The organism is Stenotrophomonas sp., from assembly GCF_050737075.1.
GTDB lineage: Bacteria > Pseudomonadota > Gammaproteobacteria > Xanthomonadales > Xanthomonadaceae > Stenotrophomonas.
The window spans coordinates 1-52,266 of record NZ_JBOHXV010000015.1; the positions used below are offsets into that span (position 1 = coordinate 1).

A 52,266-nucleotide genomic window follows, 5' to 3' on the forward strand; every position below is an offset into this window, starting at 1 on the left:
ACGGCCGGGGCAACCCGGCCGTTTTTTTTGTGGGTGGGCCGAGGCTGGCCATGAGCAGGCACTACCGCTTTGCTGGTGGAGCCTGTATGCTTCGGCTGTTGCGCCCACTACCGCGCACCGCTGCAGCCCGACACGGCCTGCCGGCGTAGAAACGCATCCAACGGTCGGGTTTCCCGGCCGTTTTGCTTTTTAAGGGGGCAGCGGTACAGTCGGCAACCTTGAGGAAGCAAAAAGAATGGAAATGACGATCACCGAAAAACCGGCGCGGACGCTGCCGGTACAGGATGCGCGGATCTACCCGCGCGGTGGGCTGGATGTGTTGTCGCGCGCCGAAGTGGCGCGCCTGCGCGACGCCTCTGGCGGCGGCATGCACGAGCTGCTGCGGCGCTGCGCGCTGGCCGTGCTGACCAGTGGCAGTGCCTCGGACGATCCGCGCGCCGCGCGCGATCTGTACCCGGATTTCGATATCCAGGTCGCCCAGCAGGACCGTGGCGTCCGCATCGACCTGGTCAATGCGCCGGCGATGGCCTTCGTGGATGGCGAGATCATCCGCGGCGTGGCCGAGCTGCTGTTCGCGGTCGTGCGCGACCTGGCCTACATGGCCATCGAGATGGGCCCGGCCTACGCGGCCGAGCTGGAGTCGTCCGAGGGCATCACCAACGCGGTGTTCGGGCTGCTGCGCAATGCGCGCATCCTCAACCCGGGCGACCCGAACCTGGTGGTGTGCTGGGGCGGCCATTCGATCGGTCGCGACGAATACCTGTACACCAAGCAGGTCGGCTATGAGCTGGGCCTGCGCGGGCTGGACATCTGCACCGGCTGCGGCCCGGGTGCGATGAAGGGGCCGATGAAGGGCGCCACCATCGCCCACGCCAAGCAGCGCAAGCACACCACGCGCTACATCGGCCTGACCGAGCCGGGCATCATCGCGGCCGAGTCGCCGAACCCGATCGTGAACCACCTGGTGATCATGCCGGACATCGAGAAGCGTCTCGAAGCGTTCGTGCGCATCGGCCACGGCATCATCGTGTTCGCCGGCGGCGTGGGCACCGCCGAGGAGATCCTGTACCTGCTCGGCATCCTGCTGCGCGACGAGAACAAGGACCTGCCGTTCCCGCTGATCCTGACCGGCCCGACCGTGGCCGCGCCGTACTTCGAACAGATCGACCGCTTCATCCGCCTGACCCTGGGCGATGCCGCGGCCGAGCGCTACCAGATCATCATCGGCGACCCGGTGGCCGTGGCCCGCCAGATGTCGGCCGGCATCAAGCGCGTGCGCGAGCACCGCCTGGTGCAGAAGGACTCGTTCTTCTTCAACTGGTCCATCGAGATCCCGTGGGAATACCAGCAGCCGTTCGTGCCGACCCACGAGGCGATGGCCGCGCTGGACCTGCACCACGGGCGCCCGCCGCACGCGCTGGCGGCCGACCTGCGCCGGGCCTTCTCCGGGATCGTGGCCGGCAATGTGAAGGAAGACGGGATGCGCCGGATCGAGCAGTTCGGTCCGTTCGAGATCCACGGGGATGCGGACATGATGCAGGCGCTGGATGAACTGCTGCGTGCCTTCGTCGAACAGCGCCGCATGAAGATCTCCGGCGAATACCAGCCCTGCTACCGGGTGCTGGCCTGACCGGGCGGGGTGGGGTGGCCCGAGGGGCCGCCGCACCCCCTTCAGTCCAAGCGGTGTCAACGGTTTGACGCCCGTCGCCTCCGGGCGACCGTTCGTCCTGCTGTCGCTTGCCGCCGGGCGGCAGGGCGTCCATTGTCCATGTCATCACGCTGGGGAGCGTCCCATGTCTTCACGCCGGTCGAAAGGCTTCACGTTGGTCGAACTCATGATCACGCTTGTCGTGATGGGGGTCGTGGCCGCTATTGCCTTTCCAAGTTTCCAGAACCTGATCCGTTCCAGCCGTGCGGCCACCGCCCACAACGAGCTGATCGGGATGGTCAACCTCGCGCGCAATGATGCGATCCGCAACAACCAGGGCGGGGTGGTCTGCGGCAGCAGCAACGGCACCACCTGCAACGGTCAGTGGGGCGTCGGCATCATGACCTTCAGCGACACCAACGGCGACGGTGCGTTCAGTGCCGGTGAGCCCGTGCTGCGCTACACCGCGTTCAACAGCGCCCTGACCGTGACCGGCCCGGCGGCGCCCATTGCCTTCGACGCGCGAGGCCGCCGACGCGCGGGTGCCGACCAGGTCGTCACCCTGCGTCCGACCAAGTGCGGCAGCCAGCCGCTGCTGAGCACCATGACCGTCAATGCCTCCGGCCAGGTAACCACCGTCAAGGGAGCATGCCCGTGATCCGCAAGTCCTATCGTCCGCGCGGCCGCCAGCGCGGCTTCAGCCTGCTGGAAGTGCTGGTCGCCGTGGTGGTGCTGGCGTTCGGCCTGCTCGGCTTCGCGCTGCTGCAGACCATGAGCGTGCGCTACGTGCAGAGCGCGAACTACCGCACCCAGGCCACCAACCTGGCCTACGACCTCAGCGAGCAGATGCGCAGCAACCGCTTCCAGTCGGCGTGGTATGCCAACGCGAGCTTCGCGTCGGGCACCAAGACGGCGGCTGGCGTGTGTGCACGCCAGACCGGCACGGTCACCCTGGCGCAGAACATCACCCGCTGGCAGTGCCAGGTGGTCAAGGCGCTGGGCGACAACGCCTCGGCCACGGTCACGGTCGACAACGGCGTGGCCAACATCGCGATCAGCTGGGCCGACGAGCGATGGAGCAAGACCGCGCCGGACGCCGCCACCACCTTCGCCATCCAGACCCAGCTATGAAAGGGCCGCACATGTTCCGTACCCGCCAGGCTGGTCTGTCCCTGGTCGAGCTGATGATCGCGCTGGTGATCGGCTTGATCCTGATGCTGGGCATCACCCAGATCTTCATCGCCTCCCATTCCGCCTCGCGCCTTTCCGAAGGTGTTGCGCGCGCACAGGAAAATGGCCGCTTCGCGCTGGATTTCCTGGAGCGTGACATCCGCATGGCCGGGCACACCGGCTGCGTCAACGACCAGGCGCACTTCATCAAGGGCACCGGTGCGTTGAAGAACAACCTGACTGCCGCCACCGGCAGTGGCAGTCCGCTGGATTTCTCCGTGGCCATCCAGGGCTATGAAGCGGGCAACACCGGGCCGACCAACACCCTGGCGGTGGGCGGGGGCGCGATTCCGACCGGACTGCCGACGTCCATCAGCGGCTTGAACCCGGCGCCGGTTGCAGGCAGCGACATCCTGGTGCTGCGCTTCTTTGCCCCGGAAGGCGTGCCGGTGACCGCGATCAACGGCCAGGACCTGACGGTGGATGCGGCACGCTGGACGCGGCTGACCGAAGGTGGCGTGGCCAATCCGACGCTGTTTGGCATCGCCAACTGTGACTCGGCCGATATCTTTGCCGGCACCACCACCGCCGGCAAGATCACCGGGACGACGGTGGACTTCACCCGCTATGCGCCGCAGCCCGAACCGACGATGGTGTACCGCGCCGAGTCGATGGTCTATTACATCGGCAACGGCACCAATGGCCCGGGGCTGCGCCGCGCGCGCGCCAACTCGGCGGGTGCGTATGCGATCAACGAAGAGCTGGTGGAAGGCATCGAGAACCTCCAGCTGATGTACGGGCTCGATGCCACGACGGACATCGTCGCGGCGACTCCGCCTGCCGGCAACGTCACCGTGCAGAACATCGCATCCGGCGTCACCACCGCCGCCAATGCCACCGGTGCCGGGCAGTGGCGCCGCGTCGGCATGGTCCAGGTCGGGCTGGTGGCGCGCAGCGCCGATCGCATTGGAACCAATGCCAACTCCAAGCCGACCGATACGCCGGCCCAGCTGGGGGTGCTCGGCATGACCTATGACCAGGCTGCGGCGACCGATGGCCGGTACCGCACGGCCTATGAAGTGAGCGTTGCCCTGCGCAATCGTCTGTTCGGGAACTGACCATGAACCGTCCTTCGCATCCTCGTTTTCCCACCGCTGCGCGCCATCAGCGCGGTGCAGTGCTGTACGTCGCGCTGATCATGTTGCTGCTGCTCGCCCTGCTGGGCGTGGCAGGCATGCAGGTCGCCGGCATGCAGGAAAAGATGGCTTCCAACTATCGTGCCGCCAGCCGTTCGTTCCAGAACACGGAAGGCGTGGTGCGAAATGCCGAGCGCGCCGCGGAAGCGATCACCGACCGCACCGCGTTGCCCACCGGCAGCCTGGTCAGCGCAACGTCCATCACCACCAACTGTGAGGATGGCTTCGATCCGGTTGCCTGGGGGCGTTCGCAGGCCAGCTCGGCCGTGCCTGCCGTCAACGTGCGCCGCATCGACAAGTGCGGCGGTCCCGGCGGCAACGCGCTTGACGAAGGCTTGCCCAACGATGACGCCGCGGCGTCCTACCAGATCACCGCGTATTCCGCCGACGACCCGGCAAACCCGACGTCGTCGTCGGTCATCGATACCATTTTCAAGCTCTGAGGACGCGGCCATGGCTTCGCGCAAATTCAAATGGACCGCCGCCGGATCGGCGGTAGCGGTGATCGGACTCGGTCTGGTCGGCTACAACCTGATCGCGGCACAGGGGCAGGGCACGCTGGCCCAGGAACCCCTGGCCACCAAGGTCAACTCCACCCCCGCCTTCATCATGGCGGTGGATGACTCGGGCTCGATGAACTTCCAGACCCAGTTCCCCGGCATGGACGGCGAGGGGTGCTGGAACACCACGCGGCAGAGCTTCTTCGACGCCAATGGCCAGCTGTATACCGCCGGCAACTGCGACTATTTCTTCGTGCTGCCGGGACCGCGCATCAACAGCTACTACGGCGTCCCGCCGCTTGATTCGCTGGGCTTCGCGCGGTCGTCGGCGTACAACCCGACTTACTACGATCCTACGGTGAAGTACGACCCCTGGATGCAGTCGGGCACCCAGGAGATGGCGCAGAGCGACCCGACCAAGGCGCGGATCGACCCGAAGCCCACGGGCGCGGCGACCACCGTCAACCTGGTCAGCGACTACTACAGCACGGCCGCCGACGACAGCTTCCGCATGCAGAACGGCATGGTGGTCCAGGCCAATACGACCATCCGCAACAATGCCAACGGCAACACCACCACCTTCAATACCCAGGGCACCTGGAACGGCGGCATCATCACCGCGTCGATCCAGTACCGGCCGGCGACCTTCTACGTTCCGTACACCAACGATGGTGATGCCTATCCGCAGCTGATGGGCACGACCGGCGTCTACGACAATGTTGCGCGCCTCAAGGTGGCCAATGCCTGCGGCACGGGCTGCACGATGTGGAAGTACACCATCTCGAATGCCGGCAACAATTCCGCCGCCGCGAACAACTTCGCCAACTGGTTCACTTACTACGGCAACCGCAATCGCGCCATGATCGCCGGTATGACCCGCTCGATGGCGCCGGTCACCGAGCTGCGCGTGGGCTACTTCCGGATCAACCAGAACACCAGCTACGACAGCGGCACCGCGACCAACAAGCGGCTGACCATGCGTGACATGGGTACCCCGGCCGACAAGGCCGCGCTGTACACCGACATGCTTGCACTGACGGCGAGCGGCGGCACGCCCAACCGGCAGGCAGTGAACGCGGCGGCACTGCAGTTCACCCGCACCGATTCCCCGGGCGCGCCGATCGCGGACTCCTGCCAGAAGAATGCCGTCATGCTGTTCACCGACGGATTCAGCAACGGTGGCGGCCCGTCGGTGGGCAATACGGACCAGGGCATGGGTGCGCCGTTCAGCGACGGCAACTCCGATACGATGGCCGACATCGTCTCCCGCTTCTACGTCAACAACGGCGGCAATCCGCCGCTGCGCCCCGACCTGCCGGCAGGCAAGGTTCCGGTGCCGGCCGCCTGCGATGCGGGTACCGACAAGACGCTGGACTGCCAGACCAACCTGCACATCAACTTCTACGGCGTCACCCTGGGCGCACGCGGCAACCTGTTCAACCCGGACCTGAAGCAGAATCCGTACACCGACGCAGCGATCTACGGAAACTGGCCGCCGCGCCAGGACGACCAGCGCAGCACGGTCGACGACATCTGGCACGCCGCGGTCAACACGCGCGGTGAGTACATCAATGCGCGCACCCCGGTGGACATCACCAATGCCATGAGCCGCGTGCTCTCGGCGGTGGGGTCGGTCGGTGCACCAGCGAGCGGTACGGGGGCCAGCGGCGCCCGGATCGGTGCCGGATCGCTTGCGGTCGCATCGCGGTACGACATCAAGAGCGAGGGCACGGACTGGGCGAGCACCTTGAGCGCCAACCGCCTCTCGGTCGACGCGACCACCCGCGCCGTGGTCGAGACCAAGTACTGGGAGGCCAGTGCCGAGATGCAGGCCGCGGCCTCTCGCCGCATCTTCTTCACCAAGGCAGGCACCACCCGCGAGTTCACGGCGGGCAACGTGACCCTGGACGACCTCTGCACCAAGCCGTCGCAGTACGCCGGCATGTCGCTGTGCACCGCGGCCGACCTGACGACGTTCACCGGTGCAAACGCAGCGACGGCCGTCAGCTATCTGCGCGGCGATGTCGGCCGTGAGAAGCGCAACGGTGGCACGATGCGTGACCGCACCACGCGGCTCGGCGACATCATCAACTCCACCCCGGTGGCTGCCTCGCCGATCGACGATTACGGCTACCGCCGCCTGGGCGGCACGCTGGCAAGCAGCTACGCGAGCTTCCTGACCAACAAGGCGGCCAACGGCACCTACATGGTCTACGTGGGCGCCAACGACGGCATGCTGCACGGCTTCAACGGCGGGCTGAACGCGGCCGGCGGCACCGTTGCCGGCGGCGGCACCGAAGCCTTCGCCTATATTCCCAGCACGGCGCTGGGGCACATGGGCAACATGCTGTACCCGTACGACCCGACCTCCAAGACCGGTCAGAAGTTCAAGCACAAGTACTACGTCGATGGCCAGATCACGGTGGGTGATACGAACTACGGCGGGGCGTGGCACACCACCCTGGTGGGTTCCTCCGGTGCCGGCGGCCGCAGCGTGTTCGGCCTGGACGTGACCGCGGGTACGGCCTTCACTGCCGCCAGCAAGCTGTGGGAAATCAGCGACCTGGACACCAATCTTCCGGCTGCCGTGCGCGCCAACATCGGGTTCGTGCTGGGCAAGCCGGTGATTGTCCCCGTGCTGAATTCGGCAGGCGTGGCCTCCTGGAAGGCGATCTTCGGCAACGGGTTCAACAGTGCCAGTGGCAAGGCCGTGCTCTTCGTCGTCGACATCGGCACCGGCGCCGCCACCATGATCGAAGCGGTCGAGACCGGCACGGGCGTGCCGTCCGGAAGCAATGGTCTGAGCAGCATCGTGGTCGTCGACCGCTGGGGCGGTACCGGCCAGAACGTGCGTACCCGCGACGGCTACTCCGATACGGTCTACGGCACCGACCAGAAGGGTGCGGTGTGGAAGTTCGACCTGCGCTCGTCCGGCAACATCGCCACGCCGCTGTTCACCACCCGTCCGTACACCGACGGCGGTCTTACCCTGCGCCAGCCCATCACCGGTGGCATCACCGCGGGTAACGGCAGCAACGGTGGCGTGATGCTGTACTTCGGCACGGGCAGCTTCGTCTTCACCGAAGATCCCAAGGACAGCTCGCTGCAGTCGCTGTATGGGGTGAACGACGTCACCGCGGGTCCGATTTCCACGACGCTGACGCGCAACAATCTCACCGGCTACTCCGCTGCCATCAGCAATACGCGGCGCATGCTGACCACAACGTCCGCACCGGCCAACGCGCGCGGCTGGTACATCGACCTGGCATACCGGGAGCGATTCGTGGGCACGCCGTCATTGTCCAACGGCATCGTGTACATGCCGACCTACGTGCCGCGTGACCAGGCAACGTCCGGTTCCACGGACTGCGCGGTGCCGGGTGACAACTGGCTGTTTGGCCTGCAACCGCTCACCGGCGCCGGTGCGTTGGGTCGTGCCACGCTGGGTTCGCCCACGGGCACCGCCTTTGACGTGGGCACGGCCGGCTTCAAGAGCTCGTCCAAGGATGGTTCGCCGATCACCAATGCCAATGCGTTCGCGCTGCCGAGGCCTACGCCGCCCGCGCTGGGGTCCGGTCCGGGCGCGCCTGCGGGTCCGCCGACCGTGCCGGAAAATGTGTGCGTCGGCCCGGTCAAGTTCGGTGCGGAAATTCTGTACGTTCCCTATGCCTGTGGTCGCCAATCGTGGAGACAGATCCAGTGAGCAAGCTTTCCTCCCTGAAGGGGCGCAACCCGCGCAAGGTCATGGGCTTCACCCTCATCGAACTGATGATCGTGGTGGCCGTGATCGCCGTCCTGGCGGCCATTGCCTATCCGTCCTATACCGCCCAGGTGCGCAAGTCCAAGCGCGCCGCGGCCAAGGCGGAGCTGGTGGAGTACGCGCAGCGCGCCGAACGCCAGCACACGCTCAACAACAGCTACATGAACTTCAAGTTCGTGGAAAACAACGCCACCAGCATTGCCTCGCCCCGCGATGGCAGCAAGGCGATGTACCAGGTCACCGTCTCGGCGCCCACGGCCAACACGTTCACGCTGACGGCGGTTCCGCAGGGCGACCAGGCCAAGGATCCCTGCGGCACCATCACGCTGAACCAGGCCGGGGTGAAGACCCCGGCCAACACCACGGCGTTGGATTGCTGGTAAGCCACCGCCGGATGTTGCAACGCCACGAATGAACGTCTAGAATTCGCGTCCCCGCCCGAATAGCTCAGCCGGTTAGAGCACTTGACTGTTAATCAGGGGGTCGTTGGTTCGAGTCCAACTTCGGGCGCCAGTTTCTGCAGAAGCCGCGAGCAATCGCGGCTTTTGTCGTTTTGGGCTACCAGCGGCATTCGGCGGGCTCGCGCAGCCGCGTTGAGCGGGTACGCCCCACATTGTTCACGATCACCTGGCTGTGCATCGCCTCGCCGGCGCAGATGTCCAGGGTGAGGGTGCTGCCGCTGCTGCGCCCGTCGGCCTGGAAGCGCAGCCGCGTGCGCCCCTGGCTGGACCGGGCGAGCAGTCGTTCGTCGCGGTAGCCCGGGCGGAAATGCAGGATGTCCTCCGGCGCCAGCGTGGGCGTGCCGGGCCCGTGGTCGCGATGGATGATCCAGCCGCGGCTCCACTCGCTGCCGCACTGGCGGCCGTCGTCGCTGGGGCAGACCCCGATCGGCTGGAATCGGGTGATCGCCGTGCTGCGGGCGCTGTTGAACACCGAAACCAGCTGCATGCGCAGCAGGTCCGCCCGCAGGCGGCCGACGGCGTCCATGAACGAGGGGTAGGCCAGGGCGCAGAGCAGAGCGACCATCGCCAGCACCACCACGAGTTCCAGGACGGTGAAGCCGCGCAGGGCGCGGCGGGCGGGGGCAGGGATCATGAGGGCAGGCATCATGGGGCAGCGCCGGTGGCGGAAAGCACCACCGTGCCGCGTGCCCGGGCGCGTTTTTATCGGGCAGCGGCGCTGCGTGCGGTAAGGCTCCCCCTCAGCCGGCCGTCACTCTTGCCCCCGGTATAATGGAAGGCCCAGTCAATGGCGGCACCATGAGCGATCGCTTCGAACTTGTATCTCCGTATTCCCCGGCGGGTGACCAGCCGGCGGCGATCGAGAAGCTGACGGCCAACTTCGAGGCCGGTGTCGCCAAGCAGACCCTGCTCGGCGTGACCGGCTCGGGCAAGACCTACACCATCGCCAATGTCATCCAGCGGGTGCAGAAGCCCACCCTGGTGATGGCGCCGAACAAGACGCTGGCCGCGCAGCTGTACGGTGAGTTCAAGGCGTTCTTCCCGCACAACGCGGTGGAGTACTTCGTCAGCTATTACGACTACTACCAGCCCGAAGCCTATGTGCCGTCGTCGGACACCTTCATCGAGAAGGACAGTTCGATCAACGAGCACATCGAGCAGATGCGCCTGGCGGCGACCAAGACCCTGCTGTCGCGGCCCGACGCCATCGTGGTGGCCACGGTCTCGGCGATCTACGGCCTGGGCGCGCCGGAAGACTACCTGTCGCTGCGCCTGATCCTGTCCACCGGCGAGCGCATCGACCAGCGCGACCTGATCAACCACCTCACCCAGCTGCAGTACACGCGCAATGAGTACGAGCTGCACCGCGGTACGTTCCGCGTGCGCGGCGAGGTGATCGACATCTTCCCGGCCGAATCGGACAGCGAGGCGGTGCGCATCGAACTGTTCGATGGCGAGGTCGAGCAGATCAGCATGTTCGATCCGCTCACCGGCGAGAGCCTGCGCCGCCTGCAGCGCTACACCGTTTACCCCAAGACCCACTACGCCACCACCCGTGAGCGCGTGCTGTCGGCGGTGGATACCATCAAGGCCGAGCTCAAGGTGCGGCTGGAACAGCTGTACGAGCAGAACAAGCTGGTGGAGGCGCAGCGCCTTGCGCAACGCACCCAGTTCGACCTGGAAATGATGGCCGAAGTGGGCTTCTGCAACGGCATCGAAAACTACTCGCGGCATCTCACCGGCAAGGCGCCGGGCGAGCCGCCGCCGACCCTGTTCGATTACCTGCCGCCGGATGCCCTCCTGGTGATCGACGAATCGCACGTGACCATTCCGCAGATCGGCGCGATGTTCAAGGGCGACCGCTCGCGCAAGGAGACCCTGGTGGAGTTCGGGTTCCGGTTGCCGTCGGCGCTGGACAACCGCCCGTTGCGGTTCGAGGAATGGGAGGCGCGTTGCCCGCGCAGCATCTACGTGTCGGCCACGCCGGGGCCGTACGAGCTGCGCGAAGCGGCCGACGAGATCACCGAGCTGGTGGTGCGCCCGACCGGCCTGATCGATCCGGTGGTGGAGATCCGCCCGGTCGGCACGCAGGTCGATGACCTGATGAGCGAGGTCAACGAGCGCATCAAGCTGGGTGATCGCGTGCTGGTCACCACCCTGACCAAGCGCATGGCCGAGAACCTCACCGAGTACCTCACCGAGCACGGCATCCGCGTGCGCTACCTGCACTCGGACATCGATACCGTCGAACGCGTGGAGATCATCCGCGACCTGCGCCTGGGCAAGTTCGACGTGCTGGTTGGCATCAACCTGTTGCGCGAAGGCCTGGACATGCCCGAGGTGTCGCTGGTGGCGATTCTCGATGCCGACAAGGAAGGCTTCCTGCGTTCGACCGGTTCGCTGATCCAGACCATCGGCCGCGCCGCACGCAACCTGCGCGGCAAGGCGATCCTGTATGCGGACAAGATGACGCGCTCGATGCAGGCCGCGATCGACGAGACCGACCGCCGCCGCGCCAAGCAGGTGGAATACAACACCGCGCATGGCATCGTGCCCAAGTCGGTGCTGCGTCCGATCACCGATGTGCTGGAAGGCGCGCGCTCGGATGCGGCCGAGAAAGAGGCGCGCGGCAAAGGCAAGGGCAAGGGCGGGCGGGTCGCGGAAGAGGCGGTGGATTACCGCACCCTCGAACCGGCCCAGATCGCCAAGCGGCTGCAGGCGCTGGAGCAGAAGATGTACCAGCACGCCCGCGATCTGGAATTCGAAGATGCGGCGCGCGTGCGCGACCAGATCCGCCAGCTGAAGGAGGCCAGCCTGGGCTGAACAACGCGTTGTGAAATACCTTCACAAAAGTGTTGCTCTTCACGCAGGGTGTCCGTAATATACGCGGCCTGCACCGACGCAATTGCAGCGGGGCAGCGAGACAAACGGGCGGTTAGCTCAGCGGTAGAGCACTACCTTGACATGGTAGGGGTCACAGGTTCGAACCCTGTACCGCCCACCACTCTCAAGCCAGATACCTCAAGGCTCGGAGTGGAAAGAGTAGATTCAAGGGTCACGCAAGGTGACCCCACAGTGACCCCAAGCAGGGCACGCAGTCTTGGAACATCCTTCCCCAGATCTTCAATAATCTCGTTCAGCGCTTGCCGAACTGGACCCATGTATGTCGGGTCGAACTTCGCGTAGGTGTCCGTCGTGCCGCCGGCATGGTGGCCAAGCAGCCCAGACACGTCCCAGGCCGGCACGCCGCGCTGACGCAGCCACGTGGCCAGGGTATGGCGCACCGTCTTCGGGACGAACCAGGCAGGCAGCAGGGCGCGTTTGCGGAGCTTCCGCCACGTGGTCTTGATCGACTTGATGTGGGCGCCGTGCCAGTGCACCAGGTGCGCCTCTGGCTTGGCCGTCTTCAGGTGCGCCGCCAGTGCCGGGAGCAGCGGCACCGTCGGGCGGTATTTCTTGGTCTGGCGGCGGCCGGCCGGGTTCAGGTGCACCAGCCCGGCCTCCGTGTCGATCTGGAAGCGCTGCAGGTCGCGCGCTGCATCACCGCGGCACGCCGTGCACAGGCGCACCAGGAAGTAAGCCCAGATGTGCTCGGGCATCTCCGCGTTGAGCAGGCGCACGATCTGGTCGCGGGTCGCATAGTGCGGGTAGGCCTCGCCGATGGGCGGCAGCTCCACGAACGGCACCTGCGTGATCTCGCCGCGCTTCCATGCCCGGTTCAGGGCGGACTTGCCCACACCCAGCATGCGTCGAACGTAGCCGTCTGAGTACTCGCGCTCCGCAAGCCACTTCATGAACTCTTCTTGGCGCGGGATGGTGACCTCCGCGACGGTGGCCCGAGGGCCGAAGAACTCATTCCAGAGGTCCACGCCCCGGCTGGCGCTATCGCTGCTGGCGAGGTCGGCTCCGTGCTGGTGCATGTAGCGGGTCAGCACGGTACTCAGCAGCACGTCGGATGGCGCCTGATCCTTCATGGCGGCGTTCTCAACGAACCACTGGGCCAGGGCTACCTTGGCTTCATCAAAATCTCTTGTGCCAAGCGAAGCGCGCTGCTTGCATCCAGCGGCGTCGCGCCACGCCCTCTGCCAGACGGTTGAGCCCTTGCGCTGCTCAATCCAGTAGTCGCCGAGGCGGAAGCGGGTTGACACGTTTGCTGCTCCAGATAGTTCATCAGGTGGGTTTCGGTGTACTTCGCTGCGCGGCCGATACGGGTGAAGCCGATCTGCCCGGCAGTCCGCCGGCGGCGCAGGGTCACCTCTGCGATGCCAAGGTACTCGGCTGCAGCCGCCTCAGTGAATAGCTCCGGCAGACGTTCAGCTGCTCCCATCACGCACCTCCTTTCGCCCACCAGCGTGGGCCATGATCTTCTCGGCCTCGGGGTAGCAGTCCATGTAGGCGCCGATCACTTCGGCCGCGACTTGCGGGACGATGGCATTGCCGTAGGCGCGCAGGCGTCCCACTCGGGCGGGAACCCCATGAGCCAGCAGACGAATGCTGGGTTCAAAGCGCCGGGCTTTCCCGTCGTGACCGATGAGCCAGTGGGCGCCAGCCCAAGCGTGGTTGCTGCCATCAGCGATAGCGCTGTTCCGCCCTGCGCATACGGTTTCGTGCGCATCCCCGTGTCGTCGGCTACCGGTGTATTCCAGAGGTGCAACAAGTGCGCCCGGATCGACACCAGCCCCGCCGAGTTGCCGGCCTCGTTGTTCACGTTCTTCGCCGGCGCCAGCGACGTAGGCGTGGCCCACAGTGCCGCTGCTGTCACCGCTGCCAGATCGGGGCCATGGTTCCGCGCCGCTTCCCTGATCGCACCCTCCGTCGATCTCACTCCCTTGTCTGCGAGCGAGGCGGTCGGCGTCGGCCACAGGCCCGCAATGCGGGGATCGTCCAGCGGCGCTGACACGCTCACCACCACTGTGGTCAGCGATTCCTGCGAGCCCTTCGTGTCCCCGCGTCGACGTTGGTAGCCCAGCCGCGCTTCGTGCGCCATCGGCGTGGGCCACAAACCAGAGTCGATCCCGGCGATGGGGCGCGTCGACGGAACAAGCCGGGACAACGGTCGCCCCGCAGGCGTAGCCGATTCCTTCCAGGTCAGCGAACACTCCGTCGATCCAGTCCTTGCCAACCGCCGCCGCAACCTGCTCTCCCATGAGGACAGCGGGCCGGCGGGCACGGGCGAGCCGGAAAAGGTGGGGCCACAGGTGCCGATCGTCAGCCTGGGCTTTTCCTTTACCCGCGACGGAGAACGGCTGGCACGGCGCGGAGCCGGTCCAGAGTTCTCGATCGTCGGGCCACCCAGCAAGTCGGGCTGCGAGGGACCAGCCGCCGATGCCGGCGAAGAAGTGGCATTGCCGGTATCCGGCGAGGTCGGAGGGTTGAACATCGGTAATGCTCCTAGTGTCTACGTCGCCGGCAGGGATCAGACCTTCGGCGATCAGGTTGCGCAGCCACTGCGCGGCGTAGGGGTCAAACTCGTTGTAGTAATTCACCCGGTCTCCCCCAGCTTCGTCCGCAGGTCGCGCGCGCCAGGCTCGCACTCCGTATTGCTGAATTCCCCATGGATAGTTTTGGCTACTAGGCAGTACGCCTCATGGGCCTCTTCCTTTGTGTCGAAATATCCAATGTGGATTGGCTTCTTTCCTTTCATGATTTTCGATTTCCAGCGGCCGTTCCGCTTGTCCCAGGATGCTCCGCGAAGTCCAGAACCTCCACGCCTCGATGGAGCGGCTGACTGATTCTGGCTGTTGTTCGCAAGACGCAGGTTGCAGGGCCGGTTATCCGTCTTCACACCATTGATGTGGTCGATCTGCATGTCATCTGGAGGCCATTCCCCTGTGTGTATCGCCCACACCACTCTATGAGCCGACAGCCTTACCCCCAAGACCTCTGCCCTGATATACCCCCGGGTTTCATAGCCACAAACGGCACCCGACCGCGCGCCCCTGGGCACATCTTTGATCCAGCGGAGAATCCCAGTGTCTGAATCAACTCTCAGGAACTCTTTCAGAGTCGCAATCGGCAACTTGTTCACCCCACCCCCTGCGCTGAGGACTGGCTGTCGATCAGGGCCAGAAGGCCCTCCGCATCGGCCACATGCTTCTGGAAAATCTCTCTGACGACTGCATTTGACGCCCTTCGCATCGCCCCTCGGCTGTCGCAAAGCCAGCACTCAACGGCCTCCCGGAACTGCCCCAGGTCCACGGCCTGCGCGGGCTGCTGGGCGGGCGCGGCGACGCGGAACAACGGGACGGACTTCTTTGGGTGGCGGCCCTTGAACAGAACGCACTGCGCCTGCCCCGGTCGGTTTCGCTCGATGTAATCCGCATCGTATTCGCCGAGATAGCAGAACGGCTCCGCCTCACCCGCCGGCTGGCAGGCGGCTTTCTTGCCAGCCATGTAGGCCGTTCGCATGAGGTCACGGCGCAGTGCGGTTCCCGGCCCAGTCAACGAACCTTCTTTGAACAGGTCCGGGTACTGGGACTCGAAATCCTTCTGCCACTTCTCGTATCCGATATCAACGATAGCCATCACTTCACCTCCGGCTGGCGGGCGGCGATGACGGCTTCCGCGATCTGCTCCCACGTACCAGTAACACCGTAGGCATCCGCAACCCGGGCGAGCGGGCTGTGCCATTTTTCACCCATGGGCTGAATGGTTGTAAGGTGCTTCACCACCGATTCCATCGCGATGCGCATGTAAGCGTCGGGGCACGACTGGCGGTCAAGGTCTGTGCGAACCATTTCGGCGATGCTCCACGGGTCCATCTGGCTCAACTTAGCCCCCTGCACCTCCCCAACCTGCTGCGTGCCGGTTGCGGCGAGGGCGGGTGGATTCTCGATCAGGACGTTCCGGACAGCGCCCAGCAGGTCGAATTCGCGAAGGGCGATGCGCAGCCGGTCAGCAAACTCACCCGGCGACTCTACGAACGGCCACTGCGCCCGCGAATCACCCACCGCCGAGGGCTGCATGTGCGGCTGCTGCTCGGGTATACGGTCAGCCGCGCGCCTAAGTGTTTCAGCCTGCTTTTGTTCGTCCAGCATGTCCGCCACGTCACGAAGATGAAATTCAGGGGACGCCGCAAGGCTTCGCGCATTCTTGCAGTTGGCGAAGTCGCCATCACGGCAACGGCCGCAACGTTGGCACGCATCAGTGATCTTGGCGTTCATGCCTGCTCTCCCATGGCCTTTTGAAATCGAACCCATGCCTTATGCGTTCCGATTGCGCAATCAATTTCTTCATCAAGTGATTGGCCTGCAAACATCAAAAGCGAGTCATATGGAATAAGTGCGTCACTACGGTCGGCATCTCGGATGAACGCATACCGCTCCGCATCCTTACTCTTCGCAGCCAGCTCGGCGCGGAGCGAATTGTTCTCGGTAACGATAAGGGTTGCGTGTTCGATAGCTCCTTCTCTGTACCGTGAAAAATGCTCATTAACCTCGCCAAGCTCAGCGCGGAGGCGGGCCACTTCAGCCTCATAATGTGAGTGGCGAACAAAGTCACCTTCCGAATCTGAAATCATCGAAAGATCGTCCCAATCCCATCGCTGAATCCCCATCACACACCTTCCTGTTTAGCGTTCAGCCGCGCCTTCTCCAGGCTCGACCATGTAAGTGGAAACGGCCCGCGCTTGGCCCGGTCGTAGGCGGCCGCCATGGACACGCCGACACGCTTTGCGATCTGCGCAGTGCTGACCAGCTTCCCCTCGACGACGTGGGCGTAAAGGGCGGCACGGGCGTGGCCGGCGCGCATGTTCGACCTGCCGACGAACTTGTAGGGGCCAACCTTGATGTCACGGCTCACGCGGCCACCTGCATCGCAGCCAGACGCTCCAGGCGCTCGGCCTCGGAGGTCAGGTGGTCGTAGCGCTCCTGGGCGGTGAAGAAGCCCTGGTCGCCTGCGGTGAGCGCGAACTGCGCGGCCTCGCGGTGCTTGGCAGCCAGTACCGCCGGGTCGTGGTCGAAGATGTCGAGCTGGTTTTGCATGCTGGACTCCGTGAATGAGGTTGCCGGAATTTGGGGAGCCCGGCCGGCGCGGGTGGCGCTGCCCGTGGGGAGCGGGCAGCTGGGGAGCTAGTTGAGTGGGCGCGAACTATCGGGGAGGTGTTCGCGTGCGAATGCCAGGTAGTCGAGTGCCAACTGCATGCAGTCGTCGTGCAGGCCGGGATACCGTGTGACTTCGAGCAACTGCGGGGCGGAGACGCGGTACTCCTGCTCGCTGGTTTCCTTCAGCTCAAACACATTCCAGCGGAAGACGTCGGCTCCGAACAGGTCCAGGTAGAAACGCCACTGGTAGCCGGCCAGATACCGCTCGGCGTCGAACCGGCTGGTCGTCTTGTGGTCGTCCACCCGCTTGCCGTCCAAGCAATCCACCTTGCCGGTCACCGTCAGGCCGCCGTACTGGCCATACGCCCGCACCTCGCGGATCGTCGGCAGCACCAGCTCGCAATCGGGCAGATGGAATTTATGGCCCAGCGCCTCCAGTACCTCGTAGTCGCCCGGGACCGAGTTCTCCAGCGCGTCATGGAACGCCGTGCCGGCCACCATGGCCTTGGTCGGCTTGTCCACGGTGATGTAACGCACCAGGTCCTCTACCGACTGGTCCTCAGCGTCCCGCCACTTCCGGAACGCCTCGATGCTGGAGACGCGGGCCAGCATGCTCAGGCCGCCTTCTGCGCTGCGTACTCGCCGGCCTTCTTGTCGAAAGCCAGGCCGAGCGCGGTTGCGCGGTCGTTGAGCAGAACCTGCACGGCCTTGCTGTTGGCCTTGGCGCTCTCGATCAGATCGTTAATGCCCTGAGCGTCCTCCACGTCGGCCAAGGTTTCGCGCCACTTCTCCAGCACAGCCTGGGCTTCGCGCTGCGCCTCGGTCATGGCGTTCAGCCGGTCCTTGATCTGCTGGATAACGGTGGCGAGAAACACCGGATCGCGCTCCGGATGCGGAACCTCCAGCGGCTCCAGCTGGCCCGGGTTCTTGCCGAATGCCGCGTCGGTCGGGCTGAAATTCAGCATCCGGCGACCGTCACGGATCGACAGCCGGCCCATGGCATCGGCAGCCTTGTAGATCTCGCCCTTGCTGCCACCCTGGACGTCCAGGCGCTCGATGATCTCGTCACCGCTGCGCTGCTCGTCCATGTGGGCGATCAGCACCACGTCCTTTCCGAGCGTGTTCAGGTGCTTCAGCCACGCCACGAACTCGGACTTGAGCTGGCCGAAGCCCTGCAGGGTCAGCGAGCCGCCACGCCCCATTTTCGGATTGCGGCGGATGATGTCCGGAGTCAGCGTGTCCAGCGCCCGGCCAGCGGTATCCACCACCACAGTGTTGAAGTCGGCCAAGTCATCGGCAGTGATGTTTGCCACGTCCTCCCAGCGCTCGACCTGCACGGTGTCCTTGCGGTTGGCCGAGCGGTGTGCACCACGGTCGAAATCCAGCAGCAGCGGCTTGTCGGCGGTGAATGAGATGGACGTCTTGCCCAAACCGGGCGCGGCGTAGATGCAGACGTTCAGGCGACTGACCGTGATCGGGTCGGTGGAGCGGATGATGCGAAGTGCCATGGTTAGAACTCCCGTTGGCAGTTGTGAGGGTCAGTGGATATCGGTGTTCGGCGGGTTGATCCGGATCACCTGCGCCTCGCGGCGCATCTCGCGGCGTCGTGCCAGGTGGCGGGTGAAGGAGGGCCACGCGCGGCGGGTTTCGACCACGGCGCGGTAGGCGAAGAAGGCGATGCCGGCCATGGCGATCAGCACGAAGCTGGCGGCGTCGGTGCGGACCGCGCGAATCAGCAGGGCCACGAACAGGCCGACAGCCAGCGCGCAGAAGAACGGGGCGATCAGGTGGCGCATGTGTCGTCTCCTTGCACGCAGACGCCGTGCACTGCTTCGTCGGCGTCTACCGGGTCGAGGTACATGTCGCGCGGATAGATTCGTTCGGCCTTGACCTGCTTGCCGTCGAAGGTGACCCGCGTGACGTTGAGTGAAGCCAGCGGATCGGGCTTCGGGATAGCGCGCAGCTCCTGGGCAAAGAGGCGGTCCAACTCGCTGCCGGGCGTCACGACACGAACCCCTGAATCAGCAGGGAGACGACCGCGCCGAAGGCCATGCACAGCAGCGCTCCAACGACGGCCAGCGCGGTATCGATCAGCGCCTCGCGGTAGGGGTTGACGGTCATGCTGCGGCTCCTTTGACGCGGGCGAGGGCGGCGCGGCGGCGAGTTACCGCTTCCCCCAGGCGGATGCAATTGCCTGACAGCCGCGCGGCGTCGTATTCCTCGTCTGCCCCGATCAGCTCGGCGACTGCGGCGCGGGCGGAAATCAAATCGGCAGCATGGGCGTTCACTGGCTGGCCCTCGATCCAGAGACTGCGCGCAGCAGCCTCGATCACCGCCAGCACATCAACCGAGCCGCTCACGCTGCACCCGGCGCGGTGGCCGACTGGTAGGGGTAGGGGACAACCTGGTGGGCCTGAACGCGGAGCGAGCCGGGGCCGCAGGGGTGCGCATGCCGGGCCAACATCAGCTGCGTCACCCGGCAGTAGCCGAGCTGTTCGGCGCGCTGCTCCACAAGCTGTTGGAAGCGCAAGAGCTGGAAGCGGGTCATGCTGCGTTCTCCTTGTAGGCGGCGGCCACCTTCGCGGCGGCGCGCGCATCTGCTGCTGCCTGCCGCGCGTTGAGAGCGGCCTGGTGGCGGGCGATGTCCTGCTTGATCGACGACACCTGTTCTTTGGCCGGAGTATCGAACTCGACCATCTCGATGGTCAGCCCGGTGTGGGCGTAGGTTTCGGTGATGACCTTCATGCCGCCTCCTCGTACTCGCCCTGGTTGTAGGCGCGCATCTCCGCGTCCACCCGGTCCGACATGCTGGAAATCAGGTCGGCCAGCTCGCGGAAATACGGAGCCAGATGGGAAGGGATGGCCTGCCCGGACAGATGGCTCATCACGTGCCGAGCGCCGCTGAGCGTTGCTACCAGCTGTGCCGTATCGGCCTCCGACTCCAGCTCCGCCGCGACGTGGTCACACGCGAACTGGTACGCGTCTTCGCTGAGCTCGGGCTCGGAATCGTTACGGGCGATGTGGTGGTCGGCGCGCATGGCTCAGGCCTCCACGACGATTTCGTAGCGGGCTATGGCTGCCTCATGGGCGGCGCGCTCACTCAGGGTCGGCCAACGGGCCTCCATGACACGCTGGGCGGCCTGCTCGCGGGTCAGGCCAAGGCCGAAGCAATCGCGGCCCTCGGCGACGATTCCTTCGTTTCGTGCGATGGCCTGGAAGCGGATCGAGGCCAGATCGTTGGTTGCCAGTTCCATCTCGTCTCCTGCCCCTGGCCTCGGTTGAGGGTGTCGTGGGGCGATGGAGCTAGTAAAGCATCGGTTACTTAAGAGAGTCAACAAAAAGTTACTCAACAGCCAGAGTAAATTATGAATGACTTATTTTTTGTTCAGGAATCGGAGGTCGAGGAGCGCAGCTCGGCGTTGATGTCAGCCAGCCGGTCATCGAGCATATGGCGCAGCAACTGCAATTCCATCTTCACTTCTTCGGCGGCTCGGACCGCCTTCCGTGCCGCAAGGCGCGCAGCCCATGCTTCCAGCGTCACGCCGATTAGCAGGGCAATCGTGATCCAGTGATAGGCGGTCATGGGCTCATCCGTAGCGGGAGCGAAGAAGTCCAGCGTCCTCGAACGATACGCCGTCCAGCATGCACTCCTGGGCGCGCTCAAGGTCCTTGTGCAGCTGGATCAGGTCGTCATCGGGGAGCTGCTCAATGCCAACCAGGCCGAAGCAGGCATGGTCGATGATCTGTTGCATCGACATGCCCCAGCGGCGGCGGATGTGCCGAATCATCCGGCAATGGGATTCCCTGTGCAGGTAATCCATCCGGGCAGGTTCGACAGGGACGATCGATAGTGAGGGGATCAGGGCCGCCGCCCCGCGCAATTCCTGAGTTCTAGCCGCCAGCCGCTGCGCGAGCTCTTCGAACCTGGTGTTCATCGTCATCCTTAATCCCCCTCATACGCTTTGCCAGAATCTTGGTTAGGTCGAGGACGTTATCCGGTGCCACAGGCTTGCCGAACTCTTCCGCGACCATGTACGCGGTTTCCAAAAGAACAGGGTCGTGGATCCACTCGGGTGGATCGCCGACCAGTTCCAGGTAGTGCCTGAGCACGTTCACCGCGGAGGCGATCATCTCGAAGTCGGGTCGCGCAGATTGAGACGACCGGCCGCCGGCCTCTTTGGGCAGCGCACCAGAGGTGATCCACTCCATGCGCACGTTGCAGTGCTTGGCCCATGCCTCGATGAACTTCGGGTTCGGGGTTTTGTTCGACCCATTCTCCAGCCGGCCCACGTATTGCTTCGTGGTGCCAGCTATCGCTGCGAATTCAGGCTGGTTCAACCCAGCGTCCAGGCGCAGCTCTCTGAGGCGGTCTCCGATCATGTAAACAATTATTTCCGGGAGCCGGTAACTTACGGTTGACTGTGTGCAGTAACCTATGATTGACTGTCGCCTATGAACCCGACCATCGCGCACGCAAAGCAGGTTCTCGGCATCAGCACCAACGCCGAGTTCGCCCGATTCCTCGGGCTTCCCCGGCAGTCGATGACTGGCCGGGAGGATGGGGACGAGCTGCCCGACGCCTGGTGCTGGCGAGCTGCTAAGAAGCGCCCCGATCTCTTCAAGCCCATCGCAACCGCTGTCCGCCGCAAGAAGGCCGCCTGAAATGGCCTCGTCTTCCCTGACCTGAATTTCCAACTGGCTGCTCTCTGTTTCGGTGAGCGGCCATTTTCGTGACCGACCAGGGGAACGCAGGGGAACACGAATACCCCCGCATTCCCACCGAAGAGATAAGTGCATGAAAAGCCTGACGATTACCTACGAAGACGGCCTCACCCGCAACCGCACCCTGCGGGAGCACATCGCCAGCAAGGTTTACAGCGGCGCAGGCGTCACAGCAGTGGCGGGGCGCCTGGACATGGCCCCGTCGAAGCTGAGCGAGAAGCTGGTCGGCGCCGACAGTGGCGGTAAGCCGCGTGGCCTGTCCATCGACGACCTGGAGAAGTACATCGCCGAGACGCGCGATGTCTCCCCGATCCACTACCTGATGGAGCGCTACCTGATCACGCCCGAGGCCGCGACGGCGGAGGCCATGGCCGAGCTGCAGAAAAACCTCGAAGCACTCAGCGGGACGCTCAACAAGCTGGGGATCCGCTGGCCGTGAGCCAAGTTATCCACACAACGGTGCACGGCTCCGCTCTTGGAATCGCGGCATCGTTCGTCCTGAGATTCATTGAGGCATACGCCATGACCAGGAACGAAACCATCGAGCGCATAGAGCGTTGCGTCCGAATCGCCGAGTCAAGCCCGCCGCTGAGCGATTCGGAGCGGGCCGAGCATCTGTCCCGATGCGCGCGCGAGCAGGCCAGGGCGGAAGCCCGGCGCATCTCCTCGCCGCAGCTTGATCTGAGAGAGGTCGCCTGACATGGCCAATCAATGGTTCCGCATGTACGCCGAGTTCGCATCGGACCCCAAGGTCCAGATGCTGAGCGAGGCCATGCAGCGCCGTCTGGTGATGCTGTTCTGCATGCGTTGCAGTGACGTCACAGTGACGTTGAGTGACGATGAGATCGCGTTTCAGATGCGCATCAGCGGCGAGGAATTGGCCGAGACGAAGGCGCTCTTCATCCGCAAGGGGTTCATCGATTCGGCCTGGCAGATCGTCAATTGGGAGAAGCGCCAGTTCGCCTCTGACACTAGTGCCGCAAGGACTCGCGCCTACCGTGACAGGAAGCGCGACAAGGGTGTGACGTCACAACCGTCACAGTGTGACGCCCTAGAACAGAACAGAACAGATACAGAACAGAAGAGAGAAGAGCGGGGTGCACCTGCTCCGGAGGTCGATATGGGGAATCCCATCTCGGCGGCTCCGGCAGCATCGCGGTCGCCGACCGGCTCCCGCCTGACGCCCGATTGGCAGCTCGACGACGTGCAGCGCGCATGGACCGTGCAGAACTGCCCGGGACTGAACATCGCCGTCGAGGTCGAAAAGTTCCGCGATTACTGGCTGGCCAAGCCCGGGAAGGACGGCCGCAAGACCGACTGGCCGGCGACCTGGCGCAACTGGGCGCGGCGTAGCGCCGAGCGATTCCATACGCCGCCACCGAGCAGCAGTACGGTGGCCGGCGGCGGGAGGAAGGCGCTGTGAGCAACGTGACCCCCGCCTTCGCCGAAGAGGCCGTGATCGGCGGCCTGCTGCTGGACAACATGCGGTTCCACGACGTCGCCCCGCTGGTGAGCGTCGACCACTTCACCAGCCCGCAGCGCGCCCGGGTGTTCGGCCTGATCCGCGACCGCGTGCTGGCGGGTGAGCCGGCCGATTCGGTGACCATCGGCGAGGCATCGCCGGATGACTTCGACTTCGCCGTGCACCTGGCCAGCAACGTGCCGGGCTCGTCGGCGGTCGTGGCCTACGCCGAGATCGTCCGCGAGAACTGGCGCCGCCGCGAGGCCGTGCAGGTCGGGCTGGAGCTGGTGTCGGCTGCCCGTGCTGGCGAAACCGACGCGGTGGACGTCGCAGCCGGCCGGCTGCTGGCGCTGAACGCCACCGTCACCGCCTGCGAGTACACCGGCAAGCAGGCGCTGCAGCAGGCCTGGCGCGAGGTGGACCGCAACTTCGCCAACGGTGGCCGGCTGCCGGGAATTCCGACCGGGCTTACCGCGCTGGACGAGATTCTCGGCGGCTGGCACGACAGCGACCTGACGATCATCGGTGGCCGTCCGGCCATGGGCAAGACCGCGTTCCTCGGCGGCCTGATCGAAGCCGCGGCGGACGCCGGCAAGCGCCCGGGCGTCATCAGCGCCGAGCAGCCCGCCGTGCAGCTGGCGCTGCGCCGGCTGTCCCTGGTGTCGTCCGTCGCTGCCTCGCGGCTGCGCAACGGCCAGCTGGAGGATGAGGATTGGACCCGCCTGCAGTCGGGCATGGCGAGCGCCGTCGCCCGCGACATGTGGATCTACGACCGGTCGGCGGTGACGCTCGACGAGCTGGTCGGGATCGCCCGGAAGTGGAAGCACGCCCACGACATCGGAATCCTTTTCATCGACTACGCGCAGCGCATCAGCGTGCCGCGCGCCGACCGCATCACCGAGGTTTCGCAGGTCGCTCGCGGCATGAAGAACCTCGCCCGCGACCTGCAGATTCCGGTGATCGCCCTGGCCCAGGTGGTGAAGACCGTGGACCAGCGCATCGGAGACAAGCGGCCGAACGCTGGCGACCTGGCCAACAGCGACGAGCTGACCCGCGAAGCCGACCAGATCCTGATGCTCTACCGCGACGAGGTCTACAACCGCGAGTCGCCGGACCGGGGCATGGCCGAGGTACTGATCGAGAAGAACCGACATGGGCCGACCGGGTTCAAGAAGGTGCGGTTCCTCGACGAAACGATGCGCTTCTGTGACGTCGGCGGTGACAAATGGTGACGTCACAAGAACGGCACGCAGCGACTCAGGCGGGCCGCTACATGCGCGACGCACACAAGGACCGCGCGTCGGTCCCGATGTTCGAAATGGGTCCAGACGGCCACGAGCTGCGCAAGGCGTGGCAGGCCGGCTGGGACAAGCGAGATGCAGAGATCAAGAGGAGAGCGGCGTGATTATCCAATTGGCAATCGCAGCAACTGGTGTGACGGCAATCTGGCTCACCCAGTCCAAGAGCGAGCGTGTCCGGCGGTATGCGTGCCTGTTCGGCATCGCCGGGCAGCCGTTCTGGTTTGCGTCGGCAATCGCCGCCGAGCAGTGGGGGATCTTTGCCCTGTGCTGCTTCTACACTTGGGCATGGTCGAGGGGCGTCTGGAACAACTGGCTATCGCCGCGCAGGAAGGGCGCTGATGGCCTGACCGCTGGTCAGCGCCGGCTGAAAGTCGCGCATGGCGATCCCGAGGAGTTCGCCAACGCAGTTTGGCGCGCATATCCGAGCTTCATCGGCGCCGACGAGGCGAGCGCGGCCATTTTCAAATACCGCACCGAATGGGAGGCCGCATGAACGACATCGAGAAGAGGGCGCGGGAGCTGCTGGAGAGCGAATACCGGCGCGAAGATACGGCGGGCGCGCGGCTGATGGCTGGCTGCCTGCGCGATGGTGAAACGCATGGCTTTGAAGTAGAGCTGCGCGCCATCGTCGCCGCCATGACGATTCGGGAGGGCGAACTACTGGCTCGTGGGGCGGTCAACCTGCTGCGCGAGAAGGGCTCCGGCGTCGTCTTGGCCCAAGAACTCGATGTAGTTCCTGCGACCGCACTCGGGGCAGATGAAGCAGGTGCCGTAGGGGTCGGTGGTCAGGGTGACCACCCCGTCGGCGCCGAGCTGGCAGAGGTCGCATCGGAGCATGAGGTTGGTTTACTCCTGGCCAGTGACGGGCATTTGACATCACCGCTCGTGCAGCAGGCGCGACAGTTCGTGGCCCGGGCCATGGAAGAAAACCGCGATCCCGAGTTTGCCAAGGCGGTGCTCGCCGGGCGCTACGACAACGGGAATTCCGTGAAAGCAGTATCTGTGGCTCTCGCTCTCATCCCGCAGTGGCAGTCCATCGAGTTCAACGAGGATGGACAGCCGACCAACGTTCCGGAAGAGACTCCGATTCTCGTTCCGCCCACGAAACGGCTGGGGATGACGGTGGCGAAGTGGAGCCGCCGCGATGGCTGGGAGACTGAAACCACCTCTGAGTGGGTAGGCATGTATCGGCCGACCCACTGGATGCCCTTGCCCGCCGAACCTGAGGTGACGCAGTGACCGACAAGCGCCTATTCGCGGTGCGCCGCGACAACCCGCGCTCCCAGCTGGTCGGGGAATCGGCCATGTTGGAAATCGCCCAACGACTGGCTACGCGGCAGGACTTTGACATCGAGGTCCGCGAGCCGAAGCGCACGCTGGATTCGAACGCCTGCATGTGGGCCACGCTCGCCGACATCGCGCGCCAGGTCGAGTGGCCGCACACCGACGTCGCCGGCAACTGGAAGATCGGCCTGATGTCGTCGGACGCCTGGAAAGCCATCCTCACCGCCGGGTTTGAGCAGGAGATGCGCCAGGCGCAGGGCATCGGCGGGGGCACGGTCATGCTCGGCGCGCGCACCAGCCAGTACAGCCGCCGGAAGATGGGCGACTTCCTCGAATTCACCCACGCGTGGGGCGCCGAGAAGGGCGTGAAGTGGTCCGCCCGCGCGCAGGACGAGCTGGCCGACTTCGGGCCGGTGCGGAGGGCTGCATGATTACTGCCCCCGCACTTCGATATCACGGCGCCAAGTTCCGGATCTCGGGCTGGGTGCACCAGCATCTGCCGGCGCACAGGACCTACGTGGAACCGTTCGGCGGCGCTGCGGGCGTCCTGCTGACCAAGCCCCGCAGTTATGCCGAGGTCTACAACGACCTCGACGGCGACGTCGTGAACTTCTTCCGGGTGCTCCAGAAAGCGAGCCTGCGGGACCAGCTGATCGAGGCATGCCAGCTGACGCCCTACGCACGGGAAGAGTTCGATCTGGCCTTCGAGGAAACCGAGGATCCGGTTGAGCGGGCCCGTCGTCTCGTCATCAGAGCGCAGATGGGCTTCGGCTCTGCCGGCGCAACGAAAGGGAAGACCGGATTCCGGATCGACTCGCAGCGGGCATACGGCACCGCGCAGCACCTGTGGGTGAAGTATCCCGAGGGTCTGGCCGCGATCGCGGAGCGCTTCACCGGCGTCCTAATCGAAAACCGGCCGGCGGTAGAGGTGATGCAGCAGCACGACACCCCGCAAACCCTCCACTACGTGGATCCGCCGTACGTACACAGCACTCGCGTGATGCAGTCCGGCAAAGCGGGCTACTACCGGCATGAGATGGGCGTGTCCGACCACGAGCAGTTGCTGACAGCCCTTCTCCAACTGCGGGGGATGGTGGTTCTTAGTGGCTACCGGACCGAGCTGTACGACGACACGCTGGTTAGCTGGCAACGGGTGGAGACCACCGCCCGAATCAGTGCGGGACGCGGCAGCGCCACCCGTACCGAATGCCTATGGATATCACCATCAGCGGCTGAGGCTGGCCACCAGCCTGGACTTGCCTTCGGAGATGCGGCATGAGGTCCAAGAACTCCAAGCCATTCACCCCGGCCGAGTCCGCGCACATCGAGGCCGTAAAGTGGCTGCCGTGCAGCGTCTGTGATGCGCCGGGGCCGTCGGATGCCCACCACATCAAGCAGGGCCAGCATTTCACCGCGGTAGCGCTATGCAAGGACTGCCACCAGGGGCCAATCAACGGCTGGCACGGCATGAAGGTGATGTGGCGGGTCCACAAGGTGGACGAGCTCGATGCACTCAACGTGACCCTGCAGCGGCTCGGGCAGGGCCTGATGAGGGCCGCAGCATGAAGCACTACGCGCTCGGCCGGCTCAAGCCAGGCCAGATGAACAAAACCGAGGCGGCATACGACGCGCACTTGGCGCTGTTGCAAGCCGCCGACGAGATCCAGTGGCGCCGGTTCGAGGGCGTGAAGCTGCGCCTGGCCGATAAGACCTTCTACACCCCTGACTTCGCCGTCATGGCCGCCGATGGCGTCATGGAGATGCACGAAGTGAAGGGGTACTGGGAAGACGACGCCCGGGCAAAAATCAAGATCGCCGCCGACCAGTATCCGTTCCGCTTCCGCGCTGTGATGGCGCGCGCCAAGAAGAATGGCGGCGGCTGGGTGGAGGAGCTGTTTTGACCAGGAGCGCACGCATCCGACAGTGGCTGATCGACAACCCGGGTTGGCACTTCGCCGGGGACGTTGCCGAGGGAATGGGCGTCGAGGGACACGAACGGCTGCGCGTATCGCAGCAGCTATGCCGAATGAGCGCCGCAGGAATTCTGCATGTGGCCGGGAAGCGCGGCTCTATGCGGTTCCAGTTCCGCCGGCCGGCACGAAAGATGACGCCGAGGGCAGCTGCATGACCACCGTGACCGCACTCCACAGGGGAGGCCGAACCATGGGCAAGTCCGTTGAAGCCAAGGCGCGAACCGGTAGAACTACCAGTGTCGCTTTCCGGCAGGTGTGGAAGCCGCGCCCACTGTGCGTGGTGGACCCCGCCAGCCCGATCGAGGCGGTATCCCGAATCGTCCCCCGCATCACAGAGAACCAGCGCGCATGCACCACAGCCAGCTACCTGCTCATCGATCCGGCGACCTCGCAGGCATTCGTGCTGCCCGAGGACAAGCCGGTCGCGGTGGAGATGGCCAGGCTCGGCACGCGCTCGCCGTACTGGCCATGGCTGGTGGGGCTGTACCGCTTCACGAAGGCCGACGAGCAGGCCGCGGTGCTGGTGCTGGACGACATCAGGGAGCACCTGGGCATCGTGGCACCGGCAGCGCCTGCGCCCGAGAGGTTCGAGCAGCTCAGCCTGTTCCCACCCATGGCGGCCGCCGCATGAACGAACTCAAGCGCCCGTCTACCGAGGGTCATATCGGTAGCCCCAGCTGGCAGGTGGGCAACAGCCAGCACCGAGGGAACGGGTTGCCGCGTTGCGGCGGCGGGGAAGGGTTGCAGCCCGGACCCGTGACCATCTCCGCCCGTGCGACCGAGGAGGCCCTGCGGTGATGAACGACCCAATCGCCCAGGGCCTGCAATACCTCGCCTCGGAGTTCAGCCTGAGCCGGCAGGAGTGGCGCGACCACCACCGCGGCGGCGACTCGCTGCTGGACTCGCTGGTGAGCCACGGCTACGCGCAGGAGAAGGGCGAGCGGTTCGGCATCACCCGGCAGGGGCGGGTGCGGTTGCAGGAGGCGTCGGCATGAGGGATGACACAAAGGAAATCCTCGAGCGCCTCTGGAAGCGCCGCGAAGAGGTCTACCTCAGCACCCAGAAGAGGCCCGAGGTGTTCGTGGTCTCTCCGCAGGAGCATTGTCAGCTCCGGGCTGACTGCGCGCCGATGCAATCAGCTATCCAGTGGGGCCCAGGCGATGGGATGACCGCGTTCGGCATTCCGGTCATCGTTCTTCAAGACGTTTTCGTGCACAAGTCCCAGTTCAACTGGATTGCCAGTGAACTTGGCCACGACCCTGCCAGCCTTCCCCGTGAAAACGGGCAGCGGTACTTCGACTGGGTCGGTGGTGGCATTCGGTACTGGGATGGCTACAGGGGGATCCCCCGTGGCTGATGCCCTCTGTGTAGGCGGACCCCTCCACGGGCTGCGTCGTCCCACCGATGCAACCGTCTGGCTGTCGAGGACGATTGGCGGACCGGACGGGCAGGGGGCGGAGAGGCACGCATACGACCTGCGCATGGCCTTCCGTGAAGGCCGTAGGATCCGCTGGTGGCAGTGGCGCATGAAGCCGCGCTGGACATCGGCTGGCATCAAGGGGCCAAAGCAATGAGCTACAGCACGGTGGACTGGGCCTGCGACCAGATCAGGGCATACGAGGCTGCTCACAATCAGAAGCCTGACTCGCTGCTCCTGACCGAGGTGCAGGCTCTATCCCTCCTCGAGGGTACGTCTCGGCTTCTGGGCGACTTCCGGCCTCTGGCTGAACAGTTGCAGGGGGTCCGCAAGGGAGAGGTGCGCCTGATGGGTGTGCCGCTGAAGCTGTTCGAGGTTCCGCATGGCCAAGCCCAGTAAGAAGGCGTCCGTTAAGAAGCCGGCGGCGGCCAAGCCTAAGCCTAGTGGTCGCCCCAGCAGCTACACGCAGGACCTGGCTGAACGGGTGTGCGTGCTGATCGCTCAGGGAGACAGCGTCGCCAAGATCGGGGAAATGGACGACATGCCTGATGCCCGGACCATGTTCCGCTGGCTGGCTTCGAACGCTGGTGGGGAGGAAGATGACCCGGCCTGCTTCCGACAGCAGTACATGCGCGCGCGCGCGTGCCGGGCTGACGCTCGCTTCGAGCGCCTGGACGAGATCATGGAGATGGTGGGGCAGGGGAAGCTCGACCCAGCTGCTGCCCGCGTGATGATGGACGCGATCAAGTGGCAGTCGGGCAAGGAGAACGCCAAGCGCTACGGTGAGAAGGTCCAGCTTGCCGACGCCGATGGCGAGAAGCTGCCACCCCCGCCGCCGTTCTTCATCATGCCGGTGGCCCCGCCCGCCAGGGACAAATGAATCCGGCCATCAAGCCGCTGCAGCCGCGCAAGCTTGAGCCGCACACGCCGCTGACCTTGCCGGTCAAGCTGATGCCGGTGCTGGAGCCGCGGCAGTTCAAGGTGCTGTACGGCGGCCGAGGCTCGGCCAAGTCCCATAGCGTGGCGCAGATACTGGTCATGCTGTCGATGCAGGCCAAGCACCGCATCCTGTGCCTGCGCGAGATCCAGAAGTCCATCGGCCAGTCCTCGAAGCGGGTGATCGAGGACTACATCCAGCGGATGGGGCTGTCGGCCTACTTCAAGATCAACAAGAAGGCCGAGGACGGCATCACCTGCCTGCTGACCGGCTCGACCTTCAGCTTCTCGGGCCTGCAGGACCACACCGCCGACAGCATCAAGTCGTTCGAAGGTGCGACGCTGGTGTGGGTGGAGGAGGCGTCCAACGTCTCGACGACCAGCTGGAACAAGCTGATCCCCACGATCGTGCGCACCACCGGCGCCGAGATATGGGTGACGTTCAACCCTGACCTGGAGGACGACTACGCCTACAAGCGCTGGGTGGTGGGCAACGACCCGGACGCGATCGTCATCCAGATCAACTACCTGGACAACCCGTGGTGGAACGAGGCCATGGAGACGGAGCGCCTTAAAGTGCTGGCCGTCTCGCAGGACCTGCACGACCACATCTACGGGGGCAAGCCGCGCGGCAAGGCCGGCATTCTGTTCAAGCGTCACTGGTTCAAGCGCTTCAACATGGGGGAGCAGCCGAGCGGGCTGCGGAAGTACCTGGCCAGCGATTACGCCGGCGCGCCGGACGCGGACGACCCCGAGGCAGATCCCGATTACACCGAGCACGGCTGTGTCGGCCTCGACCACGTGGGAGACATGTGGTTCACCGACTGGTGGAGCGGGCAGGAAGACCCATCCGTGTGGATCGCCGCCTGGCTGCTGATGATCCGCCGCAGCAAGCCCAAGCCGCTGATCGCCTTCGAGGAGAAGGGCGTGATCCTGCGTGCGGTGGACGGCTCCATCAACAAGGCCATGAAGGAGCGGCAGACCTTCATCCACCGCGAGGGCCTGGCCAGCGCCGGTAGTAAGGCAGACCGCGCCTTGGGCTTCGCCGCCCGCGCGGCCACCGGTTCGGTGCACATCCCCAATACCGACTGGGGCGACCGGCTGATTGACCAGCTGTGCGCCTTCACCGGTGAGAACGGCAAGCGGGACGACATGGTGGACGTGTGCAGCCTGCTGGCCCGCGGCCTGGACCTGATGAGCGACGGCAGCTTGCCGGCCGAGAAGAAGGCTCCGCCGCCCGAGGTGTTCACGGACAAATGGTTCGCCCAGCGCGCCGCCGGCGAGCGTGCCGAGGAAGAGCGGAAGTCCCGCTACTACGACTGATCGTCCGTTGATGCCACTGGCAGAACCGGCAACGTGACGGCAAATGACCTCACGAATCCGCCATGACTGACCAGCCGATTGCCGCCCTCGAAACCGGCATTGCCATGGCCGCCCACCCGGATCCTGCCCGCGCCCAGCAGATGAGCCGAGAGCAGGCCGACGTGAAGCGCTGGATGGCGCGGTTCGAAGAGGCCCGTGAGTACGACAAGGACGCCCGCCGGCAGTACGCCAAGGACCGGCGCCAGGCGCGCGGTGACTCGGGCTTCCTGGTCGATGCGAACCTGATCGGCACGTACATCGACATCCAAGAGGCGTTCCTCTACGCCCGGAACCCTGACTTCGACGTATCGCCCGGCCCGGCGCACCGCATGCCCAGCCCTGAGCAGCTGCGGGACGTGATCGAATCGAACGAGCAGCTCATGGCCCAGCTGCAGCAACAGGCCGAGGCTGACGCGATGGAGGTCGGGCGGCAGGTGGCCACTGACCTCGTGGGCATGGGCGTCGACCAGCAGCAAGCGCTGGCCCAGAGCATGCAGGCGCAGGAGTCCTTCCTTGCCCAGGGCGGCGTCGAGAAGCTGGTGAGCGACGAGGTGATGAAGCTGCGCAAGCAGTACGCCCGCCGGTCCCGCGAGATGAAGCAGTTCTGCGAGACGCTGGAAGCAGTCGGCACCCAGCTGTGGAAGGACGCCAACCTCAAGCGCCGCGGTCGGCCGTGGGTGCGCTCGTCGCTGACGATCGGCATCGGCGTAATGAAGGCTTCGTGGCAGGAGCGCACGGAGATCTCGCCAGAGACGCAGACGGCGATCAACGACCTGCAGCAGAACATCGCCCGGGCGAGGGCGCTCAAGTCTGAGCTGGAGGATGGCTCGGCGGGCGCGCTGGCCGGCGCCTGGGACACGGTGAAGGGGGTGTTCGGCAACGACCAGGAGGCGAAGATCGCCGACCTGCAGCGCCAGCTCGAAACCATCCAGGCCGGCGCCGAGCGTGTCGTGGCCCGGGGTTTCGTGGTCGATAACTTGGACGGCGAGAACTTCCAGGTGGCGCCGGGCTACACCATCGCAAACCACCTCGACGCGCCGTGGAACGCGGAAATCTCGTTCATCTCCTACGAGGACGCGCTGGCCCAGTTCGGCCCGTACCTGGCCCAGTACGACCAGAAGGGCAGGGCAGAGGAGATCCTGGCCAAGGCCACGAAGTACTACCCGCGCAAGCCTTGCATGGGCAAGAACGAGAGCGTCAGCGCCGCGACCGCCGACAGCGTGACCGCGCAGGATGCCGACGCCTACGTCACCTCGCCGGATGTCGGCACTGGCTGCTTCCTGCGGGTGGTGGAGATCTGGGACGCGGTGAGCAACACCGTCCTGACCGGCATCACTGGCGTTCCGTACTGGGTGAAGCCCGGGTTCAACCCGCCGGCCACGACCCGGTTCTATCCGTATTTCGTCCTGTGCACGTCCGAAGTGGACGGCCAGCGTCACCCGCAGAGCCTGGTGTCGCGCTCGGCCAAGCTGATGGACGAATACAACCGCATCGGCTCGGCCGAGGCTGAGCATCGCCGCCGCATCAAGCCGAAGATGGCGTTCCACGCCGGGGCAATGGAGCAGGAGGAGGCGGACAAACTGGTCAAGGGCGTCACCGGTGAATACATTGCGCTGAAGTTGACGCAGCCTCAGGCCGACCTGCGTGCCCTTCTGGTGCCGGTGGCCTACCCGCAGATGGACATGGCGGTCTACAGCCGCGCCGGCATCACCACCGAGTTGGAGCGCATCTGGGGCATCCAGGAGGCGCTGTCCGGGTCGGTCAACACGGCCAAGACCGCCACCGAAGCCGATATCCAGCAGCAGGGCTTCCAGGCGCGCAGCAGCAGCCGGCGCGACAGCGAGGAATCCCAGCTCAGCGACCTTGCCCAGTACACCTGCGAGATCGCCCGCGTGTACCTGAGCGACGAGGACGTGCGCTTCATGGCCGGCCCCGCGTCGTTCTGGCCGCCGTACCTGGGCCCGGACGACCTGACCGAGTTCGTGCGCATCGAGATCCGCGCCGGCTCGTCTGGCAAGCCGAATACCGCGCTGGAGCGCCAGTCGTGGGCCAACCTGCTGCCGCTGCTGCAGACCGGCATCACCCAGATCGGCCAGCTGCGCGGCGCATCGCCGGAGTCCATGGCCGACGCGATGGAGCAGCTCATGCGGCTGACTGCTGAGCGCAGCGGTGAGCGCTTCGACATCGACCAGTTGATCCCGCAGAACGACGGCACGCAGCCGGCAGCGGCCGCACAGGCCCCGGGCGGCGCACCGCCCCCGCAGGGTGGCCAGCAGCCGCCCATTGAAGCAGCACCTCCCGGTGGCGCCCCTGCCGCCGATCCCCTCGCAGCAGCCTGATAGGAGCAAGCCATGCCCGACCCGACCGATACCCCGGCCACCGCGCCGGACACCACCCCGACCGACGTAACGGCAGACGCGCTGTCCGCGTTGGACGCAGGCCTTGCTGCTGCTGCTGACGGCAGCGAGCCGCCTCCGATCGTCGCCGAGCCCGTCACCGACTCGAACACTCCGCCGGCCGATGGCGTGCCGCCTGCAGCGGACGGCACGCCGCCGGTTGCTGACGGCCAGCCTCCGGCCGATGGCCAGCCGCACGCGCAGCCCGCTGCCGACGGCGCCACGCCGCCGGTTGATGGTGCGCCGGCAGCGCCGGAGCCAGACGCCGAAACCGAGAAGGAAATCACCGATCTCAAGCTGAGCGAGCGGTCGGCCGAGCGCTTCCGCACCTTGGCTGGCCAGGTGAAGGAGTTGGCCCCGATCCGTGACGCACTGAAGGCGGCCGGGATCGAGGACATGGGCCGCCTACCCGATCTGGTGCAGCGCGCCAGCGTCGGCGAGGACATGGTGAAGATGGTCACCGAAACCGGCACCACGCCCGAGCAGTACGGCATGGCGTTGGACTACCTAGGCCTCATCAGCAAGGCGCAGAGCGGGCACATGCCGTCTGCCCAGCAGGCCTACGACGTGATGTCCAAGGAGCTGGCCGTGCTGGCGCAGATGCTCGGCAAGGAAGTGCCGGGCGTGCACGACCCGCTGGCCGCCCATGCTGATCTGTTGGCCGAGGTGCAGGCCGGCGACCTGCCGCGCGCCCGAGCGCTGGAGATCGCCTCCACCCGCGCGCAGGGGCAGTACAGCAGCGCAGCCCAGCGCCAGCAGCAGGAACAGGAGCAGGCGGCGCAGCAGGCCGAACAGGCCGGGATCAAATGGCTCCAGCAGTTCGACGTCAAGGCAAGGGCCCAGGATCCCGCATATGCGGCAAAGCGCCCTGCGCTGGATGCGGCTGTGGCACAGATCCGGTCCACCATGCACCCGAGCCAGTGGCCTGAGGCTACCGCGCTGGCCTACGCCAACATCGCCGCTCCGGCACCGGTTGCTGCAGCGCCCGCCACCCAGGCAGCACCGGCCCAGCCGCGCCCCGGCCCGATGCGGCCCAGCGGCCCGCGCCCGACCATGGCCCCGGCCTTCGACAACCCGCTCGACGCCCTGAACTTCGGCATCGACCAGGCCAACAACGCCGCCGCCTGATCCAACAAGACCCCGCTTCGGTGGGGTTTCTCGTCTCCGTTGACGCGTTGCGCAGCACGGGCAATCTGGCCCTGCGGCTGACAACCGCGCCACGCAAGCAGCAAGCCGGAGTCGCGACCGGTAGGGCAGATAGAGGCTTCGCCCCCCTCGACCGTGGATGGAAGCAAGACCCCATTCCCTTTCGAGGATTCACCATGCCTTTCACTCCCGAACAGCTGGCTATCGGCGCGAACTACACGCTCGAAAGCTTCGCCAAGAATGACCCCATCGACCAGATCAGCATCCAGCATGCGACTCTGGACCTGTTCGTCTCGAACAAAGAAGTCTCGTTCTTCGGTAACGGCATCTTCAACGAGAAGCTGTTCACCTCCAACGACAGCAACTACCAGAACTACAGCGGCGCCGACCAGGTCACGTACAACGAACGTGACCCGAACCGGATGGCCAAGTTCCAGTACTACAGCAACCACGAGGGCTTCTGGTTCGACGAGGACCGCCTGATCGCCAACGGCATCAACATTGCCGATGACGGCGTGGCCGTGCCCGACTCGACCGAGAAGGAACAGCTGGTCAACCTGTTCCAGTCGAGCTGGACCGCGCTGCGCAACGGCCTGCAGGAAGGCCTGGCGCTGGAAACCCTGCAGAACGGCTCGCAGTCGGCCAAGGCCGTGCCGGGCCTGGACCACATCGTCTCGACCACCCCGGGAACCGGCGACATCGTCGGTGGCATCAACGCGAGCACCAACACCTACTGGCGCAACAACGCCAGCATGGCCATCGCCTCCGGCGGTGTGGTTGCGGCGCTGGACGCCATGTGGGACGCCTGTATCCGCTACGGCGGCGCCATGCCGACCGACATCCGTTGCGGCCAGGCCTTCCTCAACGCTTACCGCGCCGAGGCGAAGACCGACGTCAACCGCCAGATCATCGTCACCCCGCAGGGCGGCACCGGTCTGGATGCGTCCGTCACCCGTGTGTTCTACCGCGGCATCGAGCTGATCTGGGACCCGACCTTCGAGCTGCTGGACGCTCGCCTGGGCGCGATCACCTATCCGTGGACCAAGCGCTGCTACCTGCTGAACCGCAACTTCATCAAGTTCCGCCCGGTGAAGGGCCACTGGATGAAGAAGCGCAAGCCGGAAAAGCTGCCGGATCGCTACGTGACGTACTACGCGCAGACCAACAAGTACGGCATGACGGCCAAGAAGCGCAACGTCCACGCCGTGCTGTCGATCGCCTGATCCGGACGCCCCGGCTTCGGCCGGGGCTTTCCCCCAGCTCCAGAGGAACCGTCCATGAAGTCCACTCCGATCACGAACACCGCCTTCAAGACCGGCAACAGCCCGTTCCTGCGCGGCGGCAGCGCCACCTTCTCCAACTACGCGGCATCGGCGGCCACGCTGCAGGGTTCGGCCACCGAAACCGGCACGTACACCACCATCGCGACCTTGGCCGCTACCAGCGACACCGAGGTTTCGAACCTGCCGCAGTGGATCAAGTTGTCCGCTGCCGGGACCGTCTACGCCCTCGCGGGCTGATCTCAGGGCGGCTCCTCACGGGGCCGCTCCTCCCCCGATTCCCGTAGGAGGGAACATGAGCAACCTGACCAAGATCGTTACCGTGGTGCTGGCCACCATCCAGCGCAGCTCCGAGGTGACCATCAGCGACACCTTCTTCGAGCACGAAATCCCGATCCTGGAGCTGATCCACGGCGAGGACAACGTGAACGTGGTCAATGCGGATTACCACGCCATCGAGCTGCCGAACAACGCCACCCAGGAATACCAGCGCCTGCTCACCAAGTACGGCGAGAAGTACCGCTCCGTGATCGACCAGGTGTTCCGCGCCGGGCCGCGCGACGTGGCCAAGGAGCTGGACATGGACATCGGCAAGGACAGCTTCAAGCGGCAGTCCGAAGCCGTCGTCGAGAGCCGCCTGCCGCCGCGCCCGGGCCAGAAGGACTACGAAACTCCGGCCAGCACGGCTGCCTCGCTCGTCGGCGGCACCGTGACCGCAGACACCGACGCCGAGGAGGAGGAGCTGGAAGAGCTGACCCACTCCGAGCTGCGCGCCGAGCTGACCCGCCTGGGCATCGAGCATAAGGGAAACGCCTCGAAGGCCGACCTTCAGGCGCTGTACGACGCGGCACAGGCCGGCGCTGCTGACGACACCCTGGGCGGCTGATCGGCCGGCAGTAGGTAGCAACCAGGCGGGCTGGGGCAACCCGGCCCGTCTCACAAGAGGGCTCCGATGAGCATCACCGACGCCATCCAGTGCGCGTGCGCGAGCAACGACGGCAATTCCACGCTCGCCCAGTTGCGCAAGCGGCTGATGATCCGGCTGGGCTATGCCGCGCAGGCGAACAACCCGCCGCCAGGCATGAAGGAGCTGCTCAACGATTTCCTGCAGAGCGCGCAGGTGGCGCTGTTTCGGCGCCCCAATGGCGAGTTCCGCACCGAGCGCTGGTTTTCCTGGCCGCTGGTGGCCGGCCAGCGCCTGTACGACTACCCCGACAACAGCGAGCAGGACGCGCCGCAGAGCTGCCCGGCGATCATCGATCCGCGACAGGTCACGTGGGTTGGCCGCGAGCGAAACGGCGTCTGGGCCGAAATGGCGCAGGGCATCAACCCTCGCAGCTACACGACCATCGAGCTGACTGGCCTGCCGCAGCGCTTCGAGTTCCGCAACTGCATCGAAATCTGGCCGGCGCCGGACGAAACCGAGGGCAGCCTGGTCATCAAGGGCAAGTTTGAGCTGAGCCGGTTCACCGAGGACGCCGACAAAACCACGATCGACAGCGAGGCTGTGTTCCTCTTGGCGCTGGCCAACGGCAAGCAGCACTACCGGCAGGCTGATGCGCAGACCTACATCCAGCAGCTTGAGGTCATGATCAACAACCTTGTGGCCGGCACGCACGCGACCGCGCGATACATCCCGGGCCCGGCCGCCGGTACGCCGGTCTGGGTGCCGCCGCGTCCGGAGGTGCCGTTCACGTGACTGGCCGCATCGTCACCCTCACCGCGGTAAAGGGCGGTATCAACCGGCTGCGCACAAAGGGCGGCGCGGATCCGGCCACCTTGTTCGACCTGGTCAACGGCTACGTGGATCAGGCGGGCGTGCCGCGTTCGCGGCCTGGCTCGAAGACCAGGGTCAACCTGCCGACTGGCGCCACGAAGGGCATGTGCGCCTACGACGGGAAGCTGATCGTCTTCAGCCACGTGCCCCAGGACATCCCGGCCAGCACGCCGGTCACCGAGTGCGAGGTGCTGAAGCACCCGTCCACGCCGGACCTGCCGCTGAAGGAAATCCACTTCGCCGGCCCGTTCCTTGGCTTCCTGTACGTGGTAGCCGAGTTCATCAACGGCGACGTTTACCACTACTGGCTCCAGCGCGGCACGACATGGGAGGCGGGGAAGGTGTACCTGCCCGGGGCGCTGGTGATCCCGGCCGACCCGAACGGCATTGCCTACCAGCTCGACAGCGGCACGGAGGTGTTCCCGGTGTGGGTGCGCAACGTGGCTCGCGCAATCGGCGACGTCGTCGTGCCAACGATCGACAACGGCTACAAATACACCGTGACCGACGCCTTCGGGCCGTCGCCACGCTCTGGCGCCATCGAGCCGACGTGGCCGACCTCGCCGGGCGCAACGGTGTTCGAGGACAGCGACGTGGCCAACCCGACGCCGGTGCCGGCAGAGCAGCCTGGGCAGACGCTGCCGCCTGATGTTGCGGACCGTTACCAGTTCGCACGTCCGGCTGGATCCTCTTCGCAGGAGGCCAGCTGATGGCGGCTCCATTCTGGCGGGCCGGCAACCTATACCTGCCAGGCGATCTGGTCCAGCCGATCACGCAGCCGCCGCCAAACAACCCGCAGGTCGTCAATGGCGGGTTCGCCAGCGGCGCCACAGGCTGGACCTTCAGTGGTGGCGCGGCCTATACGCCGACCGACGGATATAGCGGCGGCGGTGCCGTGCGGTTGCCCGGCAACGTGGCCGACGGCGTGGCGGTCAACAACACGATGCTGGTCGTGCCGGTTGGCGGGCAGCTCACCGCCACCGCGATGATCAACCAGGGCGCGTCGGTTGCTCGGGCCACCTCTGGCTGGGTCGAGGTGCTGTGGTACGACGGGCTGAACACCCTGCTGCAGACTGATGCCGGCAACAAGGTGGATGACGGTTCCGGTGGGGCATGGCACCAGTCGCGGGTCACCTCGACGGCACCAGCTTCTGCTGCGTATGCAAAGGCTGCGATCCACCTCACTTCCGTGGCGGATCACAACCATCCGATCTGGGGCGATACGCTTTCAGTAAGCGGCGCGACCGCTGGGCTTCCCGAGGGGTTGGTCTACAAGGCAGTGCAGGCCGAGTCCGGAACGTCGGGCAGTAGCGAACCGGCCTGGCCGGGCATCCTAGGCCAACAGGTCATCGACAACGAGGTTATCTGGGAGGCGGTGACCACCAGCCGTATCACCTGGACGGCCTCGCCGCGCTACGTCAGCGGCACCACGGAGCCCATCTGGCCCGAAGACATCGGCGCCATGGTCCAAGACGGCACTATCAACTGGCGCGCGGTGTCGCGGCGCGTGGACGATGAGCGCTGCCCGCGCACGAAGGTTGTGGCGATCGTTGCGAGCAAGGTGTTCGCCGCAGACAAGGACATCGTGCGGTTCAGCGCCACTGCTAACCCGCTGGACTGGTCTACGGCCGATGACGCAGGCTTCCTGCCGACCGGCCTGCAGCAGGCCAACGCCAACGACATGGCGGTGTTGGCGCAGTACCGCGCCAATCTGGTCGCGCTCAACGCCAGCAGCTTCCAGAACTGGCAGGTGGACCCTGATCCCGCGTCAATGGACATCCTCGACCAGATGGACGGCGTGGGTTCGGTGTGGCCGAAGGCCGCAGTGCCGGTGGCGAACGACCTGGTTTACCTGTCGCAGCTCGGCGTGCGCACGATCGGCATCGCCAACGCCGCCGAGAACCTGTCGGCCGGCGACATCGGCGCACCAGTGGACGTGCTGATTCAGCAGGCAATGCTGTACGCCGATCGCACGAACTCGCCGCCACTGGCCACCTACTACCCGGGTGCCGGCCAGTATTGGCTAGCGTTCCCGAACTACCCGCCGCCAGCGCTCGGCATTTTCGGCACGCTTCCGGCTGTCGGCTGCGGCGACCTGGTCAACTACGCCTACGTTGTGGCCGGCGGTTTGCCGCCCTACAGCGTGGAGGTCGTCGACGGCGCGCTGCCGGCGGGCCTGAGCATCGACGGCAGCGGCCTGGTCACTGGAGAGATGGCCAGCGGCGGCGATGCCATCTGGACCCTGCGCGTCACCGACGCCCTCGGCGATACCGCTGATCTGGTAGAGGACCGAACCGGCATGGCCGGTTTCTTCCACTACCTGACCACCAGGTTGTATCCGGTCGAGGTGCCTACCGAGTCCATCACGCTGTCCTCGGCGGTGGAGGCCGGCACGTTCCGCAACATCTTCCACGGCTACGAGGTTCCGCCGGAGGCGGTAACCCTGACGTCGTCCGTGATCGATGGCACCCTGCGCAGCCTGCTGCAGACCATCGGTGTCACCGAGGCCATGAGCCTTGCCAGCGAGGTCACCGACGGCACGCTGCGCGACATCCTCAAGGCCTACAGCGTCCCCGCTGAAGCCGTGCAGCTCAGCTCCGCCGTTGAAGCCGGCACCCTGAAGCAGACACTCATCACCACCAACATGGCTCCCGAGGCTATCGGGCTGTCGTCCAGTGTCGTAGGAGGCACCCTGGCATGAGCAACAACATCCTGAGCGCGCATGAGGGCTATGCGGGCTGGTTCAAGTTCGAGGCGTTCCGAGTGGACGCCGATGGCAATGAGATCCCAGGCTCCCGTCGCGTCGCCGCGGACTGGTTCCCCAACCTCATCACGAATGCGGGGCTCGATCTCTTCGGTACGCTCAGCGGCGCCAGCTCCATCGTGTCCGCCTTTTGTAGGGTAGGCTCCGGCAACGCAACTCCAGCGGTGACGGACACCGCACTTGGAACTCAGGTTGCCTTCAGTAACACCCTGCAGGCCAATACGAATGGCGTAAATCGTTCCGGCACGTTCTATGGGTGGCGGCGCCGAACGCTTCGATTCGCTGCTGGCATCGCGGCTGGCACTCTTGCCGAGGTGGGTGTGTCGGCAACTCAGGCCGGCCCTCTGTTCAGCCGCGCGCTCATTCTCGATGGCGGGGGCGCGCCAACGACTATTACCGTGCTGTCGGACGAAGTCCTGGACGTCACCTACGAGTTGCGGTGCTACCCGACAATGACGGATGCAACCGGCTCGGTCACCATTTCGGGAACCGCCTACACGTGGACCGCCCGACCGCTCAACAACGCCTCCTACGATTACGCATGGAAGGATACGCTCGGTGCCGCCATCCAGCCGCGCCTCACCGGCGGCGGCACGGTGAGCGGTTCGGTTGTGACCGATCTCCCTGCGCAGGGCGCAGCTCTCGGAACTCTTTCCACGGTAGGCGCGATCACCGCGCTTACCTACACGGCCGGTCAGTACGCCCGGTCGTTCCGGTTCGACGTTGGCCTCAACGACGGCAACCTGGCAGGCGGCATCGGCGCGTTCATTGCCGGTAATGACTCCAACGGCACCGGCTACTGCGGCCTGTGGGCCTGGGGCCTGTCTCCCAAGCTGCCAAAGACGAACCAGTTCGTCGCGACCTTCACCATCCGCTTCAGCTGGGGGCGCTACACCCCATGATTCCGGCAGGCGGCCTCTCCACCACGCCCCAGCCTGCTCCGTTCCTGGAGCAGGTGAACTCGACGCTGCAGCCGCTCATCGACTACGAGATGGGGGGCGTGGCGCTGAACAACCCATCGCAGGGACTGTGGGTGCAGCTGTGGCGCGTGCGAGTGGATGGGGATGTCGTGTACCTGGGGCCAGATGGGGGCACGGAACAGCCGGCGTTCATTCGCGCCGGCATCACAGAAGTGGCGCTGGCGTTCGACCAGAACATGCAACCGGCCATCGCCTTCGTGCAGTCCGGTGTGGCCTGGCTGTGGTGGTTCGATAGCTCGGTGCCGGGGATGGTGTTCACCCAGTTCCCGGGCATCCTCAACCCGCGCCTGACGCTGGACGATAAGCGCCCTGGGCAGGTCGGGAACTCCGACGTCATCCTGGCCTACCTGCGCGCCGGCTCGCTGTGCTACCGGCAGCAACGGGACCGCTACCAGATCGAGTACCTGCTGAGCAGCGTTCCGCCGTGCGGCGGCCTGGCATCGGTCTGCATGTCCACCGGCAACCGCCTGCAGTTCGCCTTCGGGGGTGCCTGATGCAGTCCACCGTGTTCGTCTACACCATGAAGCAGGGCAAAGCCGGCGCCTGGAGCCGCTACTTGTTTCCTTTTGCCATTGATGGCTTCGCGCAGTTGGGCAACGATCTCTACGTGCGGCACGGGGACGAGATCAGCGTCGTGACCGACTTTTCGCTCGGCGACGATGTGGGTGGCGCGACGATTCCGTTCGGCGGCACCGTCTGGTGGCCGTACCTGGATTTCGGCACGCCCAGTGTGACCAAGATGATGGAGGGCTTCGACATCGTGAGCAGCGGCACGCCGAGCATCAGCATCGGCTACGACCAGCGCAACCTGGCCGCGTTCACCGACCCGTACACCGTGGATCCGGACACGCTGCCGGGCGGGGTGATCCCGTTCCCGATGGCGGCTCCTACCTTCAGCCTGCGCGTTGACTTCGCGCCGGGGCAGAAGTGGAGCCTGCAGCAGGTGTCGCTGTCGTTTTTCGACCTCGGAAACGGCCCATGAGCAGGGTCACGACCGAATCGAACGTGCTGGTTGAAGACCTGGCCTATCTGGCCCGGCGCATGCGTCCTGACGAGATCGAGCAGGACCTGGCCATGACCGGCGCGACCGAGTACGACCCGGAGCCGGCCATCATCAAGATGGCGGCGGTGCCCGGTCCCAAGTTCGTCATCCTGGCTGACAACGTGCCCGTAGTGGCCGGTGGTTTCTGGCAGGTCCGACCGGGCGTGTGGGAGGGCTGGCAGCTGGGCACGATGGACGGCTGGGAGAAGCACTGGCGCAGCATCACCAAGGTCACGCGCCGGCTCAATGACCGGATGCTGGCGCTGCCCGATGTGCACCGGCTGCAGCTCATTGGCCTGGCCGGTCGTGAAAAGACCTTCGAGTGGTACGAGCGTTCGCTGGCCTACACGCGCGAGGCGACCCTGCGCGGCTACTGCGCCAATGGCGCGGACGCAGTGATGTTTTCCCGGATCAAGGAGCAGGCCTGATGGCTGGCGGCGGCAATATCGGCAAGGGCAACTGGGCCGACCCCACGGGCACCATCCAGAAGTCCGGCGCGGGCAAGTGGCTGGACCCGCTGGGCTTCACGAAGACGGCCGGGCAGGGCGAATCCGCTGCGGACGTGGCCGCGCGCCTGGAGATGGAGCGGCAGGCCGCGATTAAGCAGACGCAGGCCAGGGTAAACAACGTTTTTGACAATCCCAGGCGTGCCCGGGATATCGCGGACTTCGTGGCCGCCGTCCGCACGAAAAACATGGACGACCTGGCCCGCCAGAACACCGATGCTGCGCGCGAACTGAAGTTCTCGCTGGCACGCGGCGGCCTGTCCGGCGGCAGCGTCAACGTGGACCAGAACCGGAGGTTGGCCGATGACTACAACCGCGGCGCCCTGAACGTCGAGAGCCGGGCGCAGGGTGCTGGCGCGCAGCTGGAAGCCGCTGACCAGGATGCGCGTGCGCGGCTGATCCAGCTGGCCACCTCCGGTCTGGACACGACCACTGCCGCCCAGCAGGCGGCGTCTGGCTTGCGCTCGAACTTGGAAACGGCGCGCTCGACCGCCTACGGCGAGGATCTGGCCGACCAGTTCACTGCGATCGGCAGCTTCGTGAAGAATCGTAGGGACGAGGCAAACAGGCGTGAGGCCACCCGCGTTTCGCAGGTGAATTTGTACGGTGGGGGCTACGGGGGTTAATCATGGGTCAGTTCATTCCAATCGCACTTGCCGTCGCCGGCACTGCCATGCAGCAGGCCGAAACCGAGCGCGTCACGCGGAAGCAGGACCAGGCGACCGCTCAGAGCCTGCTGGGCCAGTCGAAGCGGCAGCAGGAGGCGGACTCCAAGGTCAACGACCAGATCGCCCAGACCGAGGCCAGCACCGCGGCCAACGAGCGGAACACAGCGCTGGAGCAGTACATGGGCCAACTGCAGCGCACCCGCAAGCAAGCCATTGGCGGCCTCGAGGCTCCGATTGGCGGCATGGCCTTCCAGGGTGATGCCGCCTCCGCGCGCGCGGGCGCTGACACGGCGGCAGCTCGCACGGCGGACCTCATGGCGCGCATCGACGCGCCCGGTCGCCAGCGGCAGGATGAGGCATTCGGGTACGGGCGCCTGGCCACGGACATCGATGGCCTTTCCCGCGAAGCTGCGGGTCAGAACTTCATCGACCAACTCCGCATCCGCGCCATCCGGCGTCGTCCGGAGATGGACATTCTGTCCAGTGGCATGATCGCCGCAGGCGGGGCCATGGGCGGTGGCGGGGGCACGATCGCCGGCTCAACCGGCGGAACGCAGTTCGGCAACAACCTGGATGCGCTGTATGAGATGCCCGGGGCAGGGCGTCGCTACGGCTACGGCGTCCCGCGCGGCTTTGGAGGCTGACATGGCAAATGGATACCAGCGCGCAGGCGCCGCCCTCGGTGCAGCCCTCTTCGGGAATGGCCAGGCCGCTTACACGGACCAGCTCGGGAAGGAATACACCATCGCAAAGGCCTTGGAGGACGCCCGCCAGGCGCGCTCCAGGGCGGTCCTGGCTGATCAAAATGTAACCTCCCGGCAAGGCTTGACGCCGGATCTGATCGGGCGCGCACGCGCAGGCGATGTCAGCGCGCTCAACGAGTTGACGGCGCTGGGGCTTACCTCAAACGACAACGTGGACATGAAGGTTCTGGGCGAGACGCAGGAGTTTGCGTTCCGTCAGGCGGCGCGTGATAAGGCTGTCCTTGGCGACGCGACCAACCCGAACGCGGAGCTGTTTGGCATTGCGTCCGGTCCGGTGAAAACGACGGATATTTCGGACGGAATTGCCTACAACCCGCTCGGCTCCGCTTCGCAGGACCTCAATGTCACGCCACTTGGCGAGGCCTCTATTGCGCAGCGGCGCGCATCGGCGGCCTCCAGCTACGCCAGCGCCAACAATTCCAATGCATCGGCCGCGAAGACGCGCCAGGATATGACGCTCGGCGGCCAGAAGTTTGCCTTGGAGCGGACTGGACAGTGGAATCCTGGCGGAAAGGCGGCCGGTGGCGGCGAGAAGCCGTTGCCCGTCGGCGCCCTCAAGGAACTCCTCGGCATCGAGGACGCACTGGGCGGCACTAGTGTGCTCAACGACATCATCAAGAAGAACGCCGATCGCATCAAGAACGGCACCCTGAGGGTTGGGCCGGCCGATACGCTCGGTTCGAACGTGCGCACGACCCTCAACATGTCGACGGATGAGGACGTTGCCCGCAAGGAGTGGCAGGCCGACCTCACGAAGATCGTCAACGAGTCGCTGCGCCTGAACAAGGGCGTGCAGACCGAAGGTGACGCACAGCGTGCAGCGGATGAGTTGATGGCCGCAAGCGACCAGAAGACGGTATCCGCCGCGCTCCGCCGGCTCGCTGGCTTTAACAAGCGAGCGGTCGAGCTCCAGCAGCGCAAGCAGGGGATTATCAATTCCAACTACGGCCGCAGCCCGACCCTAGGCGATGCGCCTTCTGGCGGCGTCGATGACCTCCTCGGCAAGTACGGGATCCGCTGATGGCAACCCTCGAACAGCTCGAACAGGCGCTGCGCGCGGCCGATGCCGCCGGCAACACCGAGGACGCACGCCGCCTGGCCCAGGCGTACAAGGCCCAGCGCGACGCGACCGAGCGCCCAGACTTCAGTGGCGTGACCGCTACAGTCGACAGCACGGCGGATGGACGTCAGGCGGACGGGTGGATGGCCGGCAAGGTCCGCGACGCCATGTTCGGCGCGCGCTCCGTCCTGCAGGGGGCTGGCAGCCTGCTAGGCGCAGTCGGCGGCGATGCGTTCAACGGTTACGTCGTCAATCCGGTGGCGCGTGCCGTAGGCCTCCAGGAGGCAAGGCCGTACCGCGAAGAGGCGACGGCCCTGGCCAACACCCTGGGCTTGCCGCAGGCGCAGACTGCCGGCGACCGCGTGCTGGGAGACGTGGGTGAGGCTCTCACCGGCACCGCCCTGACCCTTGGCGGCGGCGGGCTGCTCAATGCTGGGCGTTCGGCGCTGCCGACTGTCGCGCGCGCCGCGCCGGCTCCACAGATCATTCCGACGCTCGGAGAGCGAGCCGGCAACTTCTTGACCGCCCAGCCTGGGCTGCAGACGGTGAGCACTATTACCGGGTCTGCTGCCGCGAGCGGGACCAAGGAGGCTGGCGGCGGTCCCTTGGCCCAGCTCGCAGCAGGCCTGGTTGGCGGCTTTGCGCCGGGCGCAATCCCGCGCGGTCCGACCACTGGTCTGGTGTCTTCGACTGGCCAGAACCTCGTCAGGCGCCTAGTCCGCGGCAAGGATCCGGCCGCCATTGAGCGCACGCTGGGCGAGTTCGCTGAAGCTGGCGTCGACCCCAGCATGGGCCAGGCCACGGGTAACCGCGCATTGCAGGCCACAGAGACGCTCCTCGGAAGCGTGCCAGGCTCTGCTGGCGTCATTGACCGGTTCGCTCAGCGCCAGGCCGGGCAGTTCGGCAAGCGCATTGACGACATCGCTGGTGAACTCGCACCGGGCGGCCAAGCGGTTGACCCGGAGGCTGCCGGCCTTGCCATCCGGGAGGGGATCGCCGGCCCTGGCGGCTTCAAGGAGCTGTCGCGCGCCGAGAGCAACGCACTCTATCAGCGTCTGGACGAACTGATACCGCAGGATACCCGCGTGGATATCTCGAACGCGCAGGCCGCTCTTGCCGAGCTGAACCAGGCTATCCCCGGGGCGCCGGCGACCTCACGGCTCTTCCAGAACGCTCGCCTTGGCAGCATTGAGGGCGGCCTCATCGATGACACGCAGGGCGTCAATGCGCTTCTGACCCAGCCCGGGATGCAGGAGCAGGCGGACGCTTACCGCACCTACCTGCAGACCCAGGCGCGTGCCATTGAGCAGAACAATGCACGCCGCAAGTCGCTCGGCATGACGGTTATGGAGGAAGTGCCCACGCCGGAGCAGATCGAGGCGAACGTGACGGCTACGCTGGGAAACATGGTGGACAACCGGCTTCCCTACGAAGCGCTGCAGAAGCTGCGCTCCTTGGTCGGCCGCGAGATCGACAACGCGAACTTCGGCAGTGACGTTCCCCGCAGCATGTGGCGGCCGGTCTACGCCGCGCTGTCCCGCGACATGGAAGAGGCGGTGAAGGCGACCGGAAATCCGAAGGCAGCTGAAGCGCTCACTGGGGCGAACAAGTACCACGCTGACTACGTTGATCAGCTCGACAACATCGACAGCATCATCGGCAACAAGGACGGGGAGGCGGCCTTCCTGGCGGCGATCAGCGGCGCGAAAGATGGCCCTACGCGCATTCGCTCGATCATGAAGGTGTTGCCGGAGGACAAGCAGAAAATGGTGAGCTCGGCCTTCATCCGCCGGATGGGCCGAGCGGGCGGCAGCCAGCAGAATGACCAGAACGACGTGTTCTCAATGAGTACGTTCCTGACGAACTACGCCAACACCAGCCCGGAGGCTCGCAACATTCTGTTCAAGAGCTATGGTCCGGAGTTCGCGCGGAATATGGAGACCATCGCCAAGGCGACGTCCCGCATCCGTGAGGGTTCCAAGGTGTTCGCCAACCCGTCTGGCACTGCTGGCCGCGAAGCCCTTATCGGCCAGATCGCGACCACTGGCGCCGGTGCTGGCACCGCATTGGCGATGGGTAATGCAGGAGGCGCGTTTCTGGCGGTGGGAAGCTCTCTGTTCGGCTCCGCACTGGCCAATGGCGCTGCGCGCCTCATGACTTCCCCGAAGTATGTCAACTGGCTGGCGCGGACGTCAGAAAAGCCCGCGGGAGAGCTTGTCGCCCAGCTTCAGGTCCTGCGCGGGATCGCCGAAAGGAGCAACGACCCCGAAGTCGTCGAGATGGCAAACCAGGTAGAGCAGCAGGTCAACGCTGAAAAGACAGAATAAATCCAACCGCGCAAGCAATCACCAGCAGGGCAAGGATGCCCAGCCACAGCAGCATAGGCAGCGGGCTTGCGCTTTTCTTCGCCAGCTCGGCGTCGCGTTTTTCTGCCTGGATCCTCGCCCACGACTTCGGGCTGAAGTAATCGTTGATTTTCCAGCCGCTCATGATTTGGTCTTCCTGTTGGGGGATGCACCCTTGGGCCGCGCTGTCTGGGCAATGATGTCCAAGGTTTCGCGCAGGCCCGCCTGCAATTTCCTGACCGTCGCCGCGTCCTTCATCACGCGCTGGTAGGCGTCGTGCTCTTCGCCGTGCACCAGCGCGATCGCGTTGGCGTGGGATAGCAACTTGTGGGACGTTTCGTCGAGGGCCAGCAGCTCATGCTCGAGCTCGGACATGATCATCAGGTTGGTTGTGCCGCCTGGGATCTGGCTCTTGGGCTGGATGTGTTCCACCTGCGTGCTCTGCAGGAATTCCTTCGCCGCCTCGATGGAGCGCCGGACTGCCTCATCGATCACGTCCTTGATCTCCACTCCGCCCATTGGCGCTCCTGCGAACGAACCTTCCAGCCGCCCGATGATCTCGGCGTTCATGGAACGGTTGTTCGCCCGGGCCGCCTCCGCGATCTGGTCGCGCAGCTCCTCGGTCATCCGCAGCTTGAATTGGGGGTCTTCACGGCTCATGCCGAAAGTTTGGACCACGGTGGTGTTGACAACAAGAAACCACGGTGGTTCACTACGCATGAACCACGGTGATCCCAACTTGATTCCGTTGATGCTCTCGGCAGAACCGTGATAGTCGCACCACCAACCACAGAGGAACCACGATGGAAAAGGCACATGTCGTAGTCCGGATGCCGGTCGACCTGCGCGACTGGCTCAAGCAGAAAGCCGAGGCTGACCGCCGTTCGGTCAACTTCATGACCCTGGAATTGCTGGAGAAAGCCCGCCAGGAAGACCAAAAGGAGGCAGCCTGATGGATCTCCCCAAAATCAGCCACCTCGGGGTGGTCAGGTTTGGTTCGATCGACGCCGAGGCCGTGGTTTTGGAGGACGGGCGCCGCGGCTTTCTCGCCAAGCAGTTCGCAAAGGTGCTGGGTTACACGGAGAAAACGCGAAGTGGCCGGTTTGATCGATTCTTGGCTGATTTCGCCCCTATCTATATGAAAGAAAAGGGGAAAGCGAAGTCGCCGGTTTTGAACCCAGGGAAAGGCGGCAGAGCTCAGTTCATCGCCGCAGAGGCGGTGATGGAGGCGGTTGGCAATGTGCTGAGGGCTGCTGTTGCGGGTAAGACGCACAGCCAGCAGGCGCGCCAGGTTTCGGCCTGTGTCGAAATCAACCTGGCGCTGGGAATGGTTGGCTTGGTCGCCCTCATTGATGAGGCTACCGGCTATCAATACCACCGCGCGCCAGACGCTCTACAAGACCTGATCGGCAAGTTGATCCGGACGCAGGTTGCTGATTGGCAGCGCCGCTTCGAGCCGGCCTACTACGCGGCGCTGGCGAAGGTCACGGGGACGCGAGCGGTAAGTGGAGCAAACGGGCGCCCTCCCATCTGGGGGCACATCACTCGCAAGTGGGTGTACGAAGTCTGCTTCCCACAAGAGGTTCTGGAAGAGGTTGCTCAGCGGCAGGAGGGCGGAGAGAAGTTGCACCAGTGGCTCACTGCAGGCGGCGTCGAAGCGGTTGCCAAACAGAAGGAGAGGGTGACGCTGATGGCCGCCTCGTCCGCGAATTACAAGGATTTTGAGGCCAGGTGCAGCATCACTTTTGATCGGCCGGGGCAAATCAGCCTGCTGTACCCGGAGGCCGCATGAGCGTCGTAGAACTACCAATCAGTGCAGTCCCACCCGGGATCGGGGAGGGACTGTACGCGATAGCTTTCAGCTCAGGCCACGTGAAGTTCGGACGGGCATCTCAACTTTCGGTTCGCCTTACCCACTACAAGCGCGAGTTAATCGTCTCCGGGGGTGGAAGAATAATTGCTGCGGCGTGCGATCTCTCGCACGCGAGAGAAAAATGGCTTCTCGATGCTGCAAGAGAGGAGCTCAGGAGTGTCCAAGGTGAGCTCTTCTTTGGCGATTTCCAGAGCGCATGGAGTCTGATTGAACTTGCGCTTGGCACCTGTTTCGATGCTGTCGGCGTGGTGCCTAGAGCATCAGTCTCCGCAGCGAGCTTCCCAAAGGTCCTTGGCGCCGCTCGCGAGCGGGCAGGGCTAACACAGAGGGCGCTTAGTGAACTAGTGGGGGTAAGCCACACTCAGATTTCCCGCTACGAGAAGGGGATAGGGTTCCCTCGGCCTGGGATGCTAAACAGGCTATCTAATTGTCTTGGCTCAGATCTAAGGCACGATCACGCCTCCGCGGAGGCAATGACAATCAACCTATCTTCAGCAGTTGCAGAAGCTCTTCTAGCTGAGTCGAAGCTTCACGGATTCCTTCCCGAGCTGGTAGCTGGGCGGATTCTGGAGCGGTGGTGCTCACAACGGAATGCGTCAAAGCTGGCGAAAGCTTGAAGATGAAGCTGGCCAATCCCCCCCAAAAGCGAAACGCCCGGGTGGCAGCCCAGGCGTCTCAAGCGAAATCTCAACGGAGAAATTTCATGAACAAGATGACCCTTGCCGCCCTGGCTGTCAAGTCGGGGGTGTCCGCATGAGCCGGCCCAAGTACAAGATGCAGCCGCAGCGCGTCAGCGTCTGCGAGATGGAAGCAGCCGAGGCCCTGGATTTCGTGAGCGCCGATAGCTGGTGGTGCCCGCAGCAGGTGAGCGGCCCCGAGATCGCCCAGAAACTCTATGGGCGCCAGCTTGCGGTCGATTTTTCTCAGTGGATGACGGACAACTGGTCGCCCGAATCGTTCGCCAAGATCGTGCAGGCGATGCCGAAAGATCAGGGGCTGGTGGAAGAGGCGTTCCTGCAGATGATCGCGGAGTGGATGCCGGTGGGGAGCATGACATGAGCGAGGAGCGCATCGAATACTTCGCCCGCCGGCTTGAGGCCCGCTGCGCCGAATTGCGCGCAGCAGAGGCCGCTCGCCGCGCCTCGAACGTGATCCCCTTCCGGCCGAGGGTGAGGGCGGCATAGGTTTTTCCCAGAATTGGGAACTACCCGGATTCCAGTAGTTTCAAGAACGGAGGGCCCGGGCAACCGGGCCCTTTACCGTTGAAGGGCACTGCGGCGGCAGTAGCGTGGGGCCTCCACTGAGAGGAGAAGGCCCGTGCACAACAACACCCCTCGCATTCCGACGTGGCGCCTGTGGGTGATCCATATGGTGGCCAAGGCAGTTGGCGTGCTGGTCCACGTCCAGGGCTTTCCGATCGGCAGCGGTAGCAAGAGATATCGCCTTCAGAACGACTCGTCCTTCCAGCCAAAGCTCGACGAGCTGATGCGTATTACCGAGCGGCGCGCTGCTGAGCGATTCCCGATCGACCGCCTCGTCCGTTGAAGGGGCGCCGGGCGGGGGTAGGGTGGGTCCATGGAACCCATCCGGCGCCCCGGCACTCGCTATGTGTGCAACTACGACGAAAAGACAGGCCCCATCTGGGCCCGGCTGAAGCGCGCGGCTGCGCGGAACGATGGTAGGCAGATCAAGAAGCAGCGCCAGGCTCTCGAATCGGCGGCCCGTACACAAAGTCGTACTCGCCAAATCCGGGGGTAGCCTGGAGGTGATTCGGGTCAAGCAGAGTGGTACGGCTGGGGAACTCGTTGGCCGCATCTTCCGTCCACTCCCAAACCAGATGGGGCATGCCATCGATATAGACCATGTCGCAGGAGCGAATCTCGTCGCCCACACGGACCATCACGGTCCAAACCTTCGCATCATCCATGTCCGTCTCCGGTAGTTGGTTGGCTGGGTCGCACCGCCAATCCTACCGGCAGGCGGGCGCTTCCGTTGAAGCCCCGTCCAGCGGCGGCAGCATGGCCCCATCACACAGGGCGGGGCCGCAATGGCGACGATCACAGCAGCAGAGGCTGGCGGCCAGAACGTCGTAGCGTTCTTGGACGCGCTGGCGTGGTCCGAAGGGACCGACAACGGGCGGCAGGCGACCAGGAATCACGGTTATGACGTGCTGGTGGGTGGAGGCCTGTTCACCGACCTGTCGAAGCACCCGGGCCGGCTGGTGCGGCTGAATTCGAAGCTGTCGTCCACTGCCGCTGGCCGCTACCAGTTCCTCTCCCGCACCTGGGGCGTGCTGCAGAAGCAGCTGCGCCTGCCAGATTTCGGCCCGCTGAGCCAGGACAAGGGCTGCATCGAGCTGATCCGGGGGCGCAAGGCGCTCGCCGCGGTCAAGGCAGGCCAGTTCGACAAGGCGGTGGCCCTGTGCGCCCGC

General features: G+C 65.1%; 72 protein-coding genes and 2 tRNA genes (1 of these 74 only partly in view). 49 read left to right on the plus strand and 25 right to left on the minus strand.

From position 1 onward, the window contains the following. Positions 1 to 241 precede the first annotated feature (241 nt). From ppnN to ACREPD_RS05365, 8 genes are all read left to right on the plus strand, one after another. Positions 242 to 1,630: a nucleotide 5'-monophosphate nucleosidase PpnN gene (ppnN, locus tag ACREPD_RS05330; protein WP_421570137.1), complete on the plus strand. Its 1,389-nt coding sequence runs from the start codon at positions 242 to 244 to the stop codon at positions 1,628 to 1,630. 163 nt (positions 1,631 to 1,793) lie between these two features. Next, on the plus strand, positions 1,794 to 2,306 hold the full coding sequence (locus ACREPD_RS05335; RefSeq protein ID WP_431598344.1) for a GspH/FimT family pseudopilin: 513 nt from the start codon (positions 1,794 to 1,796) through the stop codon (positions 2,304 to 2,306). Further along, entirely contained in the window at positions 2,306 to 2,779 is a 474-nt protein-coding gene (gene pilV / locus ACREPD_RS05340; protein WP_431598426.1) for a type IV pilus modification protein PilV, read from the plus strand. The genes ACREPD_RS05335 and pilV overlap by 1 nt, the downstream gene beginning before the upstream one ends. Before the next feature lie 11 nt (positions 2,780 to 2,790). Continuing rightward, positions 2,791 to 3,936 carry a PilW family protein gene (locus tag ACREPD_RS05345; protein ID WP_431598345.1) on the plus strand — a complete coding sequence of 382 codons (1,146 nt, stop codon included), beginning with the start codon at positions 2,791 to 2,793 and terminating at the stop codon, positions 3,934 to 3,936. 2 nt (positions 3,937 to 3,938) lie between these two features. Beyond that, positions 3,939 to 4,457 (plus strand): pilus assembly PilX family protein, encoded by a 519-nt coding sequence (locus ACREPD_RS05350; protein WP_431598346.1) that lies wholly within the window; start codon positions 3,939 to 3,941, stop codon positions 4,455 to 4,457. 10 nt (positions 4,458 to 4,467) lie between these two features. Next, the gene (locus ACREPD_RS05355; RefSeq protein WP_431598347.1) at positions 4,468 to 8,217 is read left to right on the plus strand and encodes a pilus assembly protein; all 3,750 of its coding nucleotides are present in this window, start codon (positions 4,468 to 4,470) and stop codon (positions 8,215 to 8,217) included. Between the two features lie 41 nt (positions 8,218 to 8,258). Continuing rightward, positions 8,259 to 8,657: a type IV pilin protein gene (locus ACREPD_RS05360; protein WP_431598427.1), complete on the plus strand. Its 399-nt coding sequence runs from the start codon at positions 8,259 to 8,261 to the stop codon at positions 8,655 to 8,657. A 53-nt stretch (positions 8,658 to 8,710) separates the two neighbouring features. After that, positions 8,711 to 8,787, plus strand: a tRNA-Asn gene (locus ACREPD_RS05365). Positions 8,788 to 8,832: 45 nt separating this feature from the next. On the opposite strand, the gene ACREPD_RS05370 is transcribed toward ACREPD_RS05365, so the two are convergent. Beyond that, positions 8,833 to 9,369, minus strand: a complete 537-nt coding sequence (locus ACREPD_RS05370) for a GspH/FimT family pseudopilin (protein ID WP_431598348.1) — start codon at positions 9,367 to 9,369, stop codon at positions 8,833 to 8,835. 164 nt (positions 9,370 to 9,533) lie between these two features. On the opposite strand from ACREPD_RS05370, the gene uvrB reads away from it, so the two are divergent. Together uvrB and ACREPD_RS05380 are read left to right on the plus strand one after the other, a co-directional pair. After that, entirely contained in the window at positions 9,534 to 11,558 is a 2,025-nt protein-coding gene (uvrB, locus tag ACREPD_RS05375; RefSeq protein WP_431598349.1) for an excinuclease ABC subunit UvrB, read from the plus strand. 106 nt (positions 11,559 to 11,664) lie between these two features. Beyond that, positions 11,665 to 11,739: transfer RNA gene (locus ACREPD_RS05380), tRNA-Val, on the plus strand. Here ACREPD_RS05380 and ACREPD_RS05385 read toward each other — a convergent pair. From ACREPD_RS05385 to ACREPD_RS05485, 21 genes are all read right to left on the minus strand, one after another. Continuing rightward, positions 11,690 to 12,709, minus strand: coding sequence for a tyrosine-type recombinase/integrase (locus ACREPD_RS05385; RefSeq protein WP_431598428.1), 1,020 nt, complete (start codon positions 12,707 to 12,709; stop codon positions 11,690 to 11,692). The genes ACREPD_RS05380 and ACREPD_RS05385 overlap by 50 nt on opposite strands. Before the next feature lie 32 nt (positions 12,710 to 12,741). After that, positions 12,742 to 13,062 (minus strand): helix-turn-helix domain-containing protein, encoded by a 321-nt coding sequence (locus ACREPD_RS05390; protein WP_431598350.1) that lies wholly within the window; start codon positions 13,060 to 13,062, stop codon positions 12,742 to 12,744. Next, positions 13,049 to 14,221, minus strand: coding sequence for a DNA cytosine methyltransferase (locus ACREPD_RS05395; RefSeq protein WP_431598351.1), 1,173 nt, complete (start codon positions 14,219 to 14,221; stop codon positions 13,049 to 13,051). The genes ACREPD_RS05390 and ACREPD_RS05395 overlap by 14 nt, the downstream gene beginning before the upstream one ends. After that, positions 14,218 to 14,763, minus strand: a complete 546-nt coding sequence (locus tag ACREPD_RS05400; RefSeq protein ID WP_431598352.1) for an HNH endonuclease — start codon at positions 14,761 to 14,763, stop codon at positions 14,218 to 14,220. Before ACREPD_RS05400 ends, ACREPD_RS05395 begins: the two co-directional genes overlap by 4 nt. Continuing rightward, on the minus strand, positions 14,760 to 15,260 hold the full coding sequence (locus tag ACREPD_RS05405; protein WP_431598353.1) for a hypothetical protein: 501 nt from the start codon (positions 15,258 to 15,260) through the stop codon (positions 14,760 to 14,762). Before ACREPD_RS05405 ends, ACREPD_RS05400 begins: the two co-directional genes overlap by 4 nt. Further along, the gene (locus tag ACREPD_RS05410; protein ID WP_431598354.1) at positions 15,260 to 15,898 is read right to left on the minus strand and encodes a hypothetical protein; all 639 of its coding nucleotides are present in this window, start codon (positions 15,896 to 15,898) and stop codon (positions 15,260 to 15,262) included. Before ACREPD_RS05410 ends, ACREPD_RS05405 begins: the two co-directional genes overlap by 1 nt. Beyond that, positions 15,895 to 16,293, minus strand: a complete 399-nt coding sequence (locus ACREPD_RS05415) for a hypothetical protein (protein WP_431598355.1) — start codon at positions 16,291 to 16,293, stop codon at positions 15,895 to 15,897. Before ACREPD_RS05415 ends, ACREPD_RS05410 begins: the two co-directional genes overlap by 4 nt. Continuing rightward, positions 16,290 to 16,535: a hypothetical protein gene (locus ACREPD_RS05420; RefSeq protein ID WP_431598356.1), complete on the minus strand. Its 246-nt coding sequence runs from the start codon at positions 16,533 to 16,535 to the stop codon at positions 16,290 to 16,292. The genes ACREPD_RS05415 and ACREPD_RS05420 overlap by 4 nt, the downstream gene beginning before the upstream one ends. After that, positions 16,532 to 16,717: a hypothetical protein gene (locus tag ACREPD_RS05425; RefSeq protein ID WP_431598357.1), complete on the minus strand. Its 186-nt coding sequence runs from the start codon at positions 16,715 to 16,717 to the stop codon at positions 16,532 to 16,534. Before ACREPD_RS05425 ends, ACREPD_RS05420 begins: the two co-directional genes overlap by 4 nt. A gap of 87 nt (positions 16,718 to 16,804) precedes the next feature. Beyond that, the gene (locus ACREPD_RS05430; RefSeq protein WP_431598358.1) at positions 16,805 to 17,389 is read right to left on the minus strand and encodes a hypothetical protein; all 585 of its coding nucleotides are present in this window, start codon (positions 17,387 to 17,389) and stop codon (positions 16,805 to 16,807) included. A gap of 2 nt (positions 17,390 to 17,391) precedes the next feature. Next, positions 17,392 to 18,285 carry an ATP-binding protein gene (locus ACREPD_RS05435; protein WP_431598359.1) on the minus strand — a complete coding sequence of 298 codons (894 nt, stop codon included), beginning with the start codon at positions 18,283 to 18,285 and terminating at the stop codon, positions 17,392 to 17,394. Between the two features lie 30 nt (positions 18,286 to 18,315). Next, the gene (locus tag ACREPD_RS05440) at positions 18,316 to 18,573 is read right to left on the minus strand and encodes a hypothetical protein (RefSeq protein WP_431598360.1); all 258 of its coding nucleotides are present in this window, start codon (positions 18,571 to 18,573) and stop codon (positions 18,316 to 18,318) included. After that, positions 18,561 to 18,782 carry a hypothetical protein gene (locus ACREPD_RS05445; protein WP_431598361.1) on the minus strand — a complete coding sequence of 74 codons (222 nt, stop codon included), beginning with the start codon at positions 18,780 to 18,782 and terminating at the stop codon, positions 18,561 to 18,563. The genes ACREPD_RS05440 and ACREPD_RS05445 overlap by 13 nt, the downstream gene beginning before the upstream one ends. 112 nt (positions 18,783 to 18,894) lie before the next feature. Continuing rightward, positions 18,895 to 19,137 (minus strand): hypothetical protein, encoded by a 243-nt coding sequence (locus tag ACREPD_RS05450; RefSeq protein WP_431598362.1) that lies wholly within the window; start codon positions 19,135 to 19,137, stop codon positions 18,895 to 18,897. Further along, positions 19,134 to 19,325, minus strand: coding sequence for a hypothetical protein (locus ACREPD_RS05455; RefSeq protein ID WP_431598363.1), 192 nt, complete (start codon positions 19,323 to 19,325; stop codon positions 19,134 to 19,136). The genes ACREPD_RS05450 and ACREPD_RS05455 overlap by 4 nt, the downstream gene beginning before the upstream one ends. Next, positions 19,322 to 19,522, minus strand: coding sequence for a hypothetical protein (locus ACREPD_RS05460; RefSeq protein ID WP_431598364.1), 201 nt, complete (start codon positions 19,520 to 19,522; stop codon positions 19,322 to 19,324). The genes ACREPD_RS05455 and ACREPD_RS05460 overlap by 4 nt, the downstream gene beginning before the upstream one ends. After that, positions 19,519 to 19,815, minus strand: coding sequence for a hypothetical protein (locus ACREPD_RS05465; protein ID WP_431598365.1), 297 nt, complete (start codon positions 19,813 to 19,815; stop codon positions 19,519 to 19,521). Before ACREPD_RS05465 ends, ACREPD_RS05460 begins: the two co-directional genes overlap by 4 nt. A 3-nt stretch (positions 19,816 to 19,818) precedes the next feature. Further along, a complete protein-coding gene (locus ACREPD_RS05470) occupies positions 19,819 to 20,031 on the minus strand; it encodes a hypothetical protein (protein WP_431598366.1) in 213 nt (70 codons plus the stop codon). Between the two features lie 131 nt (positions 20,032 to 20,162). Then, positions 20,163 to 20,360, minus strand: coding sequence for a hypothetical protein (locus tag ACREPD_RS05475; protein ID WP_431598367.1), 198 nt, complete (start codon positions 20,358 to 20,360; stop codon positions 20,163 to 20,165). A 4-nt stretch (positions 20,361 to 20,364) separates the two neighbouring features. Continuing rightward, positions 20,365 to 20,718 carry a hypothetical protein gene (locus ACREPD_RS05480; RefSeq protein ID WP_431598368.1) on the minus strand — a complete coding sequence of 118 codons (354 nt, stop codon included), beginning with the start codon at positions 20,716 to 20,718 and terminating at the stop codon, positions 20,365 to 20,367. Then, a complete protein-coding gene (locus ACREPD_RS05485) occupies positions 20,669 to 21,157 on the minus strand; it encodes a helix-turn-helix domain-containing protein (protein ID WP_431598369.1) in 489 nt (162 codons plus the stop codon). Before ACREPD_RS05485 ends, ACREPD_RS05480 begins: the two co-directional genes overlap by 50 nt. A 72-nt stretch (positions 21,158 to 21,229) precedes the next feature. Here ACREPD_RS05485 and ACREPD_RS05490 point away from each other — a divergent pair, with 72 nt between their 5' ends. The 33 genes from ACREPD_RS05490 (at position 21,230) to ACREPD_RS05650 (ending at position 47,944) form a co-directional block, all read left to right on the plus strand. Further along, entirely contained in the window at positions 21,230 to 21,439 is a 210-nt protein-coding gene (locus ACREPD_RS05490) for a hypothetical protein (protein ID WP_431598370.1), read from the plus strand. A 133-nt stretch (positions 21,440 to 21,572) separates the two neighbouring features. Continuing rightward, positions 21,573 to 21,938, plus strand: a complete 366-nt coding sequence (locus ACREPD_RS05495; RefSeq protein ID WP_431598371.1) for a hypothetical protein — start codon at positions 21,573 to 21,575, stop codon at positions 21,936 to 21,938. Between the two features lie 83 nt (positions 21,939 to 22,021). Then, complete coding sequence (locus tag ACREPD_RS05500) at positions 22,022 to 22,198, plus strand: hypothetical protein (protein ID WP_431598372.1); 177 nt, start codon at positions 22,022 to 22,024, stop codon at positions 22,196 to 22,198. Between the two features lies 1 nt (position 22,199). Beyond that, positions 22,200 to 22,922, plus strand: a complete 723-nt coding sequence (locus ACREPD_RS05505) for a hypothetical protein (RefSeq protein ID WP_431598373.1) — start codon at positions 22,200 to 22,202, stop codon at positions 22,920 to 22,922. Then, a complete protein-coding gene (locus ACREPD_RS05510; RefSeq protein WP_431598374.1) occupies positions 22,919 to 24,193 on the plus strand; it encodes a replicative DNA helicase in 1,275 nt (424 codons plus the stop codon). The genes ACREPD_RS05505 and ACREPD_RS05510 overlap by 4 nt, the downstream gene beginning before the upstream one ends. Positions 24,194 to 24,362: 169 nt before the next feature. Continuing rightward, a complete protein-coding gene (locus ACREPD_RS05515; RefSeq protein WP_431598375.1) occupies positions 24,363 to 24,755 on the plus strand; it encodes a hypothetical protein in 393 nt (130 codons plus the stop codon). Next, the gene (locus ACREPD_RS05520; protein WP_431598376.1) at positions 24,752 to 25,501 is read left to right on the plus strand and encodes a DUF551 domain-containing protein; all 750 of its coding nucleotides are present in this window, start codon (positions 24,752 to 24,754) and stop codon (positions 25,499 to 25,501) included. The genes ACREPD_RS05515 and ACREPD_RS05520 overlap by 4 nt, the downstream gene beginning before the upstream one ends. Further along, a complete protein-coding gene (locus tag ACREPD_RS05525) occupies positions 25,498 to 25,977 on the plus strand; it encodes a recombination protein NinB (protein WP_431598377.1) in 480 nt (159 codons plus the stop codon). Before ACREPD_RS05520 ends, ACREPD_RS05525 begins: the two co-directional genes overlap by 4 nt. After that, a complete protein-coding gene (locus ACREPD_RS05530) occupies positions 25,974 to 26,825 on the plus strand; it encodes a DNA adenine methylase (RefSeq protein WP_431598378.1) in 852 nt (283 codons plus the stop codon). Before ACREPD_RS05525 ends, ACREPD_RS05530 begins: the two co-directional genes overlap by 4 nt. Next, entirely contained in the window at positions 26,822 to 27,112 is a 291-nt protein-coding gene (locus tag ACREPD_RS05535) for a hypothetical protein (protein ID WP_431598379.1), read from the plus strand. The genes ACREPD_RS05530 and ACREPD_RS05535 overlap by 4 nt, the downstream gene beginning before the upstream one ends. Then, on the plus strand, positions 27,109 to 27,447 hold the full coding sequence (locus ACREPD_RS05540) for a DUF1064 domain-containing protein (protein ID WP_431598380.1): 339 nt from the start codon (positions 27,109 to 27,111) through the stop codon (positions 27,445 to 27,447). The genes ACREPD_RS05535 and ACREPD_RS05540 overlap by 4 nt, the downstream gene beginning before the upstream one ends. A 262-nt stretch (positions 27,448 to 27,709) precedes the next feature. Further along, positions 27,710 to 28,150: a hypothetical protein gene (locus tag ACREPD_RS05545; protein ID WP_431598381.1), complete on the plus strand. Its 441-nt coding sequence runs from the start codon at positions 27,710 to 27,712 to the stop codon at positions 28,148 to 28,150. Between the two features lie 166 nt (positions 28,151 to 28,316). Further along, positions 28,317 to 28,514 carry a hypothetical protein gene (locus ACREPD_RS05550; RefSeq protein ID WP_431598382.1) on the plus strand — a complete coding sequence of 66 codons (198 nt, stop codon included), beginning with the start codon at positions 28,317 to 28,319 and terminating at the stop codon, positions 28,512 to 28,514. Next, the gene (locus ACREPD_RS05555) at positions 28,511 to 28,876 is read left to right on the plus strand and encodes a hypothetical protein (protein ID WP_431598383.1); all 366 of its coding nucleotides are present in this window, start codon (positions 28,511 to 28,513) and stop codon (positions 28,874 to 28,876) included. Before ACREPD_RS05550 ends, ACREPD_RS05555 begins: the two co-directional genes overlap by 4 nt. A 156-nt stretch (positions 28,877 to 29,032) precedes the next feature. After that, entirely contained in the window at positions 29,033 to 29,335 is a 303-nt protein-coding gene (locus ACREPD_RS05560) for a hypothetical protein (RefSeq protein WP_431598384.1), read from the plus strand. Continuing rightward, positions 29,319 to 29,816, plus strand: a complete 498-nt coding sequence (locus ACREPD_RS05565) for a hypothetical protein (protein ID WP_431598385.1) — start codon at positions 29,319 to 29,321, stop codon at positions 29,814 to 29,816. Before ACREPD_RS05560 ends, ACREPD_RS05565 begins: the two co-directional genes overlap by 17 nt. Beyond that, positions 29,813 to 31,195, plus strand: a complete 1,383-nt coding sequence (locus tag ACREPD_RS05570) for a PBSX family phage terminase large subunit (RefSeq protein ID WP_431598386.1) — start codon at positions 29,813 to 29,815, stop codon at positions 31,193 to 31,195. Before ACREPD_RS05565 ends, ACREPD_RS05570 begins: the two co-directional genes overlap by 4 nt. 62 nt (positions 31,196 to 31,257) lie before the next feature. Further along, positions 31,258 to 33,573 (plus strand): hypothetical protein, encoded by a 2,316-nt coding sequence (locus ACREPD_RS05575; protein ID WP_431598387.1) that lies wholly within the window; start codon positions 31,258 to 31,260, stop codon positions 33,571 to 33,573. Between the two features lie 12 nt (positions 33,574 to 33,585). After that, positions 33,586 to 34,758, plus strand: coding sequence for a hypothetical protein (locus ACREPD_RS05580; RefSeq protein WP_431598388.1), 1,173 nt, complete (start codon positions 33,586 to 33,588; stop codon positions 34,756 to 34,758). 194 nt (positions 34,759 to 34,952) lie between these two features. Continuing rightward, positions 34,953 to 35,999 (plus strand): phage major capsid protein, encoded by a 1,047-nt coding sequence (locus ACREPD_RS05585; protein WP_431598389.1) that lies wholly within the window; start codon positions 34,953 to 34,955, stop codon positions 35,997 to 35,999. A 54-nt stretch (positions 36,000 to 36,053) separates the two neighbouring features. Further along, entirely contained in the window at positions 36,054 to 36,296 is a 243-nt protein-coding gene (locus ACREPD_RS05590; RefSeq protein WP_431598390.1) for a hypothetical protein, read from the plus strand. A 55-nt stretch (positions 36,297 to 36,351) separates the two neighbouring features. Then, entirely contained in the window at positions 36,352 to 36,942 is a 591-nt protein-coding gene (locus ACREPD_RS05595; protein WP_431598391.1) for a hypothetical protein, read from the plus strand. A gap of 66 nt (positions 36,943 to 37,008) precedes the next feature. Beyond that, positions 37,009 to 37,755 (plus strand): hypothetical protein, encoded by a 747-nt coding sequence (locus ACREPD_RS05600; protein WP_431598392.1) that lies wholly within the window; start codon positions 37,009 to 37,011, stop codon positions 37,753 to 37,755. Then, a complete protein-coding gene (locus ACREPD_RS05605; protein ID WP_431598393.1) occupies positions 37,752 to 38,543 on the plus strand; it encodes a hypothetical protein in 792 nt (263 codons plus the stop codon). Before ACREPD_RS05600 ends, ACREPD_RS05605 begins: the two co-directional genes overlap by 4 nt. Further along, positions 38,543 to 40,534, plus strand: a complete 1,992-nt coding sequence (locus ACREPD_RS05610; protein ID WP_431598394.1) for a hypothetical protein — start codon at positions 38,543 to 38,545, stop codon at positions 40,532 to 40,534. Before ACREPD_RS05605 ends, ACREPD_RS05610 begins: the two co-directional genes overlap by 1 nt. Next, complete coding sequence (locus ACREPD_RS05615; protein ID WP_431598395.1) at positions 40,531 to 41,499, plus strand: hypothetical protein; 969 nt, start codon at positions 40,531 to 40,533, stop codon at positions 41,497 to 41,499. Before ACREPD_RS05610 ends, ACREPD_RS05615 begins: the two co-directional genes overlap by 4 nt. Next, positions 41,496 to 42,071, plus strand: a complete 576-nt coding sequence (locus ACREPD_RS05620; protein ID WP_431598396.1) for a hypothetical protein — start codon at positions 41,496 to 41,498, stop codon at positions 42,069 to 42,071. Before ACREPD_RS05615 ends, ACREPD_RS05620 begins: the two co-directional genes overlap by 4 nt. Beyond that, complete coding sequence (locus ACREPD_RS05625; protein ID WP_431598397.1) at positions 42,071 to 42,559, plus strand: hypothetical protein; 489 nt, start codon at positions 42,071 to 42,073, stop codon at positions 42,557 to 42,559. The genes ACREPD_RS05620 and ACREPD_RS05625 overlap by 1 nt, the downstream gene beginning before the upstream one ends. Further along, a complete protein-coding gene (locus ACREPD_RS05630; protein ID WP_431598398.1) occupies positions 42,556 to 43,047 on the plus strand; it encodes a hypothetical protein in 492 nt (163 codons plus the stop codon). Before ACREPD_RS05625 ends, ACREPD_RS05630 begins: the two co-directional genes overlap by 4 nt. After that, positions 43,047 to 43,751: a hypothetical protein gene (locus ACREPD_RS05635; RefSeq protein WP_431598399.1), complete on the plus strand. Its 705-nt coding sequence runs from the start codon at positions 43,047 to 43,049 to the stop codon at positions 43,749 to 43,751. Before ACREPD_RS05630 ends, ACREPD_RS05635 begins: the two co-directional genes overlap by 1 nt. Before the next feature lie 2 nt (positions 43,752 to 43,753). Further along, positions 43,754 to 44,437 carry a hypothetical protein gene (locus tag ACREPD_RS05640; RefSeq protein WP_431598400.1) on the plus strand — a complete coding sequence of 228 codons (684 nt, stop codon included), beginning with the start codon at positions 43,754 to 43,756 and terminating at the stop codon, positions 44,435 to 44,437. Position 44,438: 1 nt separating this feature from the next. Beyond that, positions 44,439 to 45,578 carry a hypothetical protein gene (locus ACREPD_RS05645; protein WP_431598401.1) on the plus strand — a complete coding sequence of 380 codons (1,140 nt, stop codon included), beginning with the start codon at positions 44,439 to 44,441 and terminating at the stop codon, positions 45,576 to 45,578. Beyond that, on the plus strand, positions 45,578 to 47,944 hold the full coding sequence (locus ACREPD_RS05650) for a hypothetical protein (RefSeq protein ID WP_431598402.1): 2,367 nt from the start codon (positions 45,578 to 45,580) through the stop codon (positions 47,942 to 47,944). The genes ACREPD_RS05645 and ACREPD_RS05650 overlap by 1 nt, the downstream gene beginning before the upstream one ends. On the opposite strand, the gene ACREPD_RS05655 is transcribed toward ACREPD_RS05650, so the two are convergent. Then, positions 47,922 to 48,107, minus strand: coding sequence for a hypothetical protein (locus ACREPD_RS05655; protein WP_431598403.1), 186 nt, complete (start codon positions 48,105 to 48,107; stop codon positions 47,922 to 47,924). The two genes, ACREPD_RS05650 and ACREPD_RS05655, sit on opposite strands and share 23 nt — an antisense overlap. Then, the gene (locus ACREPD_RS05660; RefSeq protein WP_431598404.1) at positions 48,104 to 48,682 is read right to left on the minus strand and encodes an Arc family DNA-binding protein; all 579 of its coding nucleotides are present in this window, start codon (positions 48,680 to 48,682) and stop codon (positions 48,104 to 48,106) included. The genes ACREPD_RS05655 and ACREPD_RS05660 overlap by 4 nt, the downstream gene beginning before the upstream one ends. A gap of 83 nt (positions 48,683 to 48,765) precedes the next feature. On the opposite strand from ACREPD_RS05660, the gene ACREPD_RS05665 reads away from it, so the two are divergent. From ACREPD_RS05665 to ACREPD_RS05685, 5 genes are all read left to right on the plus strand, one after another. After that, entirely contained in the window at positions 48,766 to 48,915 is a 150-nt protein-coding gene (locus tag ACREPD_RS05665; RefSeq protein ID WP_431598405.1) for an Arc family DNA-binding protein, read from the plus strand. Continuing rightward, positions 48,915 to 49,754 carry a P63C domain-containing protein gene (locus ACREPD_RS05670; RefSeq protein ID WP_431598406.1) on the plus strand — a complete coding sequence of 280 codons (840 nt, stop codon included), beginning with the start codon at positions 48,915 to 48,917 and terminating at the stop codon, positions 49,752 to 49,754. Before ACREPD_RS05665 ends, ACREPD_RS05670 begins: the two co-directional genes overlap by 1 nt. Beyond that, positions 49,751 to 50,452 carry a helix-turn-helix domain-containing protein gene (locus tag ACREPD_RS05675; RefSeq protein WP_431598407.1) on the plus strand — a complete coding sequence of 234 codons (702 nt, stop codon included), beginning with the start codon at positions 49,751 to 49,753 and terminating at the stop codon, positions 50,450 to 50,452. The genes ACREPD_RS05670 and ACREPD_RS05675 overlap by 4 nt, the downstream gene beginning before the upstream one ends. A 136-nt stretch (positions 50,453 to 50,588) precedes the next feature. Then, complete coding sequence (locus tag ACREPD_RS05680; protein ID WP_431598408.1) at positions 50,589 to 50,894, plus strand: hypothetical protein; 306 nt, start codon at positions 50,589 to 50,591, stop codon at positions 50,892 to 50,894. Positions 50,895 to 51,152: 258 nt separating this feature from the next. Beyond that, positions 51,153 to 51,380 (plus strand): hypothetical protein, encoded by a 228-nt coding sequence (locus ACREPD_RS05685; protein WP_431598409.1) that lies wholly within the window; start codon positions 51,153 to 51,155, stop codon positions 51,378 to 51,380. 142 nt (positions 51,381 to 51,522) lie between these two features. Here ACREPD_RS05685 and ACREPD_RS05690 read toward each other — a convergent pair whose 3' ends face one another. Continuing rightward, on the minus strand, positions 51,523 to 51,762 hold the full coding sequence (locus ACREPD_RS05690; RefSeq protein ID WP_431598410.1) for a hypothetical protein: 240 nt from the start codon (positions 51,760 to 51,762) through the stop codon (positions 51,523 to 51,525). Positions 51,763 to 51,882: 120 nt separating this feature from the next. On the opposite strand from ACREPD_RS05690, the gene ACREPD_RS05695 reads away from it, so the two are divergent. After that, on the plus strand, positions 51,883 to 52,266 hold the 5' portion of the coding sequence (locus ACREPD_RS05695; RefSeq protein WP_431598411.1) for a glycoside hydrolase family 24 protein. The gene runs 108 nt beyond the window's last position; 384 of the gene's 492 nt are visible here — the first part of the coding sequence; the start codon lies at positions 51,883 to 51,885; its stop codon lies off the right edge, out of view.

Bases quoted from the DNA above. Each gene is read 5' to 3' on its own strand.
- ppnN (WP_421570137.1), top strand. From the start codon at position 242: ATGACGATCACCGAAAAACCGGCGCGGACGCTGCCGGTACAGGATGCG.
- ACREPD_RS05335 (WP_431598344.1), top strand. From the start codon at position 1,794: ATGTCTTCACGCCGGTCGAAAGGCTTCACGTTGGTCGAACTCATGATC.
- ACREPD_RS05345 (WP_431598345.1), top strand. From the start codon at position 2,791: ATGTTCCGTACCCGCCAGGCTGGTCTGTCCCTGGTCGAGCTGATGATC.
- ACREPD_RS05350 (WP_431598346.1), top strand. From the start codon at position 3,939: ATGAACCGTCCTTCGCATCCTCGTTTTCCCACCGCTGCGCGCCATCAG.
- ACREPD_RS05355 (WP_431598347.1), top strand. From the start codon at position 4,468: ATGGCTTCGCGCAAATTCAAATGGACCGCCGCCGGATCGGCGGTAGCG.
- ACREPD_RS05360 (WP_431598427.1), top strand. From the start codon at position 8,259: ATGGGCTTCACCCTCATCGAACTGATGATCGTGGTGGCCGTGATCGCC.
- ACREPD_RS05370 (WP_431598348.1), bottom strand. From the start codon at position 9,369: ATGATCCCTGCCCCCGCCCGCCGCGCCCTGCGCGGCTTCACCGTCCTG.
- uvrB (WP_431598349.1), top strand. From the start codon at position 9,534: ATGAGCGATCGCTTCGAACTTGTATCTCCGTATTCCCCGGCGGGTGAC.
- ACREPD_RS05385 (WP_431598428.1), bottom strand. From the start codon at position 12,709: ATGAAGGATCAGGCGCCATCCGACGTGCTGCTGAGTACCGTGCTGACC.
- ACREPD_RS05390 (WP_431598350.1), bottom strand. From the start codon at position 13,062: ATGGGAGCAGCTGAACGTCTGCCGGAGCTATTCACTGAGGCGGCTGCA.
- ACREPD_RS05405 (WP_431598353.1), bottom strand. From the start codon at position 15,260: ATGGCTATCGTTGATATCGGATACGAGAAGTGGCAGAAGGATTTCGAG.
- ACREPD_RS05410 (WP_431598354.1), bottom strand. From the start codon at position 15,898: ATGAACGCCAAGATCACTGATGCGTGCCAACGTTGCGGCCGTTGCCGT.
- ACREPD_RS05425 (WP_431598357.1), bottom strand. From the start codon at position 16,717: ATGCAAAACCAGCTCGACATCTTCGACCACGACCCGGCGGTACTGGCT.
- ACREPD_RS05430 (WP_431598358.1), bottom strand. From the start codon at position 17,389: ATGCTGGCCCGCGTCTCCAGCATCGAGGCGTTCCGGAAGTGGCGGGAC.
- ACREPD_RS05435 (WP_431598359.1), bottom strand. From the start codon at position 18,285: ATGGCACTTCGCATCATCCGCTCCACCGACCCGATCACGGTCAGTCGC.
- ACREPD_RS05440 (WP_431598360.1), bottom strand. From the start codon at position 18,573: ATGCGCCACCTGATCGCCCCGTTCTTCTGCGCGCTGGCTGTCGGCCTG.
- ACREPD_RS05455 (WP_431598363.1), bottom strand. From the start codon at position 19,325: ATGACCCGCTTCCAGCTCTTGCGCTTCCAACAGCTTGTGGAGCAGCGC.
- ACREPD_RS05460 (WP_431598364.1), bottom strand. From the start codon at position 19,522: ATGAAGGTCATCACCGAAACCTACGCCCACACCGGGCTGACCATCGAG.
- ACREPD_RS05465 (WP_431598365.1), bottom strand. From the start codon at position 19,815: ATGCGCGCCGACCACCACATCGCCCGTAACGATTCCGAGCCCGAGCTC.
- ACREPD_RS05470 (WP_431598366.1), bottom strand. From the start codon at position 20,031: ATGGAACTGGCAACCAACGATCTGGCCTCGATCCGCTTCCAGGCCATC.
- ACREPD_RS05475 (WP_431598367.1), bottom strand. From the start codon at position 20,360: ATGACCGCCTATCACTGGATCACGATTGCCCTGCTAATCGGCGTGACG.
- ACREPD_RS05480 (WP_431598368.1), bottom strand. From the start codon at position 20,718: ATGACGATGAACACCAGGTTCGAAGAGCTCGCGCAGCGGCTGGCGGCT.
- ACREPD_RS05485 (WP_431598369.1), bottom strand. From the start codon at position 21,157: ATGATCGGAGACCGCCTCAGAGAGCTGCGCCTGGACGCTGGGTTGAAC.
- ACREPD_RS05490 (WP_431598370.1), top strand. From the start codon at position 21,230: ATGAACCCGACCATCGCGCACGCAAAGCAGGTTCTCGGCATCAGCACC.
- ACREPD_RS05495 (WP_431598371.1), top strand. From the start codon at position 21,573: ATGAAAAGCCTGACGATTACCTACGAAGACGGCCTCACCCGCAACCGC.
- ACREPD_RS05500 (WP_431598372.1), top strand. From the start codon at position 22,022: ATGACCAGGAACGAAACCATCGAGCGCATAGAGCGTTGCGTCCGAATC.
- ACREPD_RS05505 (WP_431598373.1), top strand. From the start codon at position 22,200: ATGGCCAATCAATGGTTCCGCATGTACGCCGAGTTCGCATCGGACCCC.
- ACREPD_RS05520 (WP_431598376.1), top strand. From the start codon at position 24,752: ATGAACGACATCGAGAAGAGGGCGCGGGAGCTGCTGGAGAGCGAATAC.
- ACREPD_RS05530 (WP_431598378.1), top strand. From the start codon at position 25,974: ATGATTACTGCCCCCGCACTTCGATATCACGGCGCCAAGTTCCGGATC.
- ACREPD_RS05535 (WP_431598379.1), top strand. From the start codon at position 26,822: ATGAGGTCCAAGAACTCCAAGCCATTCACCCCGGCCGAGTCCGCGCAC.
- ACREPD_RS05540 (WP_431598380.1), top strand. From the start codon at position 27,109: ATGAAGCACTACGCGCTCGGCCGGCTCAAGCCAGGCCAGATGAACAAA.
- ACREPD_RS05545 (WP_431598381.1), top strand. From the start codon at position 27,710: ATGGGCAAGTCCGTTGAAGCCAAGGCGCGAACCGGTAGAACTACCAGT.
- ACREPD_RS05550 (WP_431598382.1), top strand. From the start codon at position 28,317: ATGAACGACCCAATCGCCCAGGGCCTGCAATACCTCGCCTCGGAGTTC.
- ACREPD_RS05555 (WP_431598383.1), top strand. From the start codon at position 28,511: ATGAGGGATGACACAAAGGAAATCCTCGAGCGCCTCTGGAAGCGCCGC.
- ACREPD_RS05565 (WP_431598385.1), top strand. From the start codon at position 29,319: ATGGCCAAGCCCAGTAAGAAGGCGTCCGTTAAGAAGCCGGCGGCGGCC.
- ACREPD_RS05570 (WP_431598386.1), top strand. From the start codon at position 29,813: ATGAATCCGGCCATCAAGCCGCTGCAGCCGCGCAAGCTTGAGCCGCAC.
- ACREPD_RS05575 (WP_431598387.1), top strand. From the start codon at position 31,258: ATGACTGACCAGCCGATTGCCGCCCTCGAAACCGGCATTGCCATGGCC.
- ACREPD_RS05580 (WP_431598388.1), top strand. From the start codon at position 33,586: ATGCCCGACCCGACCGATACCCCGGCCACCGCGCCGGACACCACCCCG.
- ACREPD_RS05585 (WP_431598389.1), top strand. From the start codon at position 34,953: ATGCCTTTCACTCCCGAACAGCTGGCTATCGGCGCGAACTACACGCTC.
- ACREPD_RS05590 (WP_431598390.1), top strand. From the start codon at position 36,054: ATGAAGTCCACTCCGATCACGAACACCGCCTTCAAGACCGGCAACAGC.
- ACREPD_RS05595 (WP_431598391.1), top strand. From the start codon at position 36,352: ATGAGCAACCTGACCAAGATCGTTACCGTGGTGCTGGCCACCATCCAG.
- ACREPD_RS05600 (WP_431598392.1), top strand. From the start codon at position 37,009: ATGAGCATCACCGACGCCATCCAGTGCGCGTGCGCGAGCAACGACGGC.
- ACREPD_RS05610 (WP_431598394.1), top strand. From the start codon at position 38,543: ATGGCGGCTCCATTCTGGCGGGCCGGCAACCTATACCTGCCAGGCGAT.
- ACREPD_RS05615 (WP_431598395.1), top strand. From the start codon at position 40,531: ATGAGCAACAACATCCTGAGCGCGCATGAGGGCTATGCGGGCTGGTTC.
- ACREPD_RS05620 (WP_431598396.1), top strand. From the start codon at position 41,496: ATGATTCCGGCAGGCGGCCTCTCCACCACGCCCCAGCCTGCTCCGTTC.
- ACREPD_RS05625 (WP_431598397.1), top strand. From the start codon at position 42,071: ATGCAGTCCACCGTGTTCGTCTACACCATGAAGCAGGGCAAAGCCGGC.
- ACREPD_RS05630 (WP_431598398.1), top strand. From the start codon at position 42,556: ATGAGCAGGGTCACGACCGAATCGAACGTGCTGGTTGAAGACCTGGCC.
- ACREPD_RS05635 (WP_431598399.1), top strand. From the start codon at position 43,047: ATGGCTGGCGGCGGCAATATCGGCAAGGGCAACTGGGCCGACCCCACG.
- ACREPD_RS05640 (WP_431598400.1), top strand. From the start codon at position 43,754: ATGGGTCAGTTCATTCCAATCGCACTTGCCGTCGCCGGCACTGCCATG.
- ACREPD_RS05645 (WP_431598401.1), top strand. From the start codon at position 44,439: ATGGCAAATGGATACCAGCGCGCAGGCGCCGCCCTCGGTGCAGCCCTC.
- ACREPD_RS05650 (WP_431598402.1), top strand. From the start codon at position 45,578: ATGGCAACCCTCGAACAGCTCGAACAGGCGCTGCGCGCGGCCGATGCC.
- ACREPD_RS05655 (WP_431598403.1), bottom strand. From the start codon at position 48,107: ATGAGCGGCTGGAAAATCAACGATTACTTCAGCCCGAAGTCGTGGGCG.
- ACREPD_RS05660 (WP_431598404.1), bottom strand. From the start codon at position 48,682: ATGCGTAGTGAACCACCGTGGTTTCTTGTTGTCAACACCACCGTGGTC.
- ACREPD_RS05665 (WP_431598405.1), top strand. From the start codon at position 48,766: ATGGAAAAGGCACATGTCGTAGTCCGGATGCCGGTCGACCTGCGCGAC.
- ACREPD_RS05670 (WP_431598406.1), top strand. From the start codon at position 48,915: ATGGATCTCCCCAAAATCAGCCACCTCGGGGTGGTCAGGTTTGGTTCG.
- ACREPD_RS05675 (WP_431598407.1), top strand. From the start codon at position 49,751: ATGAGCGTCGTAGAACTACCAATCAGTGCAGTCCCACCCGGGATCGGG.
- ACREPD_RS05680 (WP_431598408.1), top strand. From the start codon at position 50,589: ATGAGCCGGCCCAAGTACAAGATGCAGCCGCAGCGCGTCAGCGTCTGC.
- ACREPD_RS05690 (WP_431598410.1), bottom strand. From the start codon at position 51,762: ATGGATGATGCGAAGGTTTGGACCGTGATGGTCCGTGTGGGCGACGAG.